We start from the raw sequence: 43363 nt of genomic DNA on the forward strand, positions 1-43363 counted from the left end.
TCAACCGTACAAATTTGCCTAATTTAAAAAGTCCGACTGCAAATTGTAATATTCCTGCCAACACAACGGCAGCAAAGAGATATTCCACGCCGTGCGTAGATGCCAGTGCGATTAAGGTGACTACGGTGGCTCCGGCTCCGCCGGAAACCATGGCTGGCCTGCCGCCTAATAAAGCGGTGACTAATCCCATCAGGAATGCCGCATACAAACCTGTCAATGGCGAAAGGCCAGCCAAAATCGCGAATGAAAGCGATTCGGGAATCATCGTCATGGCCACCGTGAGGCCAGCTAGGGTTTCATTTTTAAAATTGATATTCCGCAAGGAAGGGATACGCATCGTAATGGCCATGAAGCTGTGCTAATAAAAAGTGGTGATAAGGTTCTGATGCGATATTATGGCAATGAATATGCAAAATCAGCGTGGAATACCAAGTTGACTATAGTATGCTACGCTGATTTTTCCTAGTATTTTATTTTGATAAAGCCGCTTTCACCTTTGGAATGATCTGCGTACCGTAGATCTCGATAGACTTCATCATCTGCGCGTGATCTGGGCTGCCGACATCCATGTGTGCAGCAAATCGTGTCAGGCCAAAAGATTCTTGAATTTCTAAGATTTTAGCGATCATCTCATTGGCTTCGCCCACCAAAAGATGACCATGTTTGGCACGGCCAAAATCATATTGCGAGCGTTGGTACGGCGGCCAGCCACGCGATGCACCTACGCGATTCATTTGCGCTGCATAAAATGGATAATACCATTCTGCAATCGCCTTGGAGTTCTCGCCAAAGAAAGCATGCATATGTACGCCGACTTGGAAATTGGCCATATCATGGCCGCTGTCGGTATAAGCTTGTTGATACACTTCAAACAAGGATTGGAAACTCGCATACGTGCCGCCTATAATGGCAAACATCACCGGCAAACCCAATTTTCCTGCGCGAATCACGGATTCTGTCGTGCCACCTACAGCTACCCAAATAGGCAGTTTTTTGACTGCGCGAGGGTAAATCTCCTGATTGATCAACGAAGCACGGTGCTTACCCGTCCAGTTCACCGTTTCATTATTATTAATCTGCAAGAGCAGGTTCAGCTTCTCCGTAAATAGCGAGCTGTAATCTTTCAGATCATAACCATACAATGGGAAGGATTCGATAAACGATCCGCGTCCGGCCATCAGTTCGGCACGTCCATTGGACAATAAATCGACCGTTGCAAAATCCTGATATAATTTGACTGGATCACTGGAGCTAATGACCGAAACAGCGCTACCTAATTTTATACGCTTGGTCACAGTAGATGCTGCTGCCAAAATAATCTCAGGTGAAGCGACTGCGTAGTCCGGTCGATGGTGTTCGCCCATGCCGAAAAAGTCCAACCCGACTTCGTCCATCAGTTTGATCTCTTCGATAATTTCGTGTAATCGTTGTTGCGGTGCTTGTATTGCGCCCGTTTTTTGATCGATCTGTAGATCGCCAAACATGCCTATGCCTAATTCCATGCGTTGTCGTATTTTTAAATGCGTACTAACCGTGTATTTGCTCTTTTGTGCCGTAGCTCTGAATCAGCTCTCCTTCAAATGTAAGCCACTCTTGCCAACGTTTATCGACATCCGTGCCTTCAGTGTATTTCCGAGCGAAGTTGAGAAAAGTGGTATAATGATTGGCTTCGGAAACCATCAGTTCATGATAAAATTTGGCCAATTTCTCGTCTTGCAGATTCTTAGACAAGACGCGGAAACGTTCGCAGCTGCGCGCTTCGATCATGGCCGCAAAAAGCAAGCGATCAATAAAAGCTTGATTTCTGGATCCATCCTTTTTAGAAAACTTCATCAAACGACCCACATAATCATCTTTGCGCTCGCGTCCTAATGTGTAGCCCCGTTCTTTGATGATGTCGATCACCATCTGAAAGTGCTCCATCTCTTCGATTGCGATTGCGGTAAGCTCATGCACGAGGTCCTCGTATTCGCAGTTTTGCGTGATGAGTGAGATCGCATTCGAAGCTGCTTTTTGCTCACACCACGCGTGGTCTGTCAATATTTCTTCGAGATTGGACTCCGCCACGTTGGCCCAGCGTGGATCTGTCAGTAGTTTTAATCCTAACATTGCTCTGTTCGTTTGTACAAAATTACGAAAATTAAAAACACGCCGTTTAAATATCCTAACTTGCGCGATGCCCCGTACCAAGCTATTTGTGATTGGCCAAGTATGGCCTGAACCGACCTCTTCTGCCGCCGGCTGGCGGATGTTGCAACTATTGGAGTTATTTCTAAAACAGTACGATGAAGTGCACTTTGCTTCTGCTGCAGCGCTATCTCCGCATAGTCATCCTTTGGAGGAAATGGGAATCGCGTGTCATTCCATTTTGCTCAATGATAGCTCTTTTGATAATTTGTTGCGGGAGCTGAATCCCGATGTCGTGGTTTTTGATCGCTTTATGATCGAAGAACAATTTGGTTGGCGTGTAGCCGAGAATTGTCCACAAGCGCTTCGCATTTTAGATACAGAAGATTTGCATTTCCTGCGTTTGGCGCGTCAAGAAGCCTATCGCCAGCAGATCTCCTGGTCTGATGAGTTGTTGTATTCGCCTACGGCGATGCGCGAACTGGCGGCCATTTATCGCTGTGATCTATCGCTGATTATTTCGCGCAGCGAGTATGAGTTGTTGGTCGACCAATTCCGAGTCCACGAATCCTTATTGTATTATCTGCCTTTCTTTGCAGAAAAAACGAACGAAGCAGATAGCGCATCATTGCCAACTTTTAAAGAACGAAAAAACCTCATTTTTATAGGTAACTTTTTGCACGAGCCCAACTGGAAGACGGTAGAAGAGCTCAAAAAGACCTATTGGCCAGAGATCCGTAAGGCATTGCCGAAGGCAGAATTACACATTTATGGAGCGTATGCTTCGCAAAAAGTAGAACAGCTTCACCGACCACAAGAAGGTTTTTTGATCAAAGGTCGCGCGGGTAATGCGCGGCAGACGATCCAATCGTATCGTTTGTTGTTGGCGCCGATTCCATTCGGTGCCGGACAGAAAGGAAAGTTCGTTGATGCCATGATCACGGGCACGCCATCTATCACTTCGAGCGTTGGTGCAGAAGGTATGAATCCAGAAATTTGGCCCGGGGCAGTAAGGGATTCATTGGAAAATTTTGTTTCTGAAACGATGAAACTGTATAAGAATGAGGTTTATTGGTTGGAAAAGCAAGCGCTGATCCCAACGGCTTTAAGCAATCTGATGGCCGATGATCCGGCGCAAATGCTATTTATGCAACAAATTACAGACCTATCTGAAAATATTACGTTGCATCGAAATCAAAATATGATCGGTCGAATCTTGGCGCAAGAGCAGTATGCAGCCAAGAAATATATGTCGCGCTGGATAGAGGCTAAGAATATTTCTAGCAAGTAATAGTTTATCAAACCAAACGTAATTACACCTGTTTAATAGTATATTTGTCCGCATAGTAATAAAATGTTCGCGCTATTATGATACAACGTATTCAATCCGTTTGGCTTTTGCTTTCAGGTTTAGTATTGACGACTCTATTTTTGTTTCCGTATGTGAATTATATTGACCTCGTGGGGTTAGGTAAGCAAATTTATGTTTCTGGAATCTACACCTCGGTCAATAACGAGGCCGTCAAGCAAGAGAGTTTTATCCTGCAAAGTATTGTCGCAGTGTTTATTGCCGTGATGCCTATTGTACTGATATTCCTCTTCAAGGATAGGAAGCGTCAGGTCAGATTCATTTACCTGCAATTGGTGCTGATCGTATTGTTCGCAGTATGGATGTATGTAAGTGCCAATAATGTGTTGTCTGCCAACAATCAGTACCTAAGTGCGAACAATATTGGAATCGGCTTCTTCCTTTTGCCAGTATCCATCATTTTTCTATCGATGGCTTTGGGAGCTATCCGTAATGATGAGAAGTTGATCAAATCAGCAGATCGCCTTCGGTAATCCCCTTTTAATAATTTTTCAGTACGCTACCTATGTTTAAGAAAATAGTTGTTTTTCTAGTTTTCAGTCTACCCCTTTTTCTCGCAGCACAAGAAGATACTACAGTCTTGTTGTTAGATGATTTGCAGTTTGATGTGCGTTCTGTCAAGATGAACAAGGATACCGCCGTTGTTGATCTGTTTGTGATCTCTTCACTACGTCAGCAGCGAGAATTCAAAATGAATACCTATGCTTCTACGCTTGTAGATAAAAAAGATAATGATATCCTGTATACGCAGATACAGATGGGGCGAGTACGCATTCATATCGATGATCGACAAAATTACCTGAACCATATCTTATCAATGGATGTACCTGTCTCTTTGCAATTCAAGGTGGCGGGGTGGAAAAAAGAAAACGGCCTTCCGCAGGGCGTTAAGATTGTTTTTGAAGATAGTAGGGAACCTGGTCGCTTTAGGCAAATCACGGTTCGACTATAGATATTGCTGAAATCGCGATTATCTGGAGTAGCGGAACTGCTGTTTATCCATCATCGTCATCTGCGATTTCATCATTTTTATCTGCTCATCGAGCAATTTGTTTTTGTCGGCTCTTTTTGCTTCCGAAAGCAATTTCTCAGCCCCACGCTTATCGCGCTTCGCCATCGCAATGCCGGCCAAACTCAACTTGGCAAGCGCTACGTTGTGATCCATATGTAAGCCCAAAGAAAGTGCTTTCTTAAAAAATTTCTCCGCCTGTAATGGTGCTTTTTGTGATTCGATCAATCCCAATAACATGTGGTAATAACCATGTTGAGCCGGTACTAATTCTTTCTCAAAGTTCTTGATTTTCTTTAGCCAAAGCTCTGCTTTAGGCATATTCTCTTTGCGTAGGTGCCACTGCGCAAGCAACATTTTTTCGTTGAAAAATACGGTTACCCAAGTCAAGATCGTTACTAAAACAGCTAATATTCCCCATCCCCACATCCCAAACCAGAATAAGGTAGCGGTGCCAATGACAAATAGACTGGCTATGATAATGCGTATTAAATTCGACATATAATTTCTTAATTTCTTTTTTATGCAAATATCCGATAATTAATAGAGGTATCCAATTGTATGCCACAATTAAACGAAAATTGTACATTTGGATATGTCCAAAAGATACCACGAAAGTTGGGATTCCGTATTTCAACCCTTGTTTGAGCAACCGATGATGCGCACCTTGTCGCAATTTGTACAGCAAGAGAGACAAAGAGCTAATGTTTTTCCTCCAGAAGACTTGGTGTTCAATGCTTTTCGTTTGACGCCATTGCCCGAAGTCAAAGTCGTCATCCTCGGGCAAGATCCTTACCATAATATCGGGCAAGCACATGGCTTATCTTTTTCGGTGCCTGTTGGCGTTGCCATTCCACCTTCGTTGAAGAATATTTACACAGAGCTGGTGGATGATATTCCTGGTTTTAAATATCCGCAAAGTGGAGATCTGACCAAATGGGCAGAGCAAGGTGTTTTGTTACTCAACGCCACATTGACGGTGCGTGCACATGAAGCTGCCTCGCACCAAAAGAAAGGTTGGGAGCAGTTTACAGATTCGGTTATACAGTCTATTTCTCAGCAATGTGCTGGTGTGGTTTTTATACTTTGGGGGAGTTATGCGATCAAGAAGTCGGCGCTTATTGATCAAACAAAGCATTTGATATTGACATCGGTACACCCTTCGCCATTATCCGTTTATCGTGGTTTTTTTGGTTCGAAACCATTCTCACAGACCAATGTCTATCTTGCGCAACAAGGAAAGCAGCCGATTGATTGGCAGGTATAATCAAGAAGGAATTATGCGTACAACTCTTTGACGATTTCGAACTTGAAATCGTCTATTTCTAGCTGCTTGATATGGTTAATGCGTATTTTGATGTCATTCTGCTCAATATGTGTAAATAGCAGATGGCTGTCGTACACCACGCGCCAAGGCACATCTGTTTGGATCGCTACGCTTGCTTCACCTCGTACCACATACTCTAATTCGCCTTGGGTAGTAAACCGCTTGATGATAAATTGACGATCATTTTCTGCCCGAGTTACTGAGTACCATGCGCCATCACCCACGCCACCAAGATACGTAGCTTCTTTAGGAATCGTGATCGGTTTGGATCTAAAATCTACCGCACCAATTATCTGATCGTTAGGCAAGAGGTCCGATTTTTTCTGAGAAACATTATCACCTAGTTGCTTAATCAAAAACCAAAATGATTTCCAACGATTCATGTGAAAATATTGAAGACCTTCTGTCGGGCAAAACGAATAGATCATGCGATTGTGCACGGCATTGACCACATTGCTAATCGGGCTTGCTTTGATAGTTTCCGGTAGATTGATACCATGCCAGTAATGGTATTTTTTAGAAGATTTGATCAACATTCGAGTGATGAATCGAGAGCAGTTATTGTTGTGGCGAGCTACTGCACCATACGGGTAAGTACCTTTCTCGACCCAAGAATCCCCAAATAGCTTAGCCAATGCAAAATTGATGTTTTCTGCCACAGAAAAGTACAATTGCCCTTCGCCATACATCGCGCTTTTCAAGGTTTCGAAGTAATGTACAATCTCCTCTAAGTTGGTAATCTGACCTTCGCTAATCTGCGCTTTTAGGTCAATCGCCAATCGAGGGTCAGATTCTTGAGAGCGTGCACGACCATATCCACGGGGAGATATGTAACGGCCAAAATCGTAAAATCGCATATTGCCCGTAGCTCTTTCTACCAAGACTATTCCAGTGTGGCCAACCTTGAAGTTTAGGTTTTTGACTAATCCAATTTTCTTGAAAAACATCATCCACTTTTCGTCGCCACGAATGGTAGCATCGGGCCAGGTAAGTATGATGGCAAGATCGTCAAATGTATGCATACAGTTCTTCGGCTTAATATTGTAGAGGTACGATGGGTTGTTTTTTACTGGTAGACATGATTACCATAGTCTGAAATGTTTTCACATAAGGGATCTTGGTGATTTTCTCCATGATCACGCCTTCGTAGGCTTTAATATCACGAACGTAGACTTTCAATATAAAATCGCAATTTCCCGTTACGTGATGGCATTCTGTAACCTCTGGTATTTGCAGCACAGCGTCTACAAACTTTGGAATGGCATCCTGCGTATGAAAGTCGAGTGAAATTTGTATAAATGATTTGATGCCCAAGCCTAATTTTTCTTCGTCCACAAAAGCATGATAGCTTTTGATAAAACCAGAGTTTTCCAACTTACGAACGCGTTCCAATGTAGGTGCGGGAGAAAGACCAATACTCGTTGCGAGCTGTAAATTGGTGATACGCCCATTCTCTTGCAACAGTTTTAATATTTTAAGATCCGTCTTGTCAGGCTGGTAAGGCATTGCAATAAAATTTTGTGAAATGTAAATATACAATATTTTATTTGCCACCGTATTTTTACACTAAGTAAACATAGTGCAATATTTTAATTTGTAGCACAACCGCCTCCTGAGGTTAATTTCAATGTAATTTCTGAGCTATTTGATCCATAAGGCTTTATCTTGTTGATTTCTTGAAATTTCACTACATAATGAATCGGCTACTTTTTGATAATATCTCCATAATTGCCCAGTGTCGATAGTGCGTTATTCCTATTAAAGTGCTAAATTTGCAAATTGAAAATAGAGCAACCTAGTGTTGCTTAAAAAGGTGAAAGAGATATGAGTACCAAAGACGACGAATTACTTAAAGAACTTGAGCACGAGGAATATAAATATGGGTTTACGACCGATATTGATATGGAGATCGCGCCAAAAGGTCTTAACGAAGATACTGTACGCTTAATTTCTGCGAAGAAAAATGAGCCAGAATGGCTATTGGAATGGCGTTTAAAAGCATTTCGCCATTTTCAAACATTAGAAATGCCGACTTGGCAAAATTTTGACAATCCCGATGTGGATTTTCAAGATCTTTCGTACTATGCAGCACCTAAGCCTAAGAAGCAATTGAATAGTCTGGATGAAGTAGATCCAGAATTGCTATCTACATTTGCCAAATTAGGTATCCCATTAGATGAACAGAAAGTGTTAGCTGGTGTCGTTGCAGTAGATGCGGTATTCGACTCCGTGTCTGTAAAAACAACTTTTCGTGAAAAACTGAAAGAGAAAGGCGTCATCTTTTGCTCTTTCGGCGAGGCGGTACAAGAGTATCCAGAATTGGTGAAACAATATTTGGGTACCGTAGTGCCACAAACCGATAATATTTATGCGGCATTGAACTCGGCGGTATTTTCCGACGGTTCTTTTGTCTACATTCCGAAAGGCGTACGTTGTCCAATGGAGCTTTCGACCTACTTCCGTATCAATGCGCAGAATACAGGTCAGTTTGAGCGTACGTTAATCGTAGCCGATGAAGGGTCTTACGTTTCGTATTTAGAAGGTTGTACTGCGCCAATGCGTGATGAAAATCAATTGCACGCTGCCGTCGTTGAATTGATCGCGATGAAAGATGCAGAGATCAAATATTCTACCGTACAAAACTGGTATCCTGGTGATAAAGATGGTAAAGGTGGTATCTTGAACTTCGTAACCAAACGTGGTATCTGTAAAGGCGATAACTCCAAAATCTCTTGGACGCAGGTAGAAACAGGATCAGCGATCACGTGGAAATATCCGGGTGTGATCTTGAAAGGTGACAATAGCGTGGGCGAATTCTACTCCGTGGCGATGACACGTAACCGTCAGGTGGCAGATACGGGAACCAAAATGATTCACTTAGGTAAAAATACCAAGTCGAAAATCATTTCTAAAGGTATCTCTGCTGGATTGAGTCATAATAGTTATAGAGGTTTGGTGAAGATCGGTCCGAATGCGGATCAAGCGCGTAACTTCACACAGTGTGATTCATTGCTTATTGGTGACCGCTGTGGAGCGCACACTTTCCCATACATTGAGAGTAAAAATAAATCGGCCAAATTAGAGCACGAAGCCACTACTTCCAAAATTGGTGAAGATCAAGTGTTTTACTTGAATCAGCGCGGTATTGATCCAGAGAAAGCTGTTGGGCTAATCGTAAATGGATATGCCAAGGAAGTATTAAACCAACTTCCGATGGAATTTGCGGTAGAAGCACAGAAATTATTAGCGATATCGCTAGAAGGATCAGTAGGATAAGCACAAAAAGTAATACACTACTCTAGCGATAGCGCTACGCGCGTATGCTGGAAGAACAAATAATAAATAGCATGTTAAAGATTGAGAATTTGCACGCCTCAGTAGAGGATAAAAACATATTAAAGGGATTAAATCTAGAAGTGAAAGCGGGTGAAGTGCACGCGATCATGGGGCCAAATGGCGCTGGTAAAAGTACGTTAGGAAATGTATTGGCGGGTCGTGAATCTTATGATGTAACGGACGGTACAGCTTTGCTAGATGGCGTAGATTTATTGGATCTTTCGCCAGAAGATCGTGCTCGTGAAGGCTTGTTTTTAGCTTTCCAGTACCCAGTGGAGATTCCAGGTGTTTCAAACATCAACTTCTTGAAAACGGCTCTAAATGATATTCGTGAATACAAAGGCTTGCCAACGTTGGAAGCGAAAGAGTTTTTGCAGTTAGTGAAGGATAAACAACAATTAGTAGAGTTCTCCGCGAAATTGACCAATAGATCCTTGAATGAAGGCTTCTCCGGTGGCGAGAAGAAACGCAATGAGATCTTTCAATTGGCGATGCTAAATCCTAAATTATCTATTTTGGACGAAACAGATTCAGGTTTGGATATTGATGCATTGCGTATCGTAGCAAATGGCGTAAACCAATTACGTTCGGAAAACAATGCATTCGTCGTGATCACACACTACCAACGTTTGTTGGATTACATCGTGCCAGATTTCGTACACGTATTGTACAATGGTCGCATTGTAAAAACTGGGCCGAAAGAATTGGCTTTGGAATTGGAAGAAAAAGGATACGATTGGTTAAAAGAATTAGATACGCAGACCGCCTAATAAGGAAAAGAGAGGGAAGGTTATGAGTGTATTGACAACAAAAAATATGAGTACAATAACAGCAGAATCTCTGTTTCAACAATTGACAACGACTTTCCATGATTTGGAGAAGATCGATGAGCCGGCTGCATTAGCGGCTATTCGTCAGGAAGCGTTTGCAAAGTTTGAGCAGGCAGGGTTTCCTACGGTCAAAAATGAAGATTGGAAGTATACCAATATTCACAGTCTGGTTCAAGCACCTTATGTGCTAAACAGCGATGTGGATGTGGCCGATCTTGATTTAAGCCAAGCAGATATTCCAGCATTGGATGCACACCGTTTGGTATTGGTCAATGGCCAGTATACAGTCGCTTTTTCGAGCTTAGAAGAGGAAGATGGCTTGGTAGTAAAACCAATTGAGGATGCTGCGAACGATCCGCAATTTACCCGTCATTTTGCGCAACATGCTGACAAAACGGATAATGCTTTGGTGTATCTGAACACCGCATTGTACACCGCGGGTGTGTTTATTGAAGTGAAGCGCAATGCCGTTGTGAATAAACCCATTCATTTGGTACATGTAGCAACAGGGACAGAAGCATTTTTTGCGCAAACAAGAAATCTAATTGTAGCAGGTGCAAATGCGGAAGTAGAAATCATCGAGTCGTTCATCACGTTGGCAGGTACAGCAAAAAACCTACATAACAAGGTGACGGAGATCGTGCTTGAAGAGAATGCGAAAATGCAACATTACTATTTGCAGATCTCGGATGCATCGAGCAACTACATCAACCATACAGAAGTATACCAGAATAAGCACAGTTTGTACAATAACTACAACTGTAATTTCCCAGGTGCAACTTTCGTACGTAATAATATCAACGTACGCTTGGATGATGAGCAAGTTGAGTCTCATTTGTACGGCATCAACCTTTTGGCCGATAAGCAATTGGTAGACAATCATACCATTGTCGACCACATGAAGCCACACTGTGAGTCCTATGAATGGTACAAAAATATTCCACAAGACGATTCTACAGCAGTTTTTAATGGAAAGATTTTCGTGCGCGAAGATGCGCAGAAAACCAATGCTTTCCAGCAGAACAACAATATGTTGATTGGGGATAAATCTACGGTGTATACCAAGCCGCAGTTGGAAATCTTCGCCGATGATGTAAAGTGTTCACACGGTTGTACGATGGGTCAGTTTGACGATCAAGCCTTGTTCTATCTGCGTGCAAGAGGAATTGGTGAAGAATCAGCACGTACCTTATTAGTACATGCATTTGCATTTGATGTAACTTCTCGTTTCTCCAACGAATCTGTTCGTGAATATGTGGAAGCTTTAGTGGCCAAAGGTCTGGAGCCACGCCAAAACTAGTATAATATAATAATTAATATAAAGCCAAAAGCGTCTGATGAACCATCAGGCGCTTTTTTTATACCACTTCGCGCATGATCGGGGCTGACATCTCTGCCATGATGGCTGGTGTAGCCGATTGCAAATCTGCCAGATCGAAAATAGCCGAAGATTCATATCTAGTTGCGATAGACAAAGTAATATCTGTGCAATGCGGAGCAAATGTTTCCAGCACTTTTTCCACCGTATTATTCTGCCCAGAAAGGTGGCCTAAAATCAAATGTTTTAGGCGATCTGTACGTTTTTCCAGAAATAAAGCCAATGCCATGGCATTGGAGATGTGTCCCATGCCGCCACGAATCCTATTCTTCAGATAATAGCTATAACGTCCTTTTTGCAACATTTCCTCATCATAATTGCTTTCTAGCAGCAACACGTCGACATGTTGCACCACGTGCTTCACATTATCGCAAGCATGGCCGAGGTCGGTCAATATTCCGATATTATTTTTGCCATCAGACACCACAAAACTGCAAGGTTCTTTGGCGTCATGATATTTGGGAATCCCAATGATCTCTAATCCGCCGATACGCACACGTTCATTGGTTTTAATAATGCGCACCAGATGCTCTGGTAAGCGCAATTTGCTGCCGTCTAAAGTGCCTTGCGTCATGTAAATCGGAAGGTCATATTTTTTGGCAAATACCGACAATCCACAAATATGGTCGGTATGCTCATGTGTGATAAAGATGGCTTTCACCTGTGTTGGCAAAATGCCCAATTGGCCCATGCGTAAGTGCATGTGTTTGTTATTGATCCCGACATCGATAAGTACCGCGCTATCATCTTTAGCGACATAATAACAGTTACCATTACTTCCAGAAGCGATCGAGCAATATTTCATCGACAGCAAAAATAGAGAAAAATAAAAGGCCAATCAATGTGGTAAACACCGCTTGGGCGATTATTTGTTCGCCGGTTTCCCAAGCGCATACGTAATGCCACCAGCGATATGTTGCAGAAAGTCAGCGTCATCATAGGTTTCTTTAGTATGCCCCAAAGCTGTGTAGAAAGCACGGCCGCCGTCATAAGTATGATGCCAAGAAACGGGATGATAGTCTCCCATTTTGCCACCTTTGTAACTTTTCTCGTCGATCGTCATCAACAGGTTGACGGCTGGATTTAAATCTTTGAAATCATACCATTCGTCTTTATGCTTCCAGATTTCTGGCAAATGCTGAGTAGCTAAATGGCTGTGATCATGCACATGAATATCCGCAGTTTGTACTTCTGGATGACTGGCGAAATAGCCGCCGACCATCTTGCCGTACCACGGCCAATCGTATTCCGTATCGCTAGCGGCATGAATGCCGACAAAGCCATTTCCAGCTTGTATAAACCGTTCGAAGGCAGCTTGTTGTTCCGGGTTTAAGATATCGCCTGTGGTACTTAAAAATACAATTGCTTTATATTTTTGGAGTTGATCGTCCGTGAAAACGCCTGCATCTTCTGTGTGATATACGCTAAATCCATGCTCACGTCCGAGTTTCTGAATAGCTTCTGCACCTTTCTCAATGCTGTCATGTCGAAATCCCTTGGTTTTCGAAAAAACCAATACTTGGGGAAGTTCTTGCGCGATACCATGTAGCGTAGTGCAAACAAACAATAGGGCTATTAAGAATAGGTGTTTCATCATGTCAATAGGTTATAGGCTAAAGGTATCGATAATTTCTCGGAATGGTAAAATTCTCTACGGGAAATGCGGTTAGGAAGCTATGTTTCAGGCAATATTAAGTCAATTAAAAAAAACGGTAAAAAAACAGTGATATGCTGTTACTTATCATTGTGAATAATTAAATTTGCCCGATTAGTGTCAAAATGTCTGTTTAGGAACTTTGGATTTATTATTGTGCACTAGCTGAGTACAGATTAAAAAGATTATGTTAAAATTCTTAAGTAAATTATTTGGTAGCAAGTCTGAGCGGGATATCAAAGGAATACAACCTATAGTAGATAAGATCAAAGAAGAGTACGAAAAGCTTGCCAGCTTGTCAAATGATGATTTGAGAGCAAAAACAGCTAGCTTTAAGAGCCGCATCGCGGAATACCTAAAAGAGATCGATGAGGAGATTACAAGCCTAAAAGAGCAGGCCGAAGCTACCGAAGATATGGAGTCAAAAACGGCTTACTATGAAAAGGTAGATAAACTCACAAAAGATAGAGACAAGAAACTAGAAGAAGTGCTTTTGGAGATCTTGCCAGAAGCATTTGCGGTGGTGAAAGATACCGCCAGACGTTTCACCGAAAATAAAGAAATCTCTGTAACGGCCAGCCAATTTGACCGTGATATAGCGGCTTTGAAGCCGAATGTGACGATCCAAGGCGATCAAGCCGTTTGGAAAAATAGCTGGTCTGCAGCCGGTACGGACGTGACTTGGAATATGGTGCACTATGATGTACAGCTGATCGGTGGTATTGTATTGCATCAAGGTAAAATCTCCGAAATGTCTACCGGTGAAGGAAAGACTTTGGTAGGAACTTTGCCAACTTATCTAAATGCATTATCAGGTCAAGGTATTCACATCATTACGGTGAACGATTACTTAGCACGTCGTGACTCGGAGTGGAATGGCCCATTGTTCGAATTCCACGGTTTGAGCGTAGATTGTATCGATAAGCATCAGCCCAACTCTCCACAGCGTCGCAAAGCATATGCTGCCGACATCGTGTACGGTACCAATAACGAATTTGGTTTTGACTACCTGCGTGACAACATGACGCAAAATCCAGAAGCGATGGTACAGCGCAAGCTGCACTTTGCCATGATTGATGAGGTGGATTCGGTATTAATTGACGATGCGCGTACGCCATTGATCATTTCTGGTCCAATTCCAAAAGGCGATCAGCACGAATTTTATCAACTAAAGCCACGTATCGAACGTTTGGTCAATGCACAAAAAGCCTATGTGAATGGTGCCTTGAATCAAGCGAAAAAAGCTGTTGCAGCTGGCGATGTTGATCCAGAAGCTGGCGGTTTGGCTTTGTTCCGCGCTTACCGCGGTTTGCCAAAAAATAAAGCCTTGATCAAGTTCTTAAGCGAAAGCAATCACCGCCAAGTCCTACAAAAAGTAGAAAACTTCTACATGGCAGAGCAAAATCGTCATATGCCGAAGGCAGATGAAGAATTGTTCTTCGTGATCGATGAAAAGAACAATCAAGTAGAGCTAACCGAAAAAGGTATTGAGTTGATCACCACTTCTGGTGAAGATCCAACTTTCTTCATCCTTCCGGATGTAGGTACCGAGATTGCTGCGATTGAGAATTCTAACGATCCATTAGAAGAAAAAGCGCGTCAAAAAGAAGAATTATTACGTGATTATTCGATCAAAGCAGAGCGTATTCACTCGATCAACCAATTGTTGAAAGCATATACGTTGTTTGAGATTGATGATCAATATATCGTAGACGAAGGCAAAGTAAAAATCGTGGATGAGCAAACGGGCCGTATCATGGATGGTCGCCGTTACTCGGATGGTTTGCACCAAGCGATCGAGGCAAAAGAAAATGTAAAAGTAGAAGATGCGACGCAGACGTATGCGACGATTACTTTGCAAAACTACTTCCGTATGTACCACAAATTAGCAGGTATGACGGGTACGGCTTCTACCGAAGCGGGCGAGTTATGGGAAATCTACAAATTGGATGTAGTCGAGATCCCAACTAATAAAGGAATTCAGCGTGACGACAGACAAGATTACATCTACCGTACCGCAAGAGAGAAATACAATGCCGTAGCACAAGAAATCCAGACATTGACCGATGCACAAAGACCGGTATTGGTTGGTACGACTTCGGTAGAGATTTCCGAATTGTTGAGCCGTATGTTGAAAATGCGCGGTATCAAGCACAATGTCTTGAACGCGAAATTGCACCAAAAAGAGGCAGATATCGTAGCGGAAGCGGGTAAACCAGGTCAGGTAACGATCGCCACAAACATGGCGGGTCGTGGTACGGATATTAAGCTAGCCAGCGAAGTAATCAATGCGGGCGGTTTAGCGATTATTGGTACAGAGCGTCACGAGTCACGTCGCGTGGATCGTCAATTACGTGGTCGTGCAGGTCGTCAAGGAGATCCGGGTTCTTCTCAGTTCTTCGTTTCTTTGGAAGATCCATTGATGCGTTTATTCGCTTCAGAGCGTATCTCTAATTTGATGGTACGTATGGGCGTAGAAGATGGCGAAGTGATGCAGCACGGCATGTTGACCAAATCGATCGAGCGTGCACAACGTAAAGTGGAGGAAAACAACTTTGGTATCCGTAAACGTTTGTTGGAATACGATGATGTGATGAACTCACAACGTACCGTCATCTATACGAAACGTAAAAACGCGTTATTCGGACAACGTCTGGATGTAGATTTGAACAATACGATCTTCGACGTTGTTGAAGATGTGGTGCTTTCTTCCAAAGAAGGAGGTTCATTCGAAGAGTTCCAAATCGAAGTGATCCGTCTTTTCGCGGTAGATCCATCGATCACCGAAGAAGAATTCAAATCATGCAGTACAGAAACCTTAATTGACAAGTTGTTCGGTCAGGTTATCGCACATTACCAGGAGAAAGCAGCACACGTAGCGGCGCAAACCTTGCCGGTAATGACGAATGTGATGGCTGAGCGTGGCGATATGATCGAGAACGTGGTGGTACCATTCTCAGATGGCACGCGCGGCATACAAGTGTCTACCAACTTGCAAAAAGCAGTAGAATCTAAAGGCAAGGAAGTGTTTAGATCTTTTGAAAAAGGTATAGTTCTTGCTCTGATAGATGAAGCTTGGAAAGAGCACTTGCGTGAAATGGATGACTTGAAGCAGTCGGTACAAAATGCCGTATATGAGCAGAAAGATCCGATTGTAATCTATAAAATGGAAGCTTACAACCTGTTTAAAGAGATGTTGGCCTCTATGAATAAAGAAATTGTCAGCTTCTTGTTCAAAGGAGAAATCCCTGGACAACAAGGTCAGCAAGCAGAACAAGTCAAGGAAGCACGTCCTTTACCAGCACAACCGGCACAGGTGACCGCTTCGAAACAAGAGCTTTCTTTGCCTACAGGTGTAAGCGAAGAAGATGTAGACACGCGTACAGCACAAGTGACTGCGCCGATTCGCAAAGAGCAAACGGTAGGTCGCAATGACGAATGTCCTTGTGGTTCTGGCAAAAAATATAAAAACTGCCACGGCAGCAAATAAGAAATAAAAAACGATGGTTAGAAAAGGATTGATTTTATGCGCATTACTTGGTGGATTATCTGCCGGAGTACAGGCTCAAGAGCAACACGTCGATGTGGTGGTAGATCCCTTGATCGCTGCATTGCAGGCTTTCAGAGCAGAGCATGAAATCAATCCTGCTGCCCGTCCTACCGTCAGCTTGGCCGACAAAAAGGTCGTCGACAAGCGCAATATGCGGCGCGTGCGCACCAAAGGTTTTCGCGTACAGATCTTTTCTGGTGCTAATCGTAGCGATGCCGTGTCGGTACAGAATGGTTTCTTGCGCCAATACAGCGATATGGCCGCGTACATCAATTACGAAGAACCTAATTTTCGCGTGAAAGTAGGAGATTTCCGAACGCGTAGCGAGGCCAATACGTTTATGCGAAAGATCCGAGGGCAATACAGCAATGTATTTGTCTTTGTCGAAGACATTTGGGTCTGGCAATAAATCACCTTTAACTCCATGATGATGATAGAGCAGATTAAAAGCCTAGCCTCCTCCTTCGCGGAAGAAACGGTAGGCATAAGAAGGCATTTGCACCAAAATCCAGAACTTTCTTTTCAAGAGTACAATACATCCGCTTTTGTCAAAGAACGATTGGATGAGTTGCTTATTCCGTATACAGTCATGGCCGATACGGGCGTGGTGGCATTAATCAAGGGCGATTTGCCATCTGATAAAGTCATTGCGCTGCGCGCAGATATGGACGCTTTGCCTATTTTGGAAGTCGAAGGGCGGAGTTATGGATCGCAAAATCCCGGCGTGATGCACGCTTGTGGACACGATGTGCATACCTCTTCGCTATTAGGCGTAGCTAAAATCTTGCAAAATCTGAAATCACAGTTTGGCGGTACGGTAAAGTTGATCTTTCAACCTGGAGAAGAACGCCTCCCGGGTGGAGCTTCGCTCATGATTAAAGAAGGCGTATTGCAAAATCCAGCACCAAATGCCATCATCGGACAGCATGTGATGCCGCTCATTGAAAGTGGGCAAGTGGGCTTCCGTGCTGGAAAATACATGGCTTCCTGCGATGAGTTGTTTCTCACCGTTCGTGGAAAAGGCGGACATGGTGCACAGCCACATCAAAATATAGATCCTATCGCGATCACCGCACAAGTGATCACGGCGATGCAGCAAATCGTGAGTCGCTATGCGGATCCACGTATTCCGAGCGTACTTTCTTGGGGAAAGATCATTGGCAATGGAGCTACTAACGTGATTCCTGATGAAGTGAAGCTAGATGGTACTTTCCGTACGTTCGACGAAGCTTGGCGCGCAGAAGCACATGAGAAGATGACTAAAATGGTAGTTGGTGTTGTGGAAGGAATGGGTGCGACCTGCGATTTTAAAATCGATAAAGGTTATCCTTTCTTGGTCAACGAACCACAGACTACGAATGCCGCTCGGGCTCATGCAGAAGCTTATCTCGGTAAGGAAAATGTATTAGAACTGGATCTATGGCCTGCAGCCGAAGATTTTGCTTATTATTCTCAAGAGACGAATGCCTGTTTCTATCGCTTGGGTACGGGCAATAAAGCAAGAGGAATCACCTCAGCGGTACATACACCTACATTTGATATTGATGAGACCGCGATTGAAACGAGCATTGGCTTAATGTCTTATATTGCGTTAAAATCGCTAGAAGGATAGCATCAGATGTCATCCCACCACATCATTCGAGAGAATCAAGAGCCTGCGCTACTCATCATTGATGTGGAGGCGCTATCGGAAGAATCCCTAGGCCAATTACTCGAATGGAGTCCGATCGTATTGACGACGGATGCTCATGTTGATTATCTTCTTTCCAGAGGCATTAAGATTGATGTGATATTTACGGCTAATGCTGAGTTTGAAGTTGATCAAGACGGAATCGCCATTTTGCCATTGCAGCATATTTTGTTGGATGCTTTGCATTATTTGAAAAGTAAAAATCAGTTTGCCTTGCATATTCTTTGGAATGATTTTTCGGCGGATGCCTTAATCGAGCATAACCAACAATTTACGTTTGCGGTATATAGCCAGCAATTCAAATATATTCTTCGATCGTTTTTTCACAAATGGATGCCGCAAGGCAATGTCATGAAAGTCATAAGCAACGGCGTAGTATATCGTGTTGAAAATCTAAAACAAATTGGTGATGCAACTTACGAAACGGTGAAAGATGGTTTCGTAAGTATTGATTCGCAGAGCGAAAATAGTTTGATCATAGGCGAGGCATTATGAATCCGAGCATTAGAATAGCCACCACAGCAGATTTTGAGCTCATCTCACAGCTCGCGTACGAGATTTGGTATCCGACGTACATTCCGATCCTTTCCGAGGCTCAGATCGCCTTTATGCTAGATCAGTTGTATTCCATCGACGGATTATCCAAAGCGGTGGAGCAGGGCAAAGTATTCTATTTGCTGTACGAGTCAGAAATCGCGGTCGGCTTTATCGCTGTACGCCCCTCACCAGAAAAGGAAGTGTTTAGGATTGAGAGTTTGTACTTGCTTCCTTCCACACAAGGTAAAGGATATGGACAATTGCTGATTAATTTTGCCGCGGAATTAGCCAAAGCCCACTCCTTTACGACAATAGAACTCAATGTCAACCGCCAGAATAAGGCGTACCACTTTTACCTCAAGGTAGGTTTTGAGGTCGCTTACGAGATCGACATTCCATATCACGGCTATGTACTTGATGATTACGTGATGCAGAAATCCATCTAAGTCTTATCTCGTTTATTCCCTCAACTTTTCTACACGTGTAGGCGTTTGTTCGCCACTAACAATACCCACAATACCATGTGCGATCGCTTCAATGCTTGAACGGATGTTTTCAATATCTAAGGTCGAGACTTCGTCTTTCACCGTGTGATAATATTCATCTTTATCAATTTGCGAAGTAGAAAACGTATGCGCTGGCACACCCAATGCCGCTAGTGTGGCATTGTCACTACGATAAAATAGGTTTTGCTGTGGGTACGGATCTGGATGGAAAGTAAAGGCCGATCCTTTGACCTGCTCTTGTACTAATTGCCCTAAGTTGGAAGCTTCAAATCCGGTGATGTATAAGGTATTTGGGCCAAACTTCGAATCCTTGCCAATCATTTCAATATTGATCATCGCGACCACTTTATCGGGATCGATGTTATTACCGAAATGTTTCGAGCCATACATGCCGATTTCCTCGCCTGTGAATGCGACAAAAAGCAAGGTGCGCTCGTTGTTGTCTAAGGCTTTGAAGTATTTTGCTAACGCAATGACAGCAGTCGTTCCCGATGCATCGTCGTCGGCGCCATTGGCAATAGAATCCTGACCGACTGCTTCGATTATGCCGATATGATCATAATGAGCGGAAAGTACCACGTATTCCTCTGGATTCGATTTTCCTGGCAGCATGCCGACCACATTGAATAGTGGAATTTCCTGTTGATTGCTCTTGGCTGTAAATTGGAAGTTTTGTGGTGCCGCATCCTGAATTACGAAAAATTTAGTAGGCGCCTGGGGTGCATTGGCAGATACAGGCACTAAACTTTCTTCGCCAATCATCTTTTTGAAGCGATTCAGCAATCCCTGATGTGCAGGATGTACCCATATAATCTCATCCTCTTTTCCTTGCAAAGCGTGCGCTCTAAACGCTTGCGAGAAATCCGCATCTTCTCCAATAACACTTGTTTTAATCGTTTGGCCTTGATCCCAATTCAATTCCGCTGGTCGGCCAAATATCAAGAACTGATCTGGGCTTAATGCTGTGCCGTTGACCGTCACGTTCTGTCCTGCTGCCGAGATTCTATTGAGGTGAAATGTTTGCCGATAATTCTCCTCCGCGTACGGCTTAAGGCCGATCGCCTTAAATTCTTGAGCAATGAAATCTGCTGCGCGTTCGATATCCGGAGTCAACGCATGGCGACCACGCATCTCATCAGAGGCTAAGGTGTTGAGAATGCGCTCCAGATAAGGCGTTTCTGCCACTTGCGCAGATAACGTGAAACTAGAAAATAGTATACCTAAGCCAAGGCCGAGCTTTTTTATGGAGAAATAAGGATAGATCATACCGTAAAAATAAGTGTTTTTTCTGAAGTATCGCGTGATGGTTTCTTCCGCAAATTATAACGGTCCATAGATACATCGAAATAAAGAAAATTGGTAAAAACCGTTTATCGTTGACTCTTGTTCTTTTAATGCACAAATTCTATATTTGATTAATGCCAAGTGTCATTGACAAATGAAGAAGAGTAAATCAGACAGTTGGTGACGCGAAGAACACAAACAGTATTAAATATTGATAGGTATGAAAGAAGTAACCGTACAAGAGCTAAAAAACAAAATAGATAACAACGAAGAGTTTCAATTGATTGACGTGAGAGAGCCATTTGAATATGAAACTTCGAATCTAAATGGTATCAACATTCCTTTATCAGGCGTAGTGATTGAAGCCGATAAAATCTCAAAAGATATACCAGTGATTGTGCAATGCCGTTCGGGCAAAAGAAGTGCACAGGCGATTATGCTTTTGGAAAATGAGGGATTTACCAACTTATCCAACCTTAAAGGAGGTATCTTGGCTTGGAAAGAAGAAATTGATCCAGAATTAGATGTGTATTAAACACATCCTACGATAGCATAAAACGCCAGCTTTTTAGCTGGCGTTTTTTGTTGTGGAAAAGTTGCAATCTGGCGCGGCATGATTTATGTGTTTTACATGACGATAAAAACTACCTGCTGAAGGTAGTATTCATGGATAATACATTAACTTTATTACCATTCAACCAACATAAACATAAGTGTAAATTAAAAATCTTTTTATGGGCAATTCAATACCAAGTAATTTCGGCTTTTTTAAAGGGGTAGAGAAGAACTTCGACAAGGCAGCCAAGTACACCCGATTCTCCAAAGGGATCTTAGAACAAATCAAAGCCTGCAACTCCGTTTTACAAGTGAAGTTTCCAGTTAAGATCGGCGAAAACGTAGAAGTAATTGAAGCTTATCGTATCCAACATTCGCATCACCGTACACCATGTAAAGGCGGTATTCGCTACAGTATGGCCGTGAACCAAGATGAGGTAATGGCGCTAGCAGCTTTGATGACGTACAAATGTGCGATTGTCAATGTGCCATTTGGTGGCGCCAAGGGAGGAATTCGTATCGATCCGACCAAATATTCGGAATATGAATTAGAAAAAATTACCCGTCGCTACACGAGTGAGCTCGTGAAGAAAAATTTTATTGGTCCCGGCGTAGATGTTCCCGCGCCAGATTATGGTACAGGAGCGCGTGAAATGGCTTGGATTGTGGATACGTACCGTTCATTGCATCCCAATGAAGTGTATTCCAATGCTTGTGTAACAGGTAAACCGGTGACGCAAGGCGGTGTGCGAGGTCGTGTGGAAGCAACAGGTTTGGGTGTGTTCTATGGCGTTCGCGAAGCGTGCAATATTGAGGAGGACATGAAAAGACTCGGCTTGTCGGTCGGTATAGAAGGCAAACGCATTATTGTGCAGGGTTTGGGTAATGTAGGTTATCACGCAGCGAAGTTTTTTCAAGAAGCAGGTGCGATTTTGGTCGGCTTGATTGAATATGAAGGTGCAATTTATGACGAGAACGGACTGGACTTAGAAGCGGTGGTGGCGCATCGTGCTTCAACAGGTTCTATTTTAGATTTCGAAAAGGCTAAGAGTGTAAAAACTTCTAGCGAGGTGCTCGAATATCCATGTGATATCTTAATTCCTGCGGCCTTGGAAGCCGTGATTAATGAGAGTAATGCCGATAAGATCCAAGCAAAGATCATCGGTGAAGCTGCGAATGGCCCACTAACACCAGAAGCCGATGAAATCTTGAATAAAAAGGGCGTGTTAGTTATTCCTGATATTTACCTTAATGCAGGCGGTGTAACGGTTTCTTACTTCGAATGGTTGAAAAATTTGAGTAACGTTCGTTACGGTCGTTTGGAGAAACGCTTTGATGAAAACATGTATGCCGAGATTCTGAATATTATCGAGTCGATGACGGATAAGAAGGTTTCGAAAATAGAAAAGAAGATTCTGTTACGCGGTCCAGACGAGATCGATTTGGTGCACTCCGGCTTAGAAGACACCATGATCGGCGCTTATCGCGAAGTGTGGGATATCTGGAAAGGAGAAGACGGCGTGGAAGATTTGCGTACGGCAGCTTTTGTCTGTGCCATTAATAAAGTTGGTGTGGCCTACGAGGAGTTGGGCATTTTCCCATAACCACTTACGACTCAAAAAAGTTTATATTTGCTTCATGCAAAAAATGTATCGCCAGACTAAACAAGCTTTTTTGTTTAGTCTGGTTTTTTATAGCCTTTCGTTGATTTTACTACTATTTCAACTACCCATTGCACCTGTGATGCTGAGCGTATCGTTGTTGGTTTCCATGATCTGGGTGGTATTGGTGATGCTCGAAATCATGCGATCGCCTTATATCAATAATTTGGAGCGAATGGGACTCGCCCTATTCATTATTGGAATGAATATATTTGCAGGTATCATCTACTTTACACTCATCCGTCGCAGAGTGACGGGCATCTCTAATACACGATAGCTATGACTAAGAAAATGATCTTTAATGTAATACTGAACTTAGGAATCATCTTAATGATTATGAGTACAGTAGCCGCATATCGTGTGGGGCACGTGCTTTTCTTCGGGTTGTCTATTGCGCTGATCGTAGTATTTATCTATTTGAAAGTTGTATTGCTCAAATATGTCAGTCGTAGCGTGCGCGCCCAAGCTCAAGAGCAGCAGGTCGCATCGCAGCCGCAACGTAAAGCAAAAAAGAAAAAAAGCTCGAAATAAAGCTACGGAAAATAAAAAACGTCTTTGCGAGGAAGCATGACGAAGCAATCTAAACATTTACAAACATAAGATTGCTTCGTCGTCGTTCCTCCTTCTCGCAAGGACGTTTATAGTTTTTAAGTTGAAGGTTTTCTGCTAATAACTTCGGATTTTACTCCGATTCTTTATTTCACAAAAGGTGGTTTTTTCACCACGGCTTTCACCGACTGATTACGAATCTGAATATAGATTTCCGTGCCTTCTTTAGCAAAGGCAGTATCTACATAACCTAATCCAACCGATTTCTTTAAACTCGGCGATTGTGTTCCTGAAGTTACACGACCAATGGTTTTACCTTCTGCATTCACGATCAGATAATCATGACGCGGAATACCACGATCAATCATTTCAAAACCGACTAGCTTTTGCTTTACACCAGCTTCTTTTTCTGCTTTCAGGTTTGCACTATTGACGAAGTCTTTCGTGAATTTCGTTACCCAACCTAAGCCTGCGGCTAATGGAGATGTATTGTCGTCAATATCATTGCCATAAAGGCAGAAACCCATTTCCAAGCGCAAGGTATCACGCGCACCTAATCCAATTGGCTTGATGCCATATGCTGCGCCTGCTTCCATGATCGCATCCCACACTTGTTGCGCATGCTCATTCGCTACATAGATTTCAAAACCGCCAGCACCGGTATATCCTGTCGCAGAAACCAATACATTATCCACACCGGCAAAACTGCCTTTTGCAAAAGTGTAATATTCCATCGGAGCTAAGTCGATATCGGTCAAGGATTGTAAAGCATCAGTCGCTTTTGGTCCTTGTACAGCAAATAGAGATGTCTCGTCCGAGATGTTTTTCATGTCTACACCATAGGTGTTATAGCGCGAGATCCAATCCCAGTCTTTGTCGATGTTCGAAGCATTTACCACTAACAGATACGTTTTCTCATCGATACGGTAGGTCAAGAAATCATCTACTACACCGCCTGTTTCATTCGGAATATAGCCATATTGTACCTTGCCATCATATAGCTTGGCAGCATCGTTCGATGATATTTTTTGGATTAATTCTAACGCGTTATCCCCTTTTAAGATGAATTCGCCCATGTGACTTACATCAAACATGCCTACTTTCGTACGTACTGTTTCGTGCTCATCGTTGATGCCTGAATATTGTACCGGCATATCGAAGCCAGCGAAAGGTACCATCTTAGCACCTAAAGAAATATGATGATTGGTTAATGCCGTGTTTTTAGTCATAAAAGTTCTTCGTTCAAAGTCGCCCAAAAATACATAAAATACGTGTAAGCCGAGAAAGATTGATGCGGTAAAATACTACATATCCAACGCTGTTGTCAAGCTAGGCACAGGCACCAAATCAGAGGGAATCCCTAAAATGTCTACTACACGCGCAAATTCCGGTTGAATTGGGGCTTCTATGTCTACTCTGGTGTTGTGCACAGGATGTATGAAAGAAAGGGAAGAGGCATGCAACATCATGGTATCCATCTCAAAAGTTTCCTTCCACAACTTATTCTGCTTGTTGCATCCGTGTGGGCGATCGCCAATGATTGGGTGCAGAATATGGGCGAAATGACGACGTAACTGATGCATTCTGCCGGTTTCTGGCTGTGCTTCTACCAGGCTATAGCGCGAAGTAGAATGCTTGCCAAAAGGCAAATCTATTTCGGCTAGCGCCAATGTTTTATAATGGGTAATAGCCTCTTGCATCATCCCATTTTCTTTCTTCAAGGCATAATCTATTGTACCTTCCGCAGGAGCATGACCGCGCAATACGGCTACATACTTTTTGCTCATTTGCCGATTGGCAAACATCGGCTGTATCACGCCATCCATCTCCCGGTTCAGGCTGAAGAGCAATACGCCGCTTGTTTTCCGATCTAAGCGATGTGCAGGATGTACCATTTTGCCGATTTGCTGTCGCAATAATTGTAGCGCGAACTCACTCGCATCGCTAGCGATGGACGATCGATGTACCAATAAACCGTGCGGTTTATTGACGGCAATGAGGTATTCATCCTCATAAAGAATATCTAAATGCATTATAAGTCTTTGAGTATGCGGATAATCTTGTCGGCCTCTTCATCAATCTTTGGGCTCAGCCAGACCATTCCAAAGGCGCCTCCACCAACTACTTGAGCGTCAGCTTGCCATCTGATTTCGATTAACGAAAACAAATAATAGTTCTTGATATGAACATTGTTGACTAAGAATTCGTCGATTACTCGATCTCCAAAAAGCATCATGCCCAATTGCATGGCATCCTCATGCTTATAATCGAGTTGTGAGGTGAGGAGTTCTTTCGCCTTGGCGCGCAACACTTCCTCGTGTCTTTCTTGACTAGGATTGGTCAGAAAAGCCGCGATAAGCACGACTATTCCGACCAATGCAAAGATGCGTGTTTTACTCATCTTATTTATTTGCCGTTTAATTCAAATACAGCATCTACATTCGCGATCAACTTGATCGGGCGAATACTGATATTAATGTTGCTAGCTTCCTCAGCACCTTCCATCATGTCAGCAGATTTTGCACTCATCGCATACATGCGACCGACTGGCATGATATCGTTCCAGCTAAATGAACTATTGTCGTTAATCAATAATGCTTTACCAATCGCTTGGCCATCTGCACTAGCCAATACTTCGGCGTTAGCGCGCGCGTCTTTTACTGCTTCTGTCTTAAGATCACGCTCGATTTGGCGTTTTTGCGAATGATCATACTCACTAATAGAAGTGCTCTGCATACCGCGACTATCTACCTCATCAAATAGCGTGTTCAATTTAGATAAATCCGTTACTTTGATGCGGTACTGACGTGCTTGCAATAATTCGGGGTTTTTATTCTTTTTTGTCTCGTTGTTGTAGCTGTAGATATTTTGGATCGTTAGATCTTCTTGTTTAACACCATTTTTTAGCGCCGCATCAAACAATTGCTTCTCTAGAGTTTCAATTGTTACTTTCTTACGTGCATTTCCGTCTACTAAATATTCTCGAAGCGATACTGACAAGTAGATAATATCAGGTGTAACTTCTTTTTCCGCGTATCCTTTTGTCGATACTCTGCGTGCATTGTCTCCAGTCATAGTTTGTGCATTACTTGCAGATACAAGGCCGATCAAGGCCATAAGGTAGATGATTTTTTTCATGTTGTTGTCTTTTAAAATAATGTACGTCAAAAACTGTTCAATTGTTACAGAAAGACCAAAATTTTTTCTTTTGGTTTAAGAGCTTGTAAAAATAATTCCAAATTATTGATTATATTCAATATCTTTATGGAACAATAATTTTAATACAAAATGCAAGAAGGAACAGTAAAATTTTTCAATGAAACTAAAGGTTTCGGTTTCATTATTCCAAATTCTGGCGAGAGCGAAATTTTCGTTCACGTGTCAGGTTTGGTAGACAAAGTTCGTGAGAACGACCACGTATCTTACGAAGTAGAGCAAGGACGTAAAGGCCTTAACGCGGTAAATGTAAAACTTATTTAAGACTACGATTAGATATTAAATATATTTATTGTGTCAGAAAGCTCGATATCACGTGATATCGAGCTTTTTGTATGCTGTAGTGCGCAGTTTTAGGCGAATATTTCTTCTAATACAACTAAGGATCGTACCTCGCCAAAATTTTCGGTGTGTAGCCGGTACAGGTCCAATATCTTTTCCAAAAGATACCGACGATCGTCCTTCGAAAGACTTACTTCGTGCATGGATTCAAAACTGCTATTCATCAACAATCTAAAGGTGGAAGTATTCGGTTCAGCAATAAAATGGGCGTGTGCTGGTAAGCTGTTAGTAAATACACCTTCAGCAAGATCGAGATAAGGCTTTTGTGTTTGAATAGGGTAAAATCCTAAATATCTGCTTAAGCCAATAAGAAACAGTAAATGAAAATTGCCCAATTTTGTGGTTGCTTGATCTAGCCACTGGATGGAATCTGCTATGTATTGAAAGACAAAAGGGTCAGGATTTTGGTGGCGAAGTACTTTATAAAGTACTTCGTTGAGGAACATCGCAATAGAACTCTTGACGATGTTGAGCGGAATATCGCGTAAAACGGGATATTGCTGTGCCTCTTTTATCCGTTGCAACTGGTTGTGCTCTTTGTGATATGCTTGCAAATCCAGCAGGTGGAACGGTTGCAAGATGGCTAAAGGGATTTTCGCCTTCGGTTTTTTAGCTCCTTGGATCAAATAAGATTGTAGACCGTGATCTTTGGTAAAGATTTGAGCTACAATGCTGTTTTCCGAATAGTTTGTTAGTTTCAGAGCAATGCCTTGGGTCCGAACAATCATGCACTTTTCATTATTTTAAATTTTGTTGATCACGCCGATAGCGTTGCAATGTATTGCGATCTATTTTTCGGAATACGCTATACATTGATAGAATCACTCCAATACCAAAACACAGTACGCCGATTGGCATAATAAATTTGTACATACTACCTTCCGCTTGCATCAAATTCAAACTATAGATGGTGATGATGGCGCCCAGAATCAATAAGCCGAAACCTCGAATTAAATACTTGTTCATGTTGTGAATTGTTGAAAACTATTTAAAGTCCATTTCATCCAATCTGTTCCGCAAAATACGTTCTTTTGTGAGAAATCTGTGTAGTACATCCACCATTCCCTGTGAGAATGTGCTATACAAGGACATTTGTTATAACACACATTGTGTGCCAAATCCTGTGTTGATGCGGCTAATTTCTATATTTTTGAAAAAAATATTGCGCAGTCATATTGCATATCCCAAAAGAAATTTAGATATTTGCAAACTCTTTGAAAAGAGAGTATTGAACAAAATACAACATTAAAAATCAGATATCATGTCAAGAATTTGTGATTTAACAGGCAAAGCAGCATTGAAAGGGAATAACGTTTCTCACTCAAACGTTAAGACCAAAAGAAAATTCTACCCGAACTTACAAACTAAACGCTTCTACATTCCAGAAGAAGATCGTTGGATTACGTTGAAAGTATCTACTGCTGCGATCAAAACGATTAACAAAAACGGTATTACTGCCGTAATCGAAAAATTCATCAAAAAAGGATACGTTTAGTAGTTACTACTATACAGCCTGTTGTATCAGAAGTCAATATTTATTAGAAATTACAAGCCCGTGAGGGTCTAAATAAAGCATAAGAAAATGGCTAAAAAGGGAAATAGAGTACAAGTTATTCTAGAGTGTACAGAGCACAAAGAAACTGGTCTTCCAGGAATGTCTCGTTATATCACTACAAAGAACAAGAAAAACACTACTGAGCGTTTAGAATTGAAAAAATTCAACCCAGTATTGAGAAAAGTAACGGTTCATAAAGAAATTAAGTAAGCAATCTGTGATATTCTTCGTAGTGGCTTAGGCTTGCGAAGATCATCGCATAAAATATAACATACCATGGCAAAGAAGGCAGTTGCATCATTACAAAAAGGTGGTGGTAAAGAGTTTACAAAAGTAATTCTTACCGCTAAGTCTGCAAAAACAGGCGCTTATACTTTCAAAGAAAGTATGGTACACAATGACAAAGTGAAAGAGGTTATCTCTGCATCTTCTAAATAAGCATTGTATCTTTCTTTTTTAAGATCATCCTTATCAAAGATTCAAAGCCGTTTTGGTCATTGCCAAAAGGGCTTTTTTAGTATATTTGGCTTTCTTTCGCGCAGCGGAAGATCCAGAATAGCAGTGATATTGCACTTTTAGTAAATAGATTTTAGCATGGGATTATTCGATTTTTTTAAGAAAAAACAAGAGACGCCGGAAGCCCACGAGGCGCTTGATAAAGGATTGGAGAAAACCAAAGATGGTTTCCTTTCCAAAATCACGAAGGCTGTTGTTGGAAAATCGACCATCGATGATGATGTGCTAGATAATCTGGAGGAGGTATTAGTTACGTCTGATGTCGGTGTTACGACCACCTTGAAGATCGTAGATCGGATTCAGAAGCGCGTAGCCAAGGATAAATACGTGAGCACGGATGATCTACATGGATTGCTGCGTGATGAGATTCAATCTTTGCTTGCCGAAAACAATAGCGACGATTTTGAGCGATTGGAATACGGCGATCACAAACCATACGTGATTATGGTAGTGGGCGTGAATGGCGTCGGCAAAACCACAACCATCGGTAAGTTGGCTCATCAGCTGAAAGAAGCCGGCAACAAAGTCGTGCTTGGTGCAGCAGATACTTTTCGTGCTGCTGCTGTGGATCAGATCAAGCTTTGGGGCGAACGTGTCGGAGTCCGTGTAGTGGCGCAGCCAATGGGTTCTGATCCTGCATCAGTAGCTTTTGACACCGTCAAATCTGCGGTAGCAAATGGTGATGATGTCGCTATTATCGATACTGCAGGTCGCTTACACAACAAGGTTGGCTTGATGAACGAGCTGACAAAGATTAAGAACGTGATGCAAAAGGTCGTGCCCGATGCACCACACGAAATCTTGTTGGTATTAGATGCCTCTACAGGGCAGAATGCCATTGAGCAATGTAAGCAATTTACCGAAGCAACAGATGTGAATGCGTTAGCATTGACGAAGCTAGATGGTACCGCCAAAGGTGGTGTCGTTATTGGAATATCCGATCAGTTCAAGATTCCGGTAAAATACATCGGAGTTGGCGAGAAAATCGGTGACCTGCAATTATTTCAGAAAAAAGATTTTGTAGACTCTTTATTTAAATAGCAAAGAGTTTACCCAACATAAGCATATGCCGGCGCGCGATCTACCAAAAGATCATTGACCGAGCATTTGGAAAGAGATAGTATGAGAACGAAAGAGAAAAAGGTAGCCGCAACAGTGCGTAAACCACGTGTGAACGTCGTAACGCTAGGTTGTTCGAAAAACATCCACGACAGTGAAGTGTTGATGGGGCAGTTAAAAGGCAATCGCATTGATGTGGTACACGAATCTTCCAACATTCAAGCGGATGATATCGTAGTGATCAATACTTGTGGATTTATTGATAACGCGAAGCAAGAATCGATCGATACCATTCTTCAGTTCTCCGAACTCAAAGACCAAGGAAAAGTTAATAAGGTGATCGTGACCGGATGTCTTTCCGAGCGCTATAAACCAGAACTCCGAGCGGAGATCAGCAACGTTGATGCGTACTTCGGTACCAACGATCTGCCAGATTTGTTATCGAGCATTGGTGCAGATTATAGGCACGAATTGGTGGGCGAACGCTTGCTTACGACACCTTCGCATTTCTCTTATTTCAAGATTGCCGAAGGTTGTAATCGTCCATGTTCGTTCTGTGCGATTCCACTCATGCGTGGTAAGCACGTTTCCAAATCCATTGATGATTTAGTGAAAGAAGCCAAATTCTTGGCTTCTAATGGCACGAAGGAGCTGATCTTGATCGCACAAGATCTTACCTATTATGGGCTAGATATTTATGGCAAACGCAATTTGTCGGATTTGATGCGTCATCTTTCCGATGTGGAAGGCATCGATTGGATTCGCATGCAATATGCGTATCCGTCTGGTTTTCCGATGGACATTCTGGATGTGATGAATGAGCGTAGCAATATCTGTAATTACCTAGATATGCCGTTGCAACACATTACGGATAATATGTTGAAATCCATGCGCCGCGGTATTGACAAGCAGAAAACCATAGATCTTGTCAACAAGATTCGGGACAAAGTGCCTGATATCGCTTTGCGTACGACATTAATCTGTGGCTATCCGGGCGAGACCGAAGCAGATTTTGAAGAAATGTCGCGCTGGGTAGAGGATACACAGTTCGATCGTTTGGGTTGCTTTACCTATTCGCACGAAGAAAAAACACATGCGCATACCTTGGTAGACGATGTGCCAGAAGAAGTAAAGGAATACCGCGTGGAGCAGATCATGGAAATCCAGCAAGGTATTTCATTCGACAAAAATCAAGAAAAAGTAGGCAACGAATACCGCGTATTGATTGATAAGAAAGACGGCGATTATTTTGTAGGTCGTACCGAATACGATTCGCCTGAGGTAGACAATGAGGTGCTCGTAAATGCTACGACAGATTATGCTCGTGTGGGCGACTTTGTACAGGTGAAGATCGATCGTGCCGAAGATTTCGACTTGTACGGAACTATTGTTAAATAATTGATGGCCGTCGCATATTTTTCGCGGGGCTCATTTATTTGTCAAATCTTGTCTGGCCATGCCGATTAGGTGCTAAAAGCACTACTTTTGTGCAGATTAAATTTAGGGTAAGAGAATGAAAGCCACATACATCGACTATAAAGATACCAACAGTTTTTCGCAAACATTATTGGCTTACCTCGATGGCGACCCCAAATTGGCACCATTCTATGGTCATCGACCAACGATAGAAAACTTCGGTAAACAGATTGCTGAAAAAGCTTCTTTCCCCAAAGCTACTCGTGAGCTGTTGGTAGAGCAACTGCAGCTTCAATATGCAGATTTGTTGGAAACCGCTCCTTTGGTTGCGGAGCAGATTACCGCTTTAGGCGATGCAAAGACATTCACGGTTGTGACCGGTCATCAACTCAATATCTTCACCGGACCCCTTTATTTTATTTTCAAGATCGTATCAGCCATTAGGCTGGCAAGAGATCTTAAAAAAGCATATCCCGACAACCATTTTGTACCGGTGTATTGGATGGCGACGGAAGATCATGATTTTGCGGAGATCAACCATACGCGTGTACACGGAAAAAAAGTAAGTTGGGATACGCCAGCTATTTCGGCTACTGGGAGAATGTCTACCGCAGATATTGCGGCTACCGTGCGAGAGTATATCGGCATGTTAGGTCTATCCGGTCATTCGCAAGATTTGGCGCAATTAGTAGAAAATGCTTACCTGAAAAACCGGTCATTAGCCGATGCCACGCGCACATTGGTGCACGAATTATTTAAAGAATACGGTTTGCTGATTGTGGATGCCGATCGGCCGGCATTGAAAAAAGTGTTTGCTCCGATTATCGAACAAGATATCCTGTCGGAGAATAGTTTCAAAGCGATAGAAGCAACTTCTGCCGAGCTTAATAAAGAAGGTTTTGCGACGCAGGTGAATGCGCGCGAGATCAATTTCTTTTACCTGACGGATGAATACCGCGAACGCATCGTGCGTACTTCCGACGGTCGGTTTGAAGTGTTGCATCAACAGCGCTATTTCAGTGAGGTAGAGTTGCGGGAAGAGATTGCATCTCATCCGGAGCGATTCAGTCCTAATGTGGTGATGCGTCCGCTTTATCAGGAACTTATTTTGCCGAATCTGGCATATATCGGTGGTGGTGCCGAGATCGTATATTGGTTGCAATTGAAAGCCAACTTCGATCAATACAATACCCCATTCCCCATCTTGGTGCCGCGCAATTCGGCGATCGTGACAGAAGATGCCGTTGTTGGCAAGATCTTTCGGCTAGATCTTACCTTGAAGAGTATTTTTAAGCCGCTGGACGTATTAAAGAATGATTATGTCAAGCGTTATACCAAGCATCGCTTGACTTTGCGAGATGAATGGATGGAATTGAATGCCATCTTCGGTAAGATGAAGCTACGTACGCACAAGATTGATCCAAGTTTAGGTCCAAGTACTGAAGCAGTGAAAGCGCGTCTTAAAAAGGCGATTAACAGCTTGGAGAAAAAGCTGTTGAAAGCAGACAAGAGAAATCATCAGGATGGTTTAATTCAGATTGAGCGAGTGAAAGATCGGCTATTCCCAGGCGGTGGATTACAAGAACGATCGGAGAATTTTGCCACCTTGTATGTGAAGTATGGTGATGAACTTATTGAAGAACTTGTTACGTATTTCAACCCCTTAGATTTTAAGTTCACAATTTTGTATTAATAATTTGATTCTTCAAAGATGACGTGCGCGTGTTTTTGGAGGAAATAAAACCGTCTGATAAGTGAAACAACTGTTTGATTTACAGATATAAAATTTTATCTTTGCGATTCCTTTTTTAAGGAGTTGAAGTTTGACTATGAATATCGCGATGATGGGATTATATGCCCTAATTGGCTAAAAAACGATATTTATTTTTAAACATCAATATAAAGCGATACCTTTGCGTCCCCAAAGTGCTGTGCGCCTAGGGGTTGTAATGAAAATTCAGTATATAAGCACAATATGACTAAAGCAGAAATCATCGCAGAAATCTCAAACAAGACAGGTTTGGAGAAAGTAGATGTTCAGGAAACAGTAGAAGCATTCTTTAAGGTAGTAAAAGGAGCCATGGTAGGTGGCGAGAACGTGTACGTAAGAGGTTTTGGCAGTTTCGTAGTGAAGAAAAGAGCTGAGAAAACTGCGCGTAACATTTCTAAAAACACCGCAATTATTATCCCTGAGCATTTTGTTCCAAGCTTCAAGCCTGCCAAAGTGTTTGTAGAGAAAGTAAAAAGCGGCAACAAGAAATAATCAAACTTGAAAAAGACTAAACAAATACAGATAGCGGTTGTGCTAGGAGTAGTTCTAATAATGGGACTGCTATTGGCACAGCCTATCAAAGGTTTAGTGACAGAGCCTCAGGTCGAGGAAACGGCAAGCAGCGGTGGCGGCATGCGCATGTTTACCATGGAAGATGTATCTGCCATGTCTAAGCAAGGTATAAACCCAACATTGGCTGATGAGATTAGCAAATTGGAGGGGCAATTAGCTGGTAGTGAAGGCGAAGATCGCATTGCCATTTTGGAGCAGATTGCTCAGAAATGGGATGATCTAGCCAAATTTGCACCGCAAGGATTCGTTTATGAAGAGATGGCCAAAACCAATCCGAAATTCGAATACTGGTTGCAGGCAGGTGATGCTTATCGCAAAGCCTATACTAATTTGCAAGATACCGTCTTAGCAAGAGAGCTAAACCGTCTTGCCATGGATTCGTATCAGCAAGCTGTAGATTTGGATGGGAGTAGCTTAGCTGCAAAAACCGGTCTTGGCGCTACGATGGTAACGGGAACTAACAATCCTATGGCAGGAATTGCTATATTGCGAGAAGTTGTGGCGATCGATCCAAAAAACCTAGAAGCCAACAAAACATTAGGTTTGTTTTCTATGCAGTCAAGACAATTTGACCGCGCTGTAGATCGCTTTCTTACCGTCATCGAGATCAAGCCCGATGCAGAATCGTATTTTTATCTAGCAACAAGCTATGAAAATATTGGGTTGAAAAATGAAGCTATTGCCGCTTTTCAAAAAAGCAAGGAAATGGCTGCAGATCCGACCCTCTCCCAATTCATCGAACGTAGAATCGAAGAGTTGAGCAAGTAATTAACATATTATTTTATAATCATTTAAAAACATTAAAGCTATGCCAAGCGGAAAGAAAAGAAAAAGACACAAAATGGCTACTCACAAACGCAAAAAACGTTTAAGAAAAAACAGACATAAGAAGAAATAAGTTGATCTCTCTGTTTAGCGGAGAGAGACATTTATTGTCATCGTGGAACAATTCTCTCACTTCAAAATGGCGTGAGAGAATTGTCCGTTTTTAATTAAACAATTTTGTTTTATTGGACCAAGAAAGGATATGGAGCGAGTCTGTATCTGTCCATAATTGAAATAGCTGTTGGTAAAGGAATTAATCATCGATTCAACTCCCGAAAAGGGGGTGACTATTGCTTTACTACAAGACAAGCAGTTGGTAGAACTGAACACCGAAAAAGTGGATAACCACTATGCGGTGGGTGATATTTACCTCGGTCGTATAAAAAAGATTATGCCAGGGCTCAATGCGGCATTCGTAGACGTAGGATACGAAAAAGACGCATTCCTGCATTACCTCGACCTTGGTCCACAAGTCCAGTCACTACTCAAGCTATCTCGAATAGTAAAGAACGGCAGTTATCAAGAGAAACTGCTCAGTAGTTTAAAACTCGAGAAAGATATCGATAAGGCAGGGAAGATCTCGGACATACTGTCCAAGAATACACTCATTCCTGTGCAGATAGCCAAAGAACCTATTTCGACCAAAGGCCCTCGCCTGAGTTCGGATTTATCTATCGCAGGCCGCTTTGCGGTTCTTGTCCCTTTCTCCAGTTCTGTTTCCATCTCCAAGCGAATCAAAGGTAACGCCGAGCGTAACCGCCTAAAGAAGATTGTCGAAAGCATCAAACCACCAAACTTTGGGGTTATCATCCGCACCGTATCCGAAGGAAAAGGTGTAGAAGAGCTACAGAAGGATCTGCAGGATTTGATTTCTAAGTGGGAACGGTTTACCAAGCGCCTGAAAGATGTGGAACCTGCGCAAAAAGTGCTGGGCGAAATGGATCGTGCTTCCACCATACTCCGTGATATTTTGACCGACGAATTCAGTCATATTTACGTGAGCGACTCTGGAATCTATGACGAGGTAAAATCCTATGTACAGGAGATCTCGCCAGATCTGGAGCGAATCGTGAAGTTCTATAAAAGCAAAGAACCTATCTTCGAACATTATGGTGTAGAGAAGCAGATTAAAGCATCTTTTGGCAGAACGGTAAACCTACACGGTGGCGCTTATCTCGTAATCGAGCATACTGAAGCGTTGCACGTGATAGATGTAAACAGCGGAAACCGCATTGCCAGCAAAGAGAACCAGGAAGATAATGCACTCCTAGTAAACAAGGAAGCGGCCAAAGAAATTGCGCGTCAGCTTCGCTTGCGCGATATGGGCGGTATTGTGGTGATCGATTTTATTGATATGCACAAAGCCACTAATCGCAAGGATCTGTATGTATTCTTGAAGGAATGTATGGCTGGCGATCGTGCCCGACATACCATCTTGCCACCGAGTAAATTCGGTTTGGTACAAATCACTCGTCAACGGGTTCGCCCAGAAATGAGCGTGGTAACCAGCGAAAAGTGTCCGGCGTGTGATGGTACGGGAGAGATTCGATCAAGTATTGTTCTGTTAGATGATATTGAAAGTAATTTGAGCTTCATCCTGCAAGAACAAAATGAGAAAAGCATTTCCCTTTTTGTGCATCCTTACATTGATGCATACATCAAAAAAGGTTGGATCTCAAGGCGTTTAAAGTGGTTCCTGAAGTACGGTAAATGGATTAAAGTCAAACCCGTGGCTTCGTATTATTTGACTGAATTTCATTTCTTCAACGCAAAAGAAGAAGAAATCAAGTTGTAGTCATCAAGACATTACAAAAAGGTCGTTATCCGAATAGGGTAACGACCTTTTTTGTGCTTACATCTCTACGACAAATTCTTCTAATGGCTGTCGCACTTTCTTCATCGGTGCTAACCAATCGCGTTCTTTGTCGGCGTAGCCAATATACATCAAGCTCACACTTTTTAAGCCTAACTCTTGCAATCCTAATACGCGATCTACAGCCGCGTTATCAAAACCTTCTGCCGGTGTGCTGTCAATTTTCAGTTCGGCTGCTTGTGCCAAGGCCAATCCCAAAGCAATATAGGTTTGTCTAGCAATGTGCGCAAAATTAGCATCAGCAGCTTCGTCTAGGTACATCTCTTTTAGCTTATCTGTATAATTTACGAATCGGCCGCGAGGAAGATCGCGAACATCTGTCGTAAGGTCATACACCGTATCGATACGTTCTGCAGTATATCTGTCCCATGCAGCGAATACTAAGATGTGCGAACACTCGCGTACGCAATCTGCGTTTAGTGCTGTAGGCGCAATTTGATCACGAAGTTCTGAATCTTTTAGCACAATCACTTTGAAAGGTTGCAAGCCCGATGAGGTAGGGGCTAATCGGGCTGCTTCTACTATTTTATTAAGATCGTCTTGACTTACTTTTTTGGTCGGATCGTATGCTTTACAGGCGTGTCGCCAGTTTAAATCTTCTATTAATGACATTCTTTATTAATTTATTGGGTATGATATATGTACTTATTTTTTTATAGGTATATTAATAAAACAGAAATCGAGAGACAAGTGCTGCGACCATAGCTAAGATTGCTGGAATCCCCTGCTTCACCAGTATACTTTTGGATGCAGTAGCAGCACCATATACGGCTGCTATGATCACGCAGCCCAGAAAGAACAGCCGTATGTTCGATGACCAAATTGGATCAGCTACGAAGAAACTCCAACCCAGACCAGCTGCCAAGAACCCATTATATAATCCTTGATTGGCCGCTAGGCCTTTTGTTGGTTTGAATAATTCTGCTGGCAGTGATTTTCCAAACGTTTTCTTGCCGACGGTCTCCCAAGCAAACATCTCCATCCATAATATATAGATGTGTTCGATGGCTACTACAGCAGTCAATATACTTGCGATGATTTCCATAGATGCTATCTAGTCGTTATTTGTAACGGTTAGTTTCACATCGATATTATTACGCGTAGCATTGGAGTAAGGGCATATTAGATGTGCCTTTTCGACAAGTCCTTGTGCCTCTTCTTGCGAAACGCCAGGAACATTTACTTGTAGCTCTGCTGCTAATCCAAAACCACCACCTTCAATTTGTCCAATACCTACCACAGCGGTTACGGAAGTTTCTCCAGCAGGCGATTTCTCTTTTTTGATCACCAGCGTCAAGGCACTATCAAAGCAAGCGGCATAACCCGCCGCAAATAACATTTCTGGATTGGCATGATCATCATTTTTTCCACCTAATCCTTTGGGCATTCTTACGTCGATATCTAAGACGCCATTTTCACTCTTTACGTGCCCTTCTCTACCTCCGGTAGCGGTAGCACCAATACGATACATTTCTTTCATGACTTTAAATTTTACGTATGTTTTTACGGATTTTGCAAATAATGTGTTGAAGTGTTTTTAGTTCAGCTGCCGACACGGGCATCGCCTCCATTAATTTAGACGGTATATTAGCTGCTTCAAACTGCAACTTTGATCCTGCTTCTGTTAGGGAGATGAGTACGCTACGTTCGTCTGTCGTACTTCGCTTTCTATTCACTAGACCTTTTTGCTCCAATCTTTTGAGCAATGGAGTCAACGTGCCACTATCCAGATCCAGCTGTTCGCCTAATTGAGAAACGCTCTGTTCCTCTTTTTCCCACAGCACTAACAATGCCAAATACTGCGGGTACGTGAGATCAAGAGCCTCTAAGAGAGGTCGGTAAGCCGCTACAATATCCCGTGCTAATGCATAAATTGGGAAACATAGCTGACTTTTGAGCTTTAACTGTTTGTTATCTTCTACATTATTCACATCACAAAGGTAGATTAATTTAAATTGTGCACAATCTAATTTTGCAAAACTTACATTGGCATTATAAATAGATCAGCGATAGCGCTGACGAAAAACGATATTGGATGTTAATAATTAGGTGAGCCAATGAATGGCAATACTATCTTTTTCCATTTTCCGGAAGTAAGTCATTTGCCGCTTAGCATAACGTTGAATTTCGATGGTTAGTTTTTCCACCATGGCGTTATATGATAATGTTCCTTGAAGGTACAAGCTCACATATCGGTATTCTAATCCGTAGTAATCCAGATCTTCGTGACTGAGGCCTAGTAGCAATAAGTTTTGTACTTCTGTGATCAATCCTTGTTCCAAACGCTGTAATAGTCGTTGATGGACAGCTTCACGTCTTTTTATAAGCGGTGGATTTAATCCAATAGCATAATAATGTTGGATGATTCGCTGAGGACTCAAAACCGGATTGTGCTGTTTTAGATATAATATAATTTCTAGGGCACGTACCAAGCGCTTGTGGTTGTGAAAATCTATTTTGTAATCGGCAGGAATGCCTAGCTGATGTATGTCGGCGATTAATTGTTCTTTGGAACGTAAAGCCAATTCAGCCTGTAGCGAAAGGTCTTTAGGGATTTGTGCGTAGCGCGAATACTGTAAGATAGATTGGATATATGACCCTGTGCCGCCGCAGAGAATGGGTTGTTTGCCACGCGAAACGATATCATCAAATGCGGCGAAGAAATCCTGTCGGAATCGATCTACCTGATAGCGATCTCCTGGTTCGGCAATGTCGATGAGGTGATATGGGATATCACCGTAAGTGCTTAGATCTTTCCCCGTTCCGATGTCCATGTGCCGGTACACCTGTCGGGAATCCGCGGAAATGATTTCCCCATTCAGCTCCGCTGCCAAAGAAACGGCTAAAGAAGTTTTGCCGGAGGCGGTGGGACCAATGATAATTAATAACGAATCAGGCGAAAGATTATCTTTCGCCTGATCTATTATGGTTTTCAAATTCGGCTCGCCGATCATGAATTATCCTTCAAATTTGGTCCATTTTTCATTGCTTGCATGGCTTTGTACCACAGTGTCGATGAATTGCATGCCGCGAACTCCATCATGCACATTCGGGAAATCCAATTGCTCGTCTGTTGGCGTTTGTCCTTCACGTTTTGCCGATACCGTTTCCGCGAAATTGCGGTAAATATTCGCAAACGCTTCTAATAATCCTTCTGGGTGGCCGGAAGGAATACGTGTGTTGTAGGTGGCGAAAGAACTTAAGGTATACGGAGCAGCATAGGCGTTTCCAGTACGATAAATCTGTCTCGGTTGATCGAGCATTTTAATGATAAGGTTGTTTGGATCTTCATTTGCCCACTCCAAACCACCTTTTTCGCCGTAGATACGAATGCGTACTGCATTCTCTTCACCAGCAGAAATTTGCGAAGCCATTAACACACCTTTTGCACCTTCGGTAAAACGAAGCAATACCGAACCATCGTCGTCCATGCTACGGCCTTCTACGAATGTAGTCAAATCAGCACAAAGGTCGGTAATGCGAAGTCCGGAAACATATTCCGCCAAGTGCGCAGCATGCGTGCCGATATCGCCCATCACGAGTGATTTGCCAGACTTGGTGGGGTCAGAGCGCCATTCAGCTCCGCTGCTAAGTTCTTTTTCGGTCAATCGTGCCAACCAACCTTGTGGGTATTCTACAACAATTTTTCTGATTTTTCCAAAATGACCTTCCTTCACCATGGCTTTGGCTTGCTTCACCATCGGATAGCCCGAGTAAGTGTGCGTCAGTGCCAGCGTGCGTCCAGTGCGTTGTATAATGTCTTGTAATTCTTTCGCTTCTGCAACTGATATGGTCATAGGCTTGTCTACGACTACGTCAAAACCGCTCTCCAGTGCTAGTTTGGCTGGGCCAAAGTGCAAAAAGTTAGGAGTTACGATACTGACGAAATCCATACGAACGCCTTCAGGGAGTTGTGCTTCTTTTTGAATCATATCGACGTAGTCGGTATATATTCTGTCAGGTTGTAAAAATAAAGCCTTACCGGATTCCGTTGCTTTTTCTGGATCAACACTAAGTGCGCCACAGACGAAATCAATTTTGCCGTCAATAAAGGCAGCTATGCGATGTACCCCGCCGATGAACCCATCTAGGCCACCACCGATCATACCCATGCGTAGTTTTCTTGTCATGTTTTTCTGATATTTTGAGGTCTAAATATAACGAAAACTAATTCGTAATATCGAATGGTAACACCAATTTCGTACTTCCGCTATTCATCTTGTAGATCGCTGGATGATCCTTGTCTTCATCCAGCGTACTCGCGATTGATGGTTTATGAGGAATAACAACGGGTTGAGGAGCCAACGTTCCCTTCTCAATAAAGCCAATTTGTTGCAGGGAAGAATCTTGGGACCAATCTCGATCTACGTAGGTCATGAGATCGCCCGGTTTAAAATCTTTCCGAAAGGCAGCAATCAATTTGGATAATCCGCCAACGGCAATAAAGTCGCGTTTGTGGCAGAAACGAATCAGTTCAAACGAACGGTAATCTTCCGGTTGCCCTTGCATTTTCCGACCGCCACTAAATACAGCGATACTCACCAGTTCACCTTCAAAATATAAGCCATAGCGATATTTTCCAGGCATCGGTGTTTGCAAATGGTGCTCGGTAAGGAATGCTGTCGTAATTCGTTTGTCTATTCGGGCCACCACGGTTTGTCGAGCATAGATTCGCCGGCCAAAGCCTGCAATTGTGCGTATTCGAGCAAGAATCTTGTCCATGTCGTGTACCAGCGCATGAAGATCAATATGGATGGTTTTAAAGTTATCGTTAATTTCCAGCCTATGATGTACATCATCTGGATAAATCCATAGGCGCATGGGCAGTTTGTTGGAAGATAACTCCACCACTCCCTGATCTAAAGTGATTGCGCTAATGTCGTCCATCATGATCGCGCCAAGTGCTGTTATAAATCTACCTAAGACTGCTTGCATGATCAAAATTACACATTTTCCATTCGGCCTCGTCGTTGCTATGCTTAGTATTTAGTAACTAATAAAGTCACTGGGGAATAGGCATGCCTGATAGTAAATCAGGTACATGTTACTTGTATAATATGTACACTGGCGAATAATTGGTAACTTTGCGTTGCAAAAGAAAAATAGCATGAAATTACCTATAGTAGCTTACGGAGATCCGGTATTACGTACAAAGGCAGAAGAGATAGAAGAGGATTATCCTAATCTAAAGGGTTTGATTGAGGATATGTTTGAGACGATGTATGCTGCTAGTGGCGTGGGTTTAGCTGCTCCGCAAGTTGGTTTGCCGATTCGTTTGTTCGTGATCGATGCTTCTCCATTTGGTGAAGATGATGAAGATGGCCCGGGTGATACCACTGCCAAGGATTTTAAACATGTATTTATCAACCCGATCATGGTGGAAGAGAGTGGCAAAGAATGGGGTTTTAATGAAGGCTGTTTGAGCATTCCTCATATTAATGAGGAGGTAATGCGCAAAGAAAACATCATCATTAATTACTTGGATGAGAATTTCGAGGAATATGAAATGGAACTCACCGGTCTAGCTGCGCGTGTTGTACAACATGAGTACGATCATATTGAAGGCAAATTGTTTCTGGATAAACTAAGACCATTGAAAAAGACGATGCTCAAGTCGAAGTTGGAGGCGATTTCTAAAGGTGAAGTTCGTACGTCGTACAAAATGCGTTTCCCACAACAAAAGAAAAAGCGATAATCAGAGGTTCTGTTTATACTATGATTTGCTCGAGAACGCTTTTTGCCCGATCGGGAGAGACCAGTTATAGCGAACGGAAATAATTCGAATAGTAAATACAAGACTTGCACTGGCAAATGCATTGATCGCCGGGTCGACCGCCATATTATCTAATATAACAAAAAGCGTCGCGCCGGCGATACATGCTGTCGCATAAATCTCCCGACGTAATATTAGTGGAGGAATTTGTAATAATACATCTCTGATCACGCCGCCCATAGAAGCGGAAAACATTCCTAGCAGCACTGCCGCAAAAGCGTTGCTTTCATAATTCAACGATTTTTCAACACCAACTACGGTAAAGAAACCAATACCAATCGCATCAAACAAAGTGAGTGTGCGTGCCAAAGCGTATAATTGCTTGTTGAAAGTAAGCGAAATGAGTACGCCAATAGATATCACAATGATATAATTTCCGTCTTCGACCCACACAGGTCGTATATTTAAAAAGATGTCACGGAGTGATCCTCCACCTATAGCGGTCACAAATCCCATAAATCCGACGCCAAATACATCGACGTTATTCCTGTTCGCTGCCATTGCACCAGATATCGCAAACATCATCGTGCCCAATAAATCTAATCCGTATAGAATATTCATTTCAACGCTTTAAAACCACTTTATCCAAATATATATAATTTTCTATAGGCGGATATACAATTTTGACTGGTATTCTCCGTTAGTATAAAACCCTCTTGCGATAAAGTCTTTGTGATTCGCTAGTGAATTTGGGTCGAAATTTTCTGACCTCTTTTTAAGGTAGTTAGCTTTGCTAGAACAGGAAATAGTAAAAAAGGTTTTGGAGGTGCGAAAGTTTATTCTACCTTTGCACCACTCCGCAAGGGAGGAACGATATTGAAAGGATAGAAAAAGCGAGTTTTAGGGGGCGTTAGCTGACAAAACGAGCGGATTCGGGAAGAGGAGATCACCAAAAATATTTTCAAAATAAATTTGGAAGATCAGAAAAGATTCCTACCTTTGCAATCCCAACCACAGAGGAAGGGAAACAAAAAAAGAAACGTTAAGCTCGATAGAGTAAAACATAAAGTGCCAAAGCGCGATGCGGCGGCGAGAAAGTTCTTTAAAGAAATGATCATGATGCGTGGTGAGTAGTTTAGCTT

49 protein-coding genes and 1 pseudogene (1 of these 50 running past the window's edge) are annotated in these 43363 nt (G+C 42.5%); 27 read left to right on the plus strand and 23 right to left on the minus strand.

Annotated features, from left to right (window positions below):
* The 3 genes from DC487_RS08540 to miaE all read right to left on the minus strand — a co-directional run.
* Nucleotides 1-349, minus strand: the 5' end (the start) of a protein-coding gene (locus DC487_RS08540; RefSeq protein ID WP_207774342.1) for a SulP family inorganic anion transporter. It extends 1181 nt beyond the left edge of the window; only the first 349 of its 1530 coding nucleotides appear in the window; its start codon is at nucleotides 347-349; the stop codon falls past the left edge of the window.
* Nucleotides 350-470: 121 nt separating this feature from the next.
* Entirely contained in the window at nucleotides 471-1502 is a 1032-nt protein-coding gene (locus DC487_RS08545; protein ID WP_116775526.1) for an Atu2307/SP_0267 family LLM class monooxygenase, read from the minus strand.
* 25 nt (nucleotides 1503-1527) lie between these two features.
* Complete coding sequence (gene miaE, locus DC487_RS08550) at nucleotides 1528-2109, minus strand: tRNA-(ms[2]io[6]A)-hydroxylase (protein WP_116775527.1); 582 nt, start codon at nucleotides 2107-2109, stop codon at nucleotides 1528-1530.
* 67 nt (nucleotides 2110-2176) lie between these two features.
* Here miaE and DC487_RS08555 point away from each other — a divergent pair, with 67 nt between their 5' ends.
* From DC487_RS08555 to DC487_RS08565, 3 genes are all read left to right on the plus strand, one after another.
* Nucleotides 2177-3418, plus strand: a complete 1242-nt coding sequence (locus DC487_RS08555) for a glycosyltransferase (RefSeq protein WP_116775528.1) — start codon at nucleotides 2177-2179, stop codon at nucleotides 3416-3418.
* Nucleotides 3419-3495: 77 nt separating this feature from the next.
* Complete coding sequence (locus DC487_RS08560; protein WP_116775529.1) at nucleotides 3496-3969, plus strand: DUF4293 domain-containing protein; 474 nt, start codon at nucleotides 3496-3498, stop codon at nucleotides 3967-3969.
* 32 nt (nucleotides 3970-4001) lie between these two features.
* Entirely contained in the window at nucleotides 4002-4448 is a 447-nt protein-coding gene (locus tag DC487_RS08565; RefSeq protein ID WP_116775530.1) for a hypothetical protein, read from the plus strand.
* An 18-nt stretch (nucleotides 4449-4466) separates the two neighbouring features.
* Here DC487_RS08565 and DC487_RS08570 read toward each other — a convergent pair whose 3' ends face one another.
* Nucleotides 4467-5006 carry a tetratricopeptide repeat protein gene (locus tag DC487_RS08570; protein ID WP_116775531.1) on the minus strand — a complete coding sequence of 180 codons (540 nt, stop codon included), beginning with the start codon at nucleotides 5004-5006 and terminating at the stop codon, nucleotides 4467-4469.
* Between the two features lie 94 nt (nucleotides 5007-5100).
* Here DC487_RS08570 and ung point away from each other — a divergent pair, with 94 nt between their 5' ends.
* Nucleotides 5101-5772, plus strand: a complete 672-nt coding sequence (gene ung, locus DC487_RS08575; protein WP_116775532.1) for a uracil-DNA glycosylase — start codon at nucleotides 5101-5103, stop codon at nucleotides 5770-5772.
* An 11-nt stretch (nucleotides 5773-5783) separates the two neighbouring features.
* Here ung and DC487_RS08580 read toward each other — a convergent pair whose 3' ends face one another.
* The gene (locus DC487_RS08580; protein WP_116775533.1) at nucleotides 5784-6854 is read right to left on the minus strand and encodes a DUF6695 family protein; all 1071 of its coding nucleotides are present in this window, start codon (nucleotides 6852-6854) and stop codon (nucleotides 5784-5786) included.
* 13 nt (nucleotides 6855-6867) lie between these two features.
* Nucleotides 6868-7338, minus strand: a complete 471-nt coding sequence (locus DC487_RS08585) for an Lrp/AsnC family transcriptional regulator (protein WP_116775608.1) — start codon at nucleotides 7336-7338, stop codon at nucleotides 6868-6870.
* Between the two features lie 318 nt (nucleotides 7339-7656).
* Here DC487_RS08585 and sufB point away from each other — a divergent pair, with 318 nt between their 5' ends.
* The 3 genes from sufB to sufD all read left to right on the plus strand — a co-directional run bounded on the left by sufB (nucleotide 7657) and on the right by sufD (nucleotide 11298).
* On the plus strand, nucleotides 7657-9108 hold the full coding sequence (gene sufB / locus DC487_RS08590; protein ID WP_066755883.1) for a Fe-S cluster assembly protein SufB: 1452 nt from the start codon (nucleotides 7657-7659) through the stop codon (nucleotides 9106-9108).
* Nucleotides 9109-9179: 71 nt separating this feature from the next.
* Entirely contained in the window at nucleotides 9180-9938 is a 759-nt protein-coding gene (gene sufC, locus DC487_RS08595; protein WP_116775609.1) for a Fe-S cluster assembly ATPase SufC, read from the plus strand.
* A gap of 46 nt (nucleotides 9939-9984) precedes the next feature.
* Nucleotides 9985-11298 (plus strand): Fe-S cluster assembly protein SufD, encoded by a 1314-nt coding sequence (gene sufD, locus DC487_RS08600; protein ID WP_116775534.1) that lies wholly within the window; start codon nucleotides 9985-9987, stop codon nucleotides 11296-11298.
* A 58-nt stretch (nucleotides 11299-11356) separates the two neighbouring features.
* On the opposite strand, the gene DC487_RS08605 is transcribed toward sufD, so the two are convergent.
* Together DC487_RS08605 and DC487_RS08610 are read right to left on the minus strand one after the other, a co-directional pair.
* Nucleotides 11357-12181 (minus strand): MBL fold metallo-hydrolase, encoded by an 825-nt coding sequence (locus DC487_RS08605; protein ID WP_116775535.1) that lies wholly within the window; start codon nucleotides 12179-12181, stop codon nucleotides 11357-11359.
* A 60-nt stretch (nucleotides 12182-12241) separates the two neighbouring features.
* A complete protein-coding gene (locus DC487_RS08610) occupies nucleotides 12242-12973 on the minus strand; it encodes a ThuA domain-containing protein (protein WP_239016347.1) in 732 nt (243 codons plus the stop codon).
* A gap of 244 nt (nucleotides 12974-13217) precedes the next feature.
* On the opposite strand from DC487_RS08610, the gene secA reads away from it, so the two are divergent.
* Genes secA through DC487_RS08635 form a run of 5 tightly spaced genes read left to right on the plus strand, consistent with a single transcriptional unit; the run spans nucleotide 13218 to nucleotide 19253 of the window.
* Nucleotides 13218-16520 (plus strand): preprotein translocase subunit SecA, encoded by a 3303-nt coding sequence (gene secA, locus DC487_RS08615; RefSeq protein ID WP_116775537.1) that lies wholly within the window; start codon nucleotides 13218-13220, stop codon nucleotides 16518-16520.
* A 13-nt stretch (nucleotides 16521-16533) separates the two neighbouring features.
* Complete coding sequence (locus DC487_RS08620; protein ID WP_116775538.1) at nucleotides 16534-16989, plus strand: SPOR domain-containing protein; 456 nt, start codon at nucleotides 16534-16536, stop codon at nucleotides 16987-16989.
* 18 nt (nucleotides 16990-17007) lie between these two features.
* A complete protein-coding gene (locus tag DC487_RS08625) occupies nucleotides 17008-18192 on the plus strand; it encodes a M20 metallopeptidase family protein (protein WP_116775610.1) in 1185 nt (394 codons plus the stop codon).
* 6 nt (nucleotides 18193-18198) lie between these two features.
* A complete protein-coding gene (locus DC487_RS08630) occupies nucleotides 18199-18765 on the plus strand; it encodes a hypothetical protein (protein WP_116775539.1) in 567 nt (188 codons plus the stop codon).
* On the plus strand, nucleotides 18762-19253 hold the full coding sequence (locus DC487_RS08635) for a GNAT family N-acetyltransferase (RefSeq protein ID WP_116775540.1): 492 nt from the start codon (nucleotides 18762-18764) through the stop codon (nucleotides 19251-19253). The genes DC487_RS08630 and DC487_RS08635 overlap by 4 nt, the downstream gene beginning before the upstream one ends.
* A 12-nt stretch (nucleotides 19254-19265) precedes the next feature.
* Here DC487_RS08635 and DC487_RS08640 read toward each other — a convergent pair whose 3' ends face one another.
* Nucleotides 19266-20579 carry a M20/M25/M40 family metallo-hydrolase gene (locus DC487_RS08640; protein WP_116775541.1) on the minus strand — a complete coding sequence of 438 codons (1314 nt, stop codon included), beginning with the start codon at nucleotides 20577-20579 and terminating at the stop codon, nucleotides 19266-19268.
* A 238-nt stretch (nucleotides 20580-20817) separates the two neighbouring features.
* Here DC487_RS08640 and DC487_RS08645 point away from each other — a divergent pair, with 238 nt between their 5' ends.
* The 4 genes from DC487_RS08645 to DC487_RS08660 all read left to right on the plus strand — a co-directional run bounded on the left by DC487_RS08645 (nucleotide 20818) and on the right by DC487_RS08660 (nucleotide 23344).
* Nucleotides 20818-21132 carry a rhodanese-like domain-containing protein gene (locus DC487_RS08645; RefSeq protein ID WP_116775542.1) on the plus strand — a complete coding sequence of 105 codons (315 nt, stop codon included), beginning with the start codon at nucleotides 20818-20820 and terminating at the stop codon, nucleotides 21130-21132.
* A gap of 199 nt (nucleotides 21133-21331) precedes the next feature.
* The gene (locus DC487_RS08650) at nucleotides 21332-22756 is read left to right on the plus strand and encodes a Glu/Leu/Phe/Val family dehydrogenase (protein ID WP_116775543.1); all 1425 of its coding nucleotides are present in this window, start codon (nucleotides 21332-21334) and stop codon (nucleotides 22754-22756) included.
* A 34-nt stretch (nucleotides 22757-22790) separates the two neighbouring features.
* Nucleotides 22791-23090: a hypothetical protein gene (locus DC487_RS08655; RefSeq protein ID WP_116775544.1), complete on the plus strand. Its 300-nt coding sequence runs from the start codon at nucleotides 22791-22793 to the stop codon at nucleotides 23088-23090.
* Nucleotides 23091-23092: 2 nt separating this feature from the next.
* The gene (locus DC487_RS08660; RefSeq protein ID WP_116775545.1) at nucleotides 23093-23344 is read left to right on the plus strand and encodes a DUF6358 family protein; all 252 of its coding nucleotides are present in this window, start codon (nucleotides 23093-23095) and stop codon (nucleotides 23342-23344) included.
* Between the two features lie 164 nt (nucleotides 23345-23508).
* Here the strand turns inward: DC487_RS08660 and gcvT are convergent, their stop codons facing one another.
* The 4 genes from gcvT to DC487_RS08680 all read right to left on the minus strand — a co-directional run bounded on the left by gcvT (nucleotide 23509) and on the right by DC487_RS08680 (nucleotide 26500).
* Nucleotides 23509-24591 (minus strand): glycine cleavage system aminomethyltransferase GcvT, encoded by a 1083-nt coding sequence (gene gcvT, locus DC487_RS08665; RefSeq protein ID WP_116775546.1) that lies wholly within the window; start codon nucleotides 24589-24591, stop codon nucleotides 23509-23511.
* Nucleotides 24592-24666: 75 nt separating this feature from the next.
* Complete coding sequence (locus tag DC487_RS08670; protein ID WP_116775547.1) at nucleotides 24667-25395, minus strand: pseudouridine synthase; 729 nt, start codon at nucleotides 25393-25395, stop codon at nucleotides 24667-24669.
* Entirely contained in the window at nucleotides 25395-25763 is a 369-nt protein-coding gene (locus DC487_RS08675) for a DUF4359 domain-containing protein (RefSeq protein ID WP_116775548.1), read from the minus strand. The genes DC487_RS08670 and DC487_RS08675 overlap by 1 nt, the downstream gene beginning before the upstream one ends.
* Before the next feature lie 5 nt (nucleotides 25764-25768).
* Complete coding sequence (locus tag DC487_RS08680) at nucleotides 25769-26500, minus strand: SIMPL domain-containing protein (protein ID WP_239016348.1); 732 nt, start codon at nucleotides 26498-26500, stop codon at nucleotides 25769-25771.
* 150 nt (nucleotides 26501-26650) lie between these two features.
* Between DC487_RS08680 and DC487_RS08685 the strand changes: the two genes are divergently transcribed.
* On the plus strand, nucleotides 26651-26842 hold the full coding sequence (locus DC487_RS08685) for a cold-shock protein (RefSeq protein WP_066755833.1): 192 nt from the start codon (nucleotides 26651-26653) through the stop codon (nucleotides 26840-26842).
* A gap of 89 nt (nucleotides 26843-26931) precedes the next feature.
* On the opposite strand, the gene recO is transcribed toward DC487_RS08685, so the two are convergent.
* Nucleotides 26932-27648, minus strand: a complete 717-nt coding sequence (gene recO, locus DC487_RS08690; RefSeq protein ID WP_116775550.1) for a DNA repair protein RecO — start codon at nucleotides 27646-27648, stop codon at nucleotides 26932-26934.
* Nucleotides 27649-27658: 10 nt separating this feature from the next.
* On the minus strand, nucleotides 27659-27886 hold the full coding sequence (locus tag DC487_RS08695; protein ID WP_116775551.1) for a hypothetical protein: 228 nt from the start codon (nucleotides 27884-27886) through the stop codon (nucleotides 27659-27661).
* 295 nt (nucleotides 27887-28181) lie between these two features.
* On the opposite strand from DC487_RS08695, the gene rpmB reads away from it, so the two are divergent.
* The 9 genes and pseudogenes from rpmB to DC487_RS08740 all read left to right on the plus strand — a co-directional run bounded on the left by rpmB (nucleotide 28182) and on the right by DC487_RS08740 (nucleotide 36430).
* Complete coding sequence (gene rpmB, locus DC487_RS08700) at nucleotides 28182-28415, plus strand: 50S ribosomal protein L28 (RefSeq protein ID WP_116775552.1); 234 nt, start codon at nucleotides 28182-28184, stop codon at nucleotides 28413-28415.
* A gap of 87 nt (nucleotides 28416-28502) precedes the next feature.
* Nucleotides 28503-28685, plus strand: coding sequence for a 50S ribosomal protein L33 (gene rpmG, locus DC487_RS08705; RefSeq protein WP_066755820.1), 183 nt, complete (start codon nucleotides 28503-28505; stop codon nucleotides 28683-28685).
* 66 nt (nucleotides 28686-28751) lie between these two features.
* Nucleotides 28752-28913 carry a DUF4295 domain-containing protein gene (locus tag DC487_RS08710; RefSeq protein ID WP_082785011.1) on the plus strand — a complete coding sequence of 54 codons (162 nt, stop codon included), beginning with the start codon at nucleotides 28752-28754 and terminating at the stop codon, nucleotides 28911-28913.
* A 156-nt stretch (nucleotides 28914-29069) separates the two neighbouring features.
* Nucleotides 29070-30032: a signal recognition particle-docking protein FtsY gene (ftsY, locus tag DC487_RS08715; RefSeq protein WP_116775553.1), complete on the plus strand. Its 963-nt coding sequence runs from the start codon at nucleotides 29070-29072 to the stop codon at nucleotides 30030-30032.
* 81 nt (nucleotides 30033-30113) lie between these two features.
* Nucleotides 30114-31448 (plus strand): 30S ribosomal protein S12 methylthiotransferase RimO, encoded by a 1335-nt coding sequence (gene rimO, locus DC487_RS08720; protein WP_116775554.1) that lies wholly within the window; start codon nucleotides 30114-30116, stop codon nucleotides 31446-31448.
* Nucleotides 31449-31563: 115 nt separating this feature from the next.
* Nucleotides 31564-33159 carry a bacillithiol biosynthesis cysteine-adding enzyme BshC gene (gene bshC, locus DC487_RS08725; RefSeq protein ID WP_116775555.1) on the plus strand — a complete coding sequence of 532 codons (1596 nt, stop codon included), beginning with the start codon at nucleotides 31564-31566 and terminating at the stop codon, nucleotides 33157-33159.
* 276 nt (nucleotides 33160-33435) lie between these two features.
* A pseudogene (locus DC487_RS08730) lies at nucleotides 33436-33729 on the plus strand (HU family DNA-binding protein); the annotation flags it as partial.
* Nucleotides 33730-33735: 6 nt separating this feature from the next.
* A complete protein-coding gene (locus tag DC487_RS08735; protein WP_116775556.1) occupies nucleotides 33736-34578 on the plus strand; it encodes a tetratricopeptide repeat protein in 843 nt (280 codons plus the stop codon).
* A gap of 298 nt (nucleotides 34579-34876) precedes the next feature.
* Nucleotides 34877-36430: an Rne/Rng family ribonuclease gene (locus tag DC487_RS08740; RefSeq protein ID WP_116775557.1), complete on the plus strand. Its 1554-nt coding sequence runs from the start codon at nucleotides 34877-34879 to the stop codon at nucleotides 36428-36430.
* Nucleotides 36431-36487: 57 nt separating this feature from the next.
* Here DC487_RS08740 and DC487_RS08745 read toward each other — a convergent pair whose 3' ends face one another.
* The 7 genes from DC487_RS08745 to DC487_RS08775 all read right to left on the minus strand — a co-directional run bounded on the left by DC487_RS08745 (nucleotide 36488) and on the right by DC487_RS08775 (nucleotide 41443).
* Nucleotides 36488-37120 (minus strand): nitroreductase family protein, encoded by a 633-nt coding sequence (locus tag DC487_RS08745; RefSeq protein WP_116775558.1) that lies wholly within the window; start codon nucleotides 37118-37120, stop codon nucleotides 36488-36490.
* Nucleotides 37121-37172: 52 nt separating this feature from the next.
* Complete coding sequence (locus DC487_RS08750; protein ID WP_116775559.1) at nucleotides 37173-37553, minus strand: DUF1304 domain-containing protein; 381 nt, start codon at nucleotides 37551-37553, stop codon at nucleotides 37173-37175.
* Nucleotides 37554-37562: 9 nt separating this feature from the next.
* The gene (locus tag DC487_RS08755) at nucleotides 37563-37988 is read right to left on the minus strand and encodes an organic hydroperoxide resistance protein (RefSeq protein ID WP_116775560.1); all 426 of its coding nucleotides are present in this window, start codon (nucleotides 37986-37988) and stop codon (nucleotides 37563-37565) included.
* A gap of 4 nt (nucleotides 37989-37992) precedes the next feature.
* Nucleotides 37993-38439 (minus strand): MarR family winged helix-turn-helix transcriptional regulator, encoded by a 447-nt coding sequence (locus tag DC487_RS08760; RefSeq protein WP_207774344.1) that lies wholly within the window; start codon nucleotides 38437-38439, stop codon nucleotides 37993-37995.
* 114 nt (nucleotides 38440-38553) lie between these two features.
* Nucleotides 38554-39444, minus strand: coding sequence for a tRNA (adenosine(37)-N6)-dimethylallyltransferase MiaA (miaA, locus tag DC487_RS08765; protein ID WP_239016349.1), 891 nt, complete (start codon nucleotides 39442-39444; stop codon nucleotides 38554-38556).
* A 21-nt stretch (nucleotides 39445-39465) separates the two neighbouring features.
* Nucleotides 39466-40638, minus strand: a complete 1173-nt coding sequence (locus tag DC487_RS08770) for a Gfo/Idh/MocA family protein (RefSeq protein ID WP_116775563.1) — start codon at nucleotides 40636-40638, stop codon at nucleotides 39466-39468.
* Between the two features lie 37 nt (nucleotides 40639-40675).
* Entirely contained in the window at nucleotides 40676-41443 is a 768-nt protein-coding gene (locus tag DC487_RS08775) for a hypothetical protein (RefSeq protein WP_116775564.1), read from the minus strand.
* A gap of 172 nt (nucleotides 41444-41615) precedes the next feature.
* Between DC487_RS08775 and def the strand changes: the two genes are divergently transcribed.
* The gene (gene def / locus DC487_RS08780) at nucleotides 41616-42203 is read left to right on the plus strand and encodes a peptide deformylase (protein WP_116775565.1); all 588 of its coding nucleotides are present in this window, start codon (nucleotides 41616-41618) and stop codon (nucleotides 42201-42203) included.
* An 18-nt stretch (nucleotides 42204-42221) separates the two neighbouring features.
* Here the strand turns inward: def and DC487_RS08785 are convergent, their stop codons facing one another.
* Nucleotides 42222-42842, minus strand: coding sequence for a trimeric intracellular cation channel family protein (locus DC487_RS08785; RefSeq protein WP_116775566.1), 621 nt, complete (start codon nucleotides 42840-42842; stop codon nucleotides 42222-42224).
* Nucleotides 42843-43363 lie beyond the last annotated feature (521 nt).

It is taken from the genome of Sphingobacterium corticibacter (assembly GCF_003076635.1).
GTDB lineage: Bacteria > Bacteroidota > Bacteroidia > Sphingobacteriales > Sphingobacteriaceae > Sphingobacterium > Sphingobacterium corticibacter.

What these genes read in the sequence shown, in the direction of transcription:
- DC487_RS08685 (WP_066755833.1), top strand. Translation starts at nt 26,651, where the DNA reads ATGCAAGAAGGAACAGTAAAATTTTTCAATGAAACTAAAGGTTTCGGT.
- DC487_RS08755 (WP_116775560.1), bottom strand. Translation starts at nt 37,988, where the DNA reads ATGAAAGAAATGTATCGTATTGGTGCTACCGCTACCGGAGGTAGAGAA.
- DC487_RS08750 (WP_116775559.1), bottom strand. Translation starts at nt 37,553, where the DNA reads ATGGAAATCATCGCAAGTATATTGACTGCTGTAGTAGCCATCGAACAC.
- DC487_RS08660 (WP_116775545.1), top strand. Translation starts at nt 23,093, where the DNA reads ATGACTAAGAAAATGATCTTTAATGTAATACTGAACTTAGGAATCATC.
- DC487_RS08670 (WP_116775547.1), bottom strand. Translation starts at nt 25,395, where the DNA reads ATGCATTTAGATATTCTTTATGAGGATGAATACCTCATTGCCGTCAAT.
- DC487_RS08580 (WP_116775533.1), bottom strand. Translation starts at nt 6,854, where the DNA reads ATGCATACATTTGACGATCTTGCCATCATACTTACCTGGCCCGATGCT.
- DC487_RS08620 (WP_116775538.1), top strand. Translation starts at nt 16,534, where the DNA reads ATGGTTAGAAAAGGATTGATTTTATGCGCATTACTTGGTGGATTATCT.
- DC487_RS08655 (WP_116775544.1), top strand. Translation starts at nt 22,791, where the DNA reads ATGCAAAAAATGTATCGCCAGACTAAACAAGCTTTTTTGTTTAGTCTG.
- DC487_RS08695 (WP_116775551.1), bottom strand. Translation starts at nt 27,886, where the DNA reads ATGAACAAGTATTTAATTCGAGGTTTCGGCTTATTGATTCTGGGCGCC.
- DC487_RS08585 (WP_116775608.1), bottom strand. Translation starts at nt 7,338, where the DNA reads ATGCCTTACCAGCCTGACAAGACGGATCTTAAAATATTAAAACTGTTG.
- DC487_RS08635 (WP_116775540.1), top strand. Translation starts at nt 18,762, where the DNA reads ATGAATCCGAGCATTAGAATAGCCACCACAGCAGATTTTGAGCTCATC.
- DC487_RS08710 (WP_082785011.1), top strand. Translation starts at nt 28,752, where the DNA reads ATGGCAAAGAAGGCAGTTGCATCATTACAAAAAGGTGGTGGTAAAGAG.
- DC487_RS08555 (WP_116775528.1), top strand. Translation starts at nt 2,177, where the DNA reads ATGCCCCGTACCAAGCTATTTGTGATTGGCCAAGTATGGCCTGAACCG.
- recO (WP_116775550.1), bottom strand. Translation starts at nt 27,648, where the DNA reads ATGATTGTTCGGACCCAAGGCATTGCTCTGAAACTAACAAACTATTCG.
- DC487_RS08650 (WP_116775543.1), top strand. Translation starts at nt 21,332, where the DNA reads ATGGGCAATTCAATACCAAGTAATTTCGGCTTTTTTAAAGGGGTAGAG.
- DC487_RS08565 (WP_116775530.1), top strand. Translation starts at nt 4,002, where the DNA reads ATGTTTAAGAAAATAGTTGTTTTTCTAGTTTTCAGTCTACCCCTTTTT.
- DC487_RS08560 (WP_116775529.1), top strand. Translation starts at nt 3,496, where the DNA reads ATGATACAACGTATTCAATCCGTTTGGCTTTTGCTTTCAGGTTTAGTA.
- secA (WP_116775537.1), top strand. Translation starts at nt 13,218, where the DNA reads ATGTTAAAATTCTTAAGTAAATTATTTGGTAGCAAGTCTGAGCGGGAT.
- sufB (WP_066755883.1), top strand. Translation starts at nt 7,657, where the DNA reads ATGAGTACCAAAGACGACGAATTACTTAAAGAACTTGAGCACGAGGAA.
- DC487_RS08610 (WP_239016347.1), bottom strand. Translation starts at nt 12,973, where the DNA reads ATGATGAAACACCTATTCTTAATAGCCCTATTGTTTGTTTGCACTACG.
- miaE (WP_116775527.1), bottom strand. Translation starts at nt 2,109, where the DNA reads ATGTTAGGATTAAAACTACTGACAGATCCACGCTGGGCCAACGTGGCG.
- DC487_RS08570 (WP_116775531.1), bottom strand. Translation starts at nt 5,006, where the DNA reads ATGTCGAATTTAATACGCATTATCATAGCCAGTCTATTTGTCATTGGC.
- DC487_RS08675 (WP_116775548.1), bottom strand. Translation starts at nt 25,763, where the DNA reads ATGAGTAAAACACGCATCTTTGCATTGGTCGGAATAGTCGTGCTTATC.
- DC487_RS08640 (WP_116775541.1), bottom strand. Translation starts at nt 20,579, where the DNA reads ATGATCTATCCTTATTTCTCCATAAAAAAGCTCGGCCTTGGCTTAGGT.
- DC487_RS08745 (WP_116775558.1), bottom strand. Translation starts at nt 37,120, where the DNA reads ATGTCATTAATAGAAGATTTAAACTGGCGACACGCCTGTAAAGCATAC.
- ung (WP_116775532.1), top strand. Translation starts at nt 5,101, where the DNA reads ATGTCCAAAAGATACCACGAAAGTTGGGATTCCGTATTTCAACCCTTG.
- bshC (WP_116775555.1), top strand. Translation starts at nt 31,564, where the DNA reads ATGAAAGCCACATACATCGACTATAAAGATACCAACAGTTTTTCGCAA.
- DC487_RS08545 (WP_116775526.1), bottom strand. Translation starts at nt 1,502, where the DNA reads ATGGAATTAGGCATAGGCATGTTTGGCGATCTACAGATCGATCAAAAA.
- rpmG (WP_066755820.1), top strand. Translation starts at nt 28,503, where the DNA reads ATGGCTAAAAAGGGAAATAGAGTACAAGTTATTCTAGAGTGTACAGAG.
- sufD (WP_116775534.1), top strand. Translation starts at nt 9,985, where the DNA reads ATGAGTACAATAACAGCAGAATCTCTGTTTCAACAATTGACAACGACT.
- rimO (WP_116775554.1), top strand. Translation starts at nt 30,114, where the DNA reads ATGAGAACGAAAGAGAAAAAGGTAGCCGCAACAGTGCGTAAACCACGT.
- DC487_RS08605 (WP_116775535.1), bottom strand. Translation starts at nt 12,181, where the DNA reads ATGAAATATTGCTCGATCGCTTCTGGAAGTAATGGTAACTGTTATTAT.
- gcvT (WP_116775546.1), bottom strand. Translation starts at nt 24,591, where the DNA reads ATGACTAAAAACACGGCATTAACCAATCATCATATTTCTTTAGGTGCT.
- sufC (WP_116775609.1), top strand. Translation starts at nt 9,180, where the DNA reads ATGTTAAAGATTGAGAATTTGCACGCCTCAGTAGAGGATAAAAACATA.
- DC487_RS08625 (WP_116775610.1), top strand. Translation starts at nt 17,008, where the DNA reads ATGATGATAGAGCAGATTAAAAGCCTAGCCTCCTCCTTCGCGGAAGAA.
- rpmB (WP_116775552.1), top strand. Translation starts at nt 28,182, where the DNA reads ATGTCAAGAATTTGTGATTTAACAGGCAAAGCAGCATTGAAAGGGAAT.
- DC487_RS08775 (WP_116775564.1), bottom strand. Translation starts at nt 41,443, where the DNA reads ATGCAAGCAGTCTTAGGTAGATTTATAACAGCACTTGGCGCGATCATG.
- DC487_RS08630 (WP_116775539.1), top strand. Translation starts at nt 18,199, where the DNA reads ATGTCATCCCACCACATCATTCGAGAGAATCAAGAGCCTGCGCTACTC.
- DC487_RS08785 (WP_116775566.1), bottom strand. Translation starts at nt 42,842, where the DNA reads ATGAATATTCTATACGGATTAGATTTATTGGGCACGATGATGTTTGCG.
- DC487_RS08770 (WP_116775563.1), bottom strand. Translation starts at nt 40,638, where the DNA reads ATGACAAGAAAACTACGCATGGGTATGATCGGTGGTGGCCTAGATGGG.
- DC487_RS08680 (WP_239016348.1), bottom strand. Translation starts at nt 26,500, where the DNA reads ATGAAAAAAATCATCTACCTTATGGCCTTGATCGGCCTTGTATCTGCA.
- DC487_RS08645 (WP_116775542.1), top strand. Translation starts at nt 20,818, where the DNA reads ATGAAAGAAGTAACCGTACAAGAGCTAAAAAACAAAATAGATAACAAC.
- ftsY (WP_116775553.1), top strand. Translation starts at nt 29,070, where the DNA reads ATGGGATTATTCGATTTTTTTAAGAAAAAACAAGAGACGCCGGAAGCC.
- def (WP_116775565.1), top strand. Translation starts at nt 41,616, where the DNA reads ATGAAATTACCTATAGTAGCTTACGGAGATCCGGTATTACGTACAAAG.